Source organism: Polaromonas sp. P3_B1, from assembly GCF_056402935.1.
Genome location: NZ_JBFUGK010000032.1, coordinates 1 through 57080, shown reverse-complemented (window position 1 = coordinate 57080; position 57080 = coordinate 1). Strand labels below are relative to the sequence as shown.

The following is a 57080-nucleotide window of genomic DNA, read 5'->3' as shown; positions in this document are numbered from 1 at the left end:
CCGGCCATGGTGAACCACAGGCTGGCGCGCGCCCAGCGCACGGCCTGCAGCTGCAGCGCTCCTTCGGACTTGATGATGAGCCAGCCCGAACCCAGCAGGCAATAGGCCGCCACCAGTGCGGCGCCGATAACGGCGTTGAACACAATCGTCCACCAGGTGGTAGCAAAGCCGGTGATCAGCGAACCCAGCATATAGCCCTGCGACCAGCTCGCCAGCAGCGAGCCGGTGTAGAACATGCGGTTCCAAAGCGGCTTGTGGCTGGCCCGCGCCTTGACGCGAAAGTCAAAGGCCACGCCGCGCAGCGTGAGGCCTATCAGCATGAAGGCCACCGGCAAATACAGCGCGCCCAGGATGACGCCGTGCGCGATCGGAAACACCGTGAGCAGGATGCCCACGCCCAGCACCAGCCAGGTTTCATTGGCATCCCAGAAGGGGCCTATGCTGGCGATCATGGTGTCCTTGTCGTCGTCGCCGGCGCGGTGCATCAGCACACCCACGCCCAGGTCATAGCCGTCCAGGATCACATAGGCCAGCATCGCCAGCCCCATCACCACCAGGAAGACAATCGGCATCCAGCCGGCGGCTTGCGTCAGGTCGGGGGCAAGGTCAAGCATGGGGAGCTCCTTCCTTTTCGGGGTAGTTCACGACGTTGAGTTCCTTCTCGGTCTCGCCGGCGGTGTTGTCGTCATCACCAAAGGGCTTGTCCGCATGCTTTTTGTGGCGCGCGAGGTAAAACACCACCGACACATACGACGTCAGCAGCACCGCGTACAGCGCAAGGTAAAGCGACAGCGTGAGCGCGATGCGCGGCGCCGGCACTTTGGAAGCAGCGTCAGCCGCCGTCAGCACGCCCGTCACCAGCCAGGGCTGGCGGCCGATTTCGGTCACATACCAGCCCGCGAMCAGGGCAATCCAGCCCGCGAAAGTCATGGCCACCAGCACGCGCGCGTGCCAGACCGTCAGCGTGCGCGCCGGGTCTTTCTTCCACGGGGCCAGCTGCAGCACGCTGGCCCAGCTCACGGCCAGCATCAGCAGGCCCACACCCACCATGATGCGGAAGGCCCAGAACACCGGCGCTACCGGCGGGTGCTTGCCCTCGAACTGGTCCAGGCCCTTGACCTCGCCGTCCAGCGAATGCGTGAGGTAGAGCGAGGCCAGCTTGGGAACCGCGATCTCGTAGCGGTTTTCTTTGGCCTTTTCGTCCGGCAGCGCGAACAGGATCGCGGGCACGCCTTTTTCGGTTTTCCAGATGCCCTCCATCGCGGCCAGCTTGGCCGGCTGGTGCTCCAGCGTGTTCAGGCCGTGCTGGTCGCCCGCGACGATCTGCAGCGGGATCAGCATCGCGGCCGTGTAAATGCCGGTCTTCAAGCCTGCCATCACCTCGGGCCCGCGGTCCTCGCGCAGCCACCGGTAGGCCGAAATTCCCGCCACCAGAAAAGCCACCGTGAGCCCCGAGGCCAGCAGCATGTGCGTGAGGCGGTACGGGAACGACGGATTGAAGATGACTTGCAGCCAGCTCACGACATGCGCCTGGCCGTTGATCATTTCAAAACCCGCGGGCGTCTGCATCCAGGAGTTGAGCGCCAGGATCCAGAAGGCCGACAGCGTGGTTCCGCCCGCCACCAGCAGGGTGGCCACGGTGTGCATGGTCTCGCTGACGCGTTCGCGCGCAAACAGCATCACGCCCAGCATGGTGGCCTCCAGGAAGAAGGCCGTCAGCACCTCATAGGCCAGCAGCGGCCCGGCGATGTTGCCGACCTTCTGCATATAACCCGGCCAGTTGGTGCCGAACTGGAAGCTCATGGTGATGCCGCTGACCACGCCCAGCGCGAAGGTGAGCGCGAAAATCTTCACCCAGAACTGGTAGGCGTCCATCCAGAACTGGTCCTGGCTTTTGACGAAGCGCAGCTTGAAGTACAGCAGCACCCAGCCCAGCGAGATGCTGATGGTCGGAAACAGGATGTGGAAAGTGATGTTGGCCGCGAACTGGATGCGGGCCAACAGGAATGCGTCAAGTCCGTCCATCGTCAACTCCTGGTGTCATCGGGAAGGTTGGCAGGCGCCGCCGCGGGTTCGGGCGCATCGGAAGGCGTGGCTGCCACTGTGGGGGATGCCGCGCGGCCTGTCAAACCGGCCTTCATGCTGCCGGCAACCTTGTTTTTCATCTCCAGCAGCTTCTGCACCTTGGCGCCCATCTTCATCAGGCTCACCAGCGTGGCTGAGTCCATTTTCTGCACGTCGGCCAGCCAGCCCGTCATGAGCTCGATCAAATCGTGCATCTGCTTCATGCGCGCCTGGGCGTGGATGTCGTCCGCGTGCGAGGGGTGCTCCATCAGCGCATCGCGCAGCATGGACAGCGTCGGGTCGATCTCGCGTTTGCGGCGCTCCTCGGCCAGGGTGCGGAAAATGGCCCAGACGTCTTCAGGCGCCTGGAAGTATTCGCGCCGGTCATTGGGGAGGTGCTGCAGCCGCACCAGGTTCCATGACTGCAGCTCCTTGAGCCCCATGCTGACGTTGGAGCGCGAAAACGCCAGCGCCTCGCCGATGTCGTCGGCATTCAGGGCCCGGGGAGACACATACAACAGGGCATAAATCTGCCCCACGGTGCGGTTGATGCCCCAGCGGCTGCCCATTTCACCGAAATGCAGGACAAAACGCTGGGTCAGGGGAGGAAGATTCATGGCGCCGGGCCTCTTTGATTTATTGAATTTTCAGGAATTACTGAAATTCTAATAAATTGAGGCGATTCGCGCCTATGGGCTTTATTGACCCTACCGGCCAGCGGGATGCACTGGCATCGGGCCTTCGCACGTGCTCACCCTCAGTCGGGTCACCGCTACTGGCAAGCCGGGCGCAAGCTAGGCATACTGGCCCGCCCCATCCACAACACCTCAAAAAGGATTCCATGCGCCACACCACCACCGCCCTCGGCTTTGCCGTCACCCTGGCCTTTGTGGCCGGAATCGCGTTGTCACCGTTGGCCCAACGCGCCTTGCCCGATGCACATGCGCAGGCAGCGCCTCTGGCGCCGGCGATGATTGACCTCGCGGCACTCAAGCACGGCGACATTCCCGCCACCCCCAACCCCGAGATGAACGCCAGGGGCCTGGTCATCACCGACAACGCCACCATCGGCATTCAGTCCGGCAACGTGGCAAAACACATTCACCCCAAAACCGACGAGATCCAATACATCATCGAAGGCAGTGGTGCCATGTGGCTGGGCGGCGAGCGCAAGGAATTCAAACCGGGCACGCTGATCATCATTCCCAAGGGCACGGCACATGGCGGTACGCTGGTGACCAGCGGGCCCGTCAAGGCGCTTGCCATCAAGATTCCGCCGCAGCCCAAGGACGACGTGACCTTCGTGAATTAAACAACTGGGCAGGCAGGCCCACAGCCGGTGAAGCGTTTCAGCGTGGAGTACGGGGCGCGGCAGGGCGCCGCCGTACAGGCGGGCGCATCCTGACCGCGGGCGGCGGCGCCACAGCCACCTCGGGCGTGGACTCCGGCACCAGCAGCACCACCTCCTTGAAGCCCATGCCCAGCATGCCCAGCTCCTCGGCCGCGGCGCGGCTCAGGTCGATGATGCGGTTGCCGGCGTAGGGGCCGCGGTCGGTGATGCGCACGTCCACGTCGCGGCCGTTGACCAGGCTGTGCACGCGCACCAGGGTACCGAAGGGCAGCGTGCGGTGGGCGGCGGTGAACTCGCGCATGTCAAAACGCTCGCCGCTCGCAGTGCGCCTGCCGTTAAAGCGCGGGCCGTACCAGGAGGCGGTGCCGCGCTGGAACTCGCGCGGCACTTCACCGCCCAGCAGTTCGGGGCGGGGCCGCTCGGTCAGGGATACGGGTGCCGGCACTTCATCAACGGCCTGGCCGGGCGCGTCATGCTGGGGCGCAGGAGCGGGCCGGGGCGAGACCGGGCGCGGCGCCGGCGATGTGGTCGGCGCCGTCGTGCAAGCCGCCAGCAAGGCGACCAAAGCGATGAAAGCCGCCGCACCGGTGGCACGAAGACCATGGACCACACCCTCGCGCATGGGTGGCCGGGCTCAGGCCCGCTGCAGCCGCCCGATGATTTCAGTCGTCGCCGCGGCCTGGTTCATCGTGTAGAAATGGACGCCGGGCACGCCCGCGGCGTACAGCTGCTCGCACAGGCCGGTGATCACGTCCAGGCCGAAACTCTTGATGGAGGCGGTGTCGTCGCCAAAGCCCTGCAGGCGCAGGCGTATCCAGCGCGGAATCTCGGCGCCGCAGGCGTCGGAAAAGCGCATCAACTGCGTGGAGCTGATGATGGGCATGATGCCCGGCACGATGGGCAGGTCCACGCCCAGGGCCTGCGCATCGTCGACGAAACGGAAATAGGCATCGGCGTTGAAAAAATACTGCGTGATGGCCGAGTCGGCGCCAGCCTTGACCTTTTTGACAAAGGCCTGCAGGTCGGCGTCAGCCGACCGGGCCTGGGGGTGGACTTCGGGGTAGGCCGCCACCTCGATGTGGAAGGCGTCGCCGGTTTCCTCGCGGATAAAGGCCACCAGGTCGCTCGCGTAATGGAACTCGCCGCCGGCGCCGTAGCCGCTGGGCAGGTCGCCGCGCAGCGCCACCAGGCGTTTGACGCCCATGGCCCGCAGCTCGGCCAGCTGTTTGCGCACCGTGGCCTTGGTCGCGCCCACGCAGGAGAAATGGCAGGCCGCGGCCACGCCTTCATCCAGGATTTCCTTCACGGTGCCGAAGGTGCCTTCTTGCGTGGAACCACCCGCGCCGAAGGTGACCGAGCAGAACTCGGGCTTGTGCGCGTACAGCGCCTGGCGCGCCACACGCAGCTTGGCCGCGCCTTCGGGCGTCTTGGGGGGGAAGAATTCAAAGCTCAGGGGCAGGTTCATCTCGAATCTCACTCGTCGTTATCGGTTTTTTTGTCACGCCGCTTGCCGCGCGCCGGCCCGGGCTGGCCGGCATGCGCGAGTTCGGAGTCTTCGTGCGGCGCGCGGGAGGCCCGCAGCTCGGCGCGCGGCACGCGCTTGGCGACCTTGCGCTGCGGCGCGGCCGGCAGCGGCTGGTCTTCGCCGGCCACGTCATCACCCTTGACGGCCTGGATAAAAAATTCGCGGTTGCCGTCGCCGCCTTCAATCGGCGAGTCCAGCCAGGCCTTGACCTCCAGCCCCAGGGCCGCGCAGGCATCACGCAAGCGCTTTTCCACAAACGCGAAGTGCGCCGGGTCGCGCACGATGCCGCCTTTGCCAATCTGGCCGGGCTGCAGCTCGAACTGCGGCTTGACCAGCATCAGCAGGTCGCCGCCGGGCTTGAGCAGGCGCACCACCGCGGGCAGCACCAGCGTGAGCGAGATAAAAGACAGGTCACCAGTCAGGAAGTCGAAGTTCGCTTCAATGGCCGGATCTTCTTCGCCCTCATCTTCATCATCGAAGTCATCACCAAAGTCCATGTCGCCGCTGTCGCCCGCATGGCCGGCCACCAGGTCGGCGGCCGTCATGGAACGCGCATTGAGGCCTTCGATGCAGACCACACGCGGGTCGCCCCGCAGGCTGGCGTGCAGCTGGCCGTGGCCCACGTCCACGCCCACCACTTGCGCGGCGCCGTGCTGCAGCAGGCAATCGGTAAAACCGCCGGTGGACTGGCCGATGTCCAGGCAACGCAAGCCGGTCACGGACAGGCCCGTGGCCTTGAGCGCGCCTTCCAGCTTGAGCCCGCCGCGCGAGATGTACTTGGCTTCGGTGGTGTCCAGCAGCTGCAGCTCCGCGCCTTCCGGAATCTCGTCGCCGTTCTTGGCGACCTTCTTCCAGGGCGCGTCCGCCTCCGCGCGCCATTGCACGCCCGAGGCAATCAGGCGCTGGGCCTGGGAGCGGGTGGCGGCATGGCCGTGGTCGACGAGGAAGAGGTCAGCGCGCATGGTGCTCCGTGGAATGGACCTCTCGCCTGAAACCATCCAGGCGGAGTCCTAGTGTCTTGCTCCCTCTCCCTTTGGGAGAGGGTTGGGGTGAGGGCCAGCGGCCCCAAAAACCCACGAGGGCAAACAGGCGCCGCCAGCCCTCACCCCTGCCCTCTCCCAGGGGGAGAGGGAGGAATACCGCCACTACCAATTAATAGCGGTAGGTATTGGCTTTGTACGGGCCGGCTTTGCTGACACCGATGTACGCAGCCTGCTCATCGCTCAGCTCGGTCAGCACCGCACCGACCTTCTTGAGATGCAGGCGCGCGACCTTTTCGTCGAGGTGCTTGGGCAGCACATAGACCTTGCCGACTTCGTAAGCCTCTTTCTTGGTGAAGAGCTCGATCTGGGCGATGGTCTGGTTGGCGAAGCTGGACGACATCACAAAGCTCGGGTGGCCGGTACCGCAGCCGAGGTTCACAAGGCGGCCCTTGGCCAGCAGGATGATGCGCTTGCCGTCCGGGAAGATCACGTGGTCGACTTGCGGCTTGATCTCTTCCCAGGTGCATTTTTCGAGCGCGGCGACGTCGATTTCGTTGTCGAAGTGGCCGATGTTGCAGACGATGGCCTGGTCTTTCATCGCGGCCATGTGTGCGTAGGTGATGACGTTCTTGTTGCCGGTGGCGGACACAAAGATGTCGGCCTTGTCGGCGGCGTATTCCATGGTCACGACCTTGTAGCCTTCCATCGCGGCCTGCAGGGCGTTGATCGGGTCGATCTCGGTCACCCACACTTGTGCGCTCAGTGCGCGCAGGGCCTGGGCCGAGCCCTTGCCCACGTCGCCGTAGCCGGCGACCACGGCAACCTTGCCGGCGACCATCACGTCGGTGGCGCGCTTGATCGCGTCGACCAGCGATTCGCGGCAGCCGTACAGGTTGTCGAACTTGGACTTGGTGACGGAATCGTTGACGTTGATGGCGCGCAGGGCCAGCGTGCCCTTGGCCGACATTTCATTGAGGCGCAGCACGCCGGTGGTGGTTTCTTCGGTCACGCCGATGATGTTCTTCAGGCGGCGGCTGTACCAGGTCGGGTCTTGAGCGAGCTTGGCCTTGATCGAATTGAACAGGCAGGTTTCTTCTTCGCTGGTGGGCTTGGAGATCAGGCTGGCGTCTTTCTCGGCCTTGGTGCCCAGGTGCATCAGCAGCGTCGCGTCGCCGCCGTCGTCCAGGATCATGTTGGGGCCTTCTTCAGGCGTACCCTTGGCGCCCTTGAATTCAAAGATGCGGTGGGTGTAGTCCCAGTAGTCGGCCAGGGTTTCGCCCTTGATGGCGAACACCGGCGTGCCGGCGGCGGCGATCGCGGCGGCGGCGTGGTCCTGCGTGGAGAAGATGTTGCACGAAGCCCAGCGCACGTCGGCGCCCAGGGCCTGCAGGGTCTCGATCAGCACGCCGGTCTGGATGGTCATGTGCAGCGAGCCGGTGATGCGCGCGCCCTTCAGCGGCTGCGCCTTCGCGAACTCTTCGCGGATGGCCATCAGGCCGGGCATCTCGGTCTGGGCGATGTTCAGTTCCTTGCGGCCCCAGGCGGCAAGCGAAATGTCGGCAATGATGTGGTCGGTGGAAGGCTTCAAGACGGCGCTCATACGGTTCTCCAAAAATCAAACGTAACTGGGCAAAATCGCCACGGGCATGCGGCATTCAAGGGAGGGGGAATTCAGTCATTCACCCGGCTTGAGAGACAGCGCATGCGGGTGAGCGTGGTTGCAATGAAGTCCTGAGCCTGGTCCACGTGGTGTGGCTTGCAACGCTCCTCAGGAAGCAGCCATTGTATCCAAGCTGTCCGCGCTTGCCCAGCCCCATCACAGAAGCCCAGGGCCACCATGCGAAAATTTCACCATGCAAGAACTCCCCCTTTGGCCCGCCGCGCAACGCCGGGCCGTCACCGGCCTCTTTACCGACATCGACGACACACTGACCACCGAGGGGGAAATCACCGCCGATGCGCTTCAGGCTTTGAGTGCCTTGAAGGCCGCCGGGCTCAAGGTGGTGGCGATTACCGGCCGCCCCGTGGGCTGGAGTGAGCCTTTCGCGGCGCGCTGGCCCGTCGATGCCATCGTGGCGGAAAACGGCGCCGTGGCGCTGCTGCCGGATGCCACAGGCGCCGCGCCACGACCGCTGTCCAAGATCTACCAGCAAGATGCGGCGACGCGCAGCGGCAACTTCGCTCGCATGCAGGCCGTGCTGGCACGCATTGAGCGCGAGCTGCCGGGCGTGACCCGCGCCACCGACTCGCCGGGCCGTGAAACCGACATCGCCATTGACCACAGCGAGTTCACCCGGCTCACGGATGAGCAGATCGCCGCCGTCGTGGCGCTCATGAAAAGCGAAGGCATGCATGCCACCGTGAGCAGCATTCACATCAATGGCTGGTACGGCGAGCACAACAAGCTGGAAGGCGCGCGCTGGATTGTTCGCGAGCTCTGGCAGCGGGACCTTGATGCCGAGATCGCGCAATGGGTGTACGTGGGCGATTCCACCAACGACCAGCTGATGTTCAAGGCTTTTGCCAACAGCGTGGGTGTAGCCAACATCGCGCGTTTTGTGCCGCAGCTGGCGCACCTGCCGCGTTATGTGACGCGCGGCGAGCGCGGCGCGGGGTTTACCGAACTCGTCCGCGCGCTGCTGGATTAACCCGGCCCATTCCCGCGGATAGGCTGGGTTCATCAAGCAGAAGCCGCGGAACCTGCTTTGCAGGGCCGCAGGCTTCGTCCCCTGCAAGGGGAGGGGACGCTACACGAAGTGAGCGTCGGAAGGGGTGAGCACCTATCCGCGCCGCACAGAGCCCCACCGCAGCCAGGCACCCAACGCGGCCACCGCCAGCACCAGCGTGGCATAACCCTCCACCGTGGCCGGCAAGCCCAGCGGCGCGATCAACCGGCCGGCCAGCATGGCCGGCACGCTGAAGGCCAGGTAGCTGACGGCATACAGCGCAGAAAACAACTCGGCCCGCTGGTGTGGCTGTGCTATCGGTGCCAGCGTCTGCACCTGCGCGGAGAAGGCCGAGCCGCCACCGAAACCGGCCAGCGCCGTTCCCGCAAAAAACAGCGCCACGGAACGGGTTGCCAGCGACATAGCCACCAGGCCCGCGCCCACGGCGAGCAAGCTCATCCCGACGGCGCTCATGCGCACCGGCGACAGTTTTTTCAGCAAGGTTGGCGACACCGCGCCCAGGCCGAAAAAGGTGGCAATCGCCAGGCCGTTGACGATGCCGTCGTGGATGCCGAAGATTTGCTGCAGCACAGAAGGCACCAGCGACAGGTACAGGCCCGCGAGCGACCACACCGCCAGCATCGTCGGCACGCCGCGCACAAATTCAGAGCGCGCCTGCACCGGCACCGAGACGCGCGGCACCAGTGAAGCCAGTGCGCCGGGGCGCGGCGTGACGCTTTCGGGCAGGAACAGCGTGGCCACCGCACCCACGACGCAGATGGCGGCCAGCACACCGAACACCAGCGGCACCGGATGCAAGGCGAACTTGACGGCGATACCGGTGAGCACCGCGCCCACGGCCAGCCCCGCCAGCGGCGAAACGCTGCCTATCATCGCGCCCAGGCGTTTCTGCGCGGCCGGGGCGGCTTCCACCACCGCCGCCGTCAGCGCGCCGCCGACCATGCCGGTGGCGATGCCCTGCACAATGCGCGCCGCGATGATGCCGCCTATGCCCTCGGCCAGTAAAAAGGTCAACATCGCGCCGGCCTGCAGCAGCAAAGCCGCAAACACCACGGGCCGCCGGCCAATATGGTCAGAGAGCGAACCCGCCACCAGCAGCGAGGCCAGCAGCGCAATCGCGTAGATCGCAAACGCCACCGTCAGCAGCGCCGGCGAAAAACCCCACTGCTGCTGGAACACGACAAACAGGGGCGAAGGCGCGCTGCCCGCCACGAAGAAGGCGAACAGCAGGACAGCCAGCAGCGGGAAAGCAGCCGCAGGCGGCAGTTGCCACCGCGGCGCGGTGGCACCGGAAGAGGCATGCAAAGAGGGGGCGGCAGGTGCGGTCATGGGAAACGCTCGACTTTCTTAAAGCAAATTTATTTGCGTTTGTGAATTCTACGCCGTCGTTTAAGTTAACGCAAACATCATTGCTTTAAGCTAGAATCGTGCCATGAACACCCCTCTTCCCACCCAGGCCAAGCGCCCAGGCGGCCGCAGCGCCCAGGTGCAGGCCGTGGTGCGCAAGGCGCTCGAAGAACTGATTGCCCAGGAAGGCCGCGACAAGGTCACCGTGCCGGCCGTGGCCGAGCGCGCCGGCGTCAGCGCCTCCAGCATTTACCGGCGCTGGGGCGATGTGAACGGCCTGCTCGGCGATACCGCAACGCAGCGGCTGGACCCAAACCGCCCTCTGCCCGAGACCGGCGACCTGAAAACCGAACTCACGGCCTGGGCCCGGGAATTGATCACCCACCTCAACAAGCCCGGCTGCACCTCGATGCTGAAGGCGGCCGCCGCGCTGGCCGGCCCGGAAGATACCAACTGCCTGAAAAACCGCCGCGCCGAGGCCACCGTGCTTGTCAACCGCGCCCAGGCGCGCGGCGACGCCACACCCACGGTGCAGCAGGTGCTGGACCACATGATGGCCCCCATTGTTTACCGGCTGATTTTTGGCTCGGGCGTGGAGCCGGCCTTGGCGAGCCAGCTCGCCGACGAGCTGTTTGTGCTGGCAAAACCCGTTGATCGGTAAAGCCGAAGAACCGATACCCGTTCGTCCTGAGCCTGTTGAAGGACATTTCCCATGTCCCACAGGCTTCGACAAGCTCAGCCCGAACGGTTGTGTTTTCAAGGGCCGGCTTTATCGACAAAGCCTCAATCACCCCCCGTTCGCCCTGAGCTTGTCGAAGGGCTATTAAGACATCACAAGCGGGCTCGACAGGCTCAGCCCGAACGGTTCTTGAGAACAGGCAAAACTCACTGGCCCTTGGCGAGGCCCAGCTTTTCAATCAGCACTTTTTCCCGCACTACCGTGTCCTGCGCAAACTTCGTATAGTCCGCCGAACTCAGGTAGTTGGGCAGCATGTCATAGCGGCCCAGCGCCGCCACATAACTCGGCTCTTCCATCGCCTTCTTGAAGGCATCGTGCAGACGCCTGACCACCTCGGGCGGCGTGCCCTTGGGCGCGCCTATGCCGAAGGGCGAGTTCTGCACGATGTCATAGCCCAGCTCTTTCAGCGTGGGCGCATTCGGGAATTTGTCGAGCCGCTTCTCGCCCCAGGTATTGAGCACGCGCAGCTTGCCGGCTTCCACCTGCGGCGCAAAGCCGGTGCTGTCAGCGCCCGCCATCAGCTGGCCGCTGACCAGCGCCAGYATCAAATCGGCGCTGCCTTTGTAGGGCACATGCTGCAATTCAATGCCGGCTTTCTGCGCGATGAGTTCCGTCGTCAGGTGCGGGCTGGTCAGCGTGCCGGTGGAGCCGTAGGTCAGCTTGCCTGGGTTGGCTTTGGCATAGGCGACAAAGTCGGCCCAGGTCTTGAACGGGCTGTCGGCCGGCACCACGATGCCGAAGGCATAACCGGTCACATTGATCACATAGCTGATGTCCTTGACCGGGTCCCAGTTGATCTTGGTCGTGTAGCCCAGGCGGAACACACCCAGCGGGATCTGCGCCAGCGTGTAGCCGTCGGCCGCGGCGCTTTGCATCTGCTGCGCCGGCAAGGTGCCGCCCGCACCGGGCTTGTTCTCCACAATCACCGGCTGGCCGAGGATCTTGCCGGCGTTGTCAGCCAGTGAACGCATGGTGATGTCCGTCGGCCCGCCGGCCGGAAAGGCAATCACCAGCTTGATGGGCTTGGCCGGAAAGGTCTGCGCCTGGGCCGGCATGGCGGCTGCGGCCATCAAGGCCAGGGCGGCGGCGGTTTGCAGGAAGGGGCGGCGTTGCATGGACATGTCTCCTTTTTTTGGAATACGGTCATCATGCCCGGCGATTGGCTTTGGCGAATCAGGGCAACACCTGAAGGGCTGTCACGCTGGCGTCAACGTCCGGCTGTTCCATTTTTTCGCCGGATGCAAATATTTGACGAATAAATGGAACAACATATCAAGCGGCGGGTGAGCTAGCTCCTCGCCAACACGCCTTCCAGCGCTTTCCCGGTATGCGTGCCCAGCTTGACCACCGCCTCGGGCGGCGCCGACGCCACCACACGCCCGCCGGCATTGCCGCCGTCCGGGCCCAGGTCAATCACCCAGTCGGCTTCGGCGATCACGTCCAGGTCATGCTCGATCACCACCACGCTGTGGCCGCCGTTGACCAGGCGGTGCAGCACATGGATGAGCTTTTCCACGTCGGCCATGTGCAGGCCCACCGTGGGCTCGTCCAGCACATACAGCGTGTGCGGCGCCTTCTGGCCGCGGCGCGTGATGTCGTCGCGCACCTTGCTGAGTTCGGTCACCAGCTTGATGCGCTGCGCCTCGCCGCCCGACAGCGTCGGTGAAGGCTGGCCCAGGGTGAGGTAGCCCAGGCCCACGTCTTTCAAGAGCTGCAGCGGGTGGCTGATGTTGGGCATGGAGGCGAAGAAGTCCACCGCCTCGTCCACTTCCATTTTCAGCACGTCGCCGATGTTCTTGCCGCGCCAGGTCACGGCTTGCGTTTCAGGATTGAAGCGCGCGCCGTGGCAGGTTTCGCACAGCACCTTCACGTCCGGCAGAAAGCTCATGCCGATGGTGCGCACGCCCGCGCCTTCGCAGGTCGGGCAGCGGCCCTCGCCGGTGTTGAAGGAAAAACGCCCGGCACCGTAACCGCGCGCTCGCGCTTCCAGCGTGTCGGCAAACAGCTTGCGAATCGTGTCCCAGAAGCCGATGTAGGTGGCCGGGCAGGAGCGCGGCGTCTTGCCGATCGGCGTCTGGTCGACTTCCAGCACGCGGTCCACCGCCGCATAGCCTTCGATGCGCTCGCAGCCGGTCCAGTCCGGCGTCTTGCCCTTGTCGTCGGCGTCGCGCCCCGACTTGGTGGAGCGCTGGGTCACGCCCGCATGCACATTGGTCAGCAATACGTCGCGCGCCAGGGTGGACTTGCCGGAGCCCGACACACCCGTCACCGCCACCAGGCGGTACAGCGGCACGGTGACCGAAACGTCCTTGAGATTGTGCAGGTCGGCATTGACCACCGTGAGCCAGGAGGTGAAAGGCCCGGCCGCCACCGGCGCCGCGTTGTGCAGCGCACTGGCGCTGGCCGCGGCGGCTTTGAGCGCCGCAGCCTTGAGCAGGGCCGCCTTCTGTTTGCTCACGGGCTTGGCGTTTGCATCGACAGGCGCCTCCTTCACCACGGCCGCAGGCGCCGCGCCCTTGCGCGTTTCGCGCCGCGCATGCAGCGGGTGTATCAGCGGATTCGCCAGGTAACGCCCCGTCAGCGACTCCGGCACGGCCGACAGCTGCGCCGCCGTGCCCTGCGCCACCAGCGTGCCGCCGCGCTTGCCAGCGCCCGGACCTATGTCGATGATGTTGTCGGCGCGGCGAATCGTGTCCTCGTCGTGCTCGACCACCACCAGCGTGTTGCCGCGGTCGCTGAGCTTGCCCAAGGCGCCCAGCAAAATCTGGTTGTCGCGCGGGTGCAGGCCGATCGTCGGTTCGTCCAGCACGTAGCAGACGCCCTGCAGGTTGGAGCCCAGCTGCGCCGCCAGGCGTATGCGCTGCGCCTCACCGCCCGAGAGCGTGGGCGCGCCGCGGTCCAGCGTGAGGTAGCCCAGGCCCACGTCCTCGAGGAACTCCAGCCGGCTTTTGATCTCCGGAATCAGGTCGCGCGCAATGCCGGCCTCGCGGCCCAGCAGCGCGAGCTTTTCGACCCAGCGCCGCACGTCGGTCACCGACAGCGCCGCGATGTCGGCAATGCCGACGCCGGCAAACTTCACCGCGCGGGCCGTGGCGTTCAGGCGCGTGCCTTCGCAAGTCGGGCAAGCGGTGCCGGCCACGTCTTCCACCTCGGGCTCGGCAAAGCTTTGCTCGCGGCCCTTGTTGTCGTCGTCCATCACCGAGTCGTCAAACACCTTGCGCTGCTCTTTGGTGAGCTTGACGCCGGTGCCCACGCAGTCGGGGCACCAGCCGTGCTTGCTGTTGTAGCTGAAGAGGCGCGGGTCAAGTTCAGCGTAAGACGTCGCGCAGACCGGGCAGGCGCGCTTGGTCGAAAACGCGATCAGCTTGCCGATGTTTTTGGCGCTGGCGCCGGCCATCATCGCGCCGCGCAGGCCGTCCAGCGGCGCCAGCACATGGACCACACCCTTGCCGTGCTCCAGCGCGGTCGCCAGCGCGGCGCGCAAGGCGGCCTCGTTCTCGGGCGACACATGGATGTCGGCCACCGGCAGCTCCACCGTGTGCTCCTTGAAGCGGTCTATGCGCGGGAAGCCCGTGGTCGGCAAAAACTCGCCGTCGATGCGCAGGTGGGTGTAGCCGCGCGGCCGCGCCCAGTCGGCCAGCTCGGTGTAAACGCCCTTGCGCGCGATCACCAGCGGCGCCAAGAGTCCTATGTGCTGGCCGCGGTAGGTCTTGAGCAGCTGCGCCGCGATGCTCTCAGGGCTTTGCGGCATCACGGCCGCGCCTTCCTTGATGCAATGCTGTATGCCCAGCTTCACATACAAGAGGCGCAGGAAATGCCAGACCTCGGTGGTCGTGCCCACGGTGGACTTGCGCCCGCCGCGCGACAGGCGCTGCTCAATCGCCACGGTGGGCGGAATGCCGTAGACCGCGTCCACCTCGGGCCGGCCCGCCGGCTGCACGATGCTGCGCGCGTAAGCGTTGAGCGACTCGAGGTAGCGCCGCTGCCCTTCGTTGAACAGGATGTCAAAGGCCAGCGTGGACTTGCCGGAGCCCGACACACCAGTCACCACATTGAACTTGCCGCGCGGGATGTCGACCGACAAGCTCTTGAGGTTGTTCTCCTTGGCGTTGACGATCTGGATCAGGTTGGAGAACACCGGCCGCGTGGTCCAGGCCTTGGGCCGCGACTCTTCCACGCCGTGCACCTTGCCCATGGCCTGCTCGTATTCGCGCAGCGCCAGCGCGGTGTGCGATGTGGGGTGCTGGCGCACTTCCTCGGGTGTGCCCTGGGCCACCAGCAGGCCGCCGCCCTCGCCGCCTTCGGGGCCCAGGTCTATCAGCCAGTCGGCCGAACGGATCACGTCAAGGTTGTGTTCGATCACGATGAGCGAATGGCCGGCTTCCAGCAGCTTGCGCAGCGCGCGCATCAGCTTGGCGATGTCGTCGAAGTGCAGGCCGGTGGTGGGCTCGTCGAACAAAAACAGCGTGCCGCGGCCGGGCTGCCGGAGCGCCAGCGCCTGCTTGCTGGCGCTGGTGGTTTTGCTGGCATTGGCCAGAAAGCCCGCAAGCTTGAGGCGCTGCGCCTCGCCACCCGACAGCGTGGGCACCGGCTGCCCCAGCTTCACGTATTCCAGGCCCACATCCACGATGGGCTGCAGGGAGCGCACCACCTCGCGGTCCTGCGCAAACAGCGCAATCGCCTCGCTGACCGTGAGGTCCAGCACATCGGACACATTGAGCAGGCGCGGCTTCACATCGCCCACGGCCTTGCGCTCAATCGTCACCTCCAGGATTTCGGCGCGGTAGCGCTTGCCGTCGCAGTCGGGGCAGCGCAGGTAGACATCGCTCAGGAACTGCATCTCGACGTGCTCAAAACCCGAACCGCCGCAGGTCGGGCAGCGCCCGTCGCCGTTGTTGAAGCTGAACTTGGTCGCGGTGTAGCTGCGCTGCTTGGCCAGCGGCGCCTGCGCGAACAGGTCGCGCACCGCGTCCCAGGCGCCCACATAGCTGGCCGGGTTGGAGCGCGCCGTCTTGCCGATCGGCGACTGGTCGACGAACACCACGTCGGTCAGGTGGTCGGCGCCCAGCAGGCGGTCGTGCAGGCCCGGCGTTTCAGTGGCCTTGCCGAACTGGCGCAGCAATGCCGGCGCCAGGATGTCCTGCATCAGCGTGGACTTGCCGGAGCCGCTGACACCGGTCACGCAGACCAGGCGCTGCAGCGGAAAGTCCACCGTCAGGTTTTTCAGGTTGTGGTCGCGCGCGCCTTCGAGGATGAGGCGCGGCGTGTTCTCGGTCACCGCGCGCTTGAAGCCCATGCCCACCTGCTTGCGCGAGCCCAGGTAGGCGCCGGTCAGCGTGTCGGCATGCTTGATGTCGTCGGGCGTACCGTCGAACACGATCTGGCCACCCTTCTCGCCCGGGCCCGGTCCCATGTCGATCAGGCGGTCGGCCGCCAGCATCACGGCCGGGTCGTGCTCCACCACCACCAGCGTGTTGCCCGCGTCGCGCAGCCTGTGCATGGCCTGGGTGATACGGTTCATGTCGCGCGGGTGCAGGCCTATGGAAGGTTCATCCAGCACAAACAGCGTGTTGACCAGCGAGGTGCCCAGCGCCGTCGTGAGGTTGATGCGTTGCACCTCGCCGCCCGAGAGCGTGCGGCTTTGCCGGTCCAGCGTCAGGTAGCCTATGCCCACGTCGCACAAGTATTTCACGCGCGTCTGGATTTCTTCAAACAAGGACTTGAGCGCCTGGATCTCGGCGTCATCACCCATAACGCCCATCACGTTCAGCGACAGACCGCTGAAGAATTCTCGCAGCCGGTCTATGGGCAGGCGCATCAGGTCATGCAGCGCCAGGCCCGGCAAGGCCTCGAGTTGCTCGCGGCTCCACTGCACGCCCACCGGCATGAAGCGCTGGCCGGGCGGCAGCACCGCATCGGCCGCTTCCTTGGAGCCCAGGCGCCAGAGCAGCGACTCGAGCTTCAGGCGCGCACCGCCGCAGGTTTCGCAGGACGTGTAGCTGCGGTACTTGGACAGCAGCACACGGATGTGCATCTTGTAGGCCTTGCTTTCGAGGTACTCGAAGAAACGCTTGATGCCGTACCACTGCTTGTTCCAGTTGCCGTCCTTGTAGCCCGGCATGCCGTTGATGACCCAGCCCTGTTGCGCCGGCGTGAGCTTGTACCAGGGCGTGTCGCGCGGGATGCCGGCCGCTTCGGCGTGGCGCATCAAATCGTCCTGCGCTTCCTTCCAGGCGGGGGTTTGTATGGTCTTGATCGCGCCGGCGCGCAGAGTCAGTTTGTCGTTGGGAATCACCAGGCCGTAATCGACGCCGATCACGCGGCCGAAGCCGCGGCAGGTCTCGCAGGCACCCATGGCCGAGTTGAAGGAGAACAGCGAAGGCGTGGGGTTGGTGTAGCGCAGGTCGCTGTCGGGGCAGTGCAGTCCAGTGGAAAAGCGCCACATCACATCGGGCTGGCCGTCCTCCGCATGCTGCACATAAACATTGAGGCGCCCGCCGCGCTTGAGCGCGGTTTCAATCGCATCCATCACACGGGACTTTTCCACCGCATGGGTGCGAAAGCGGTCGGCCACCACGTCCAGCAGCTTGTGCGGGCCGGCCGGCGTGGCCACGTCGCGCTGCGCATGCACCCGCGTGAAGCCGCTGACCGACAGCCACTGCTCGACCTGCTCGGCGCTGGTGTTACCCGGCAGCTCGACCGGGAAGGTCAGCACCACACGCGGGTCGCCTTCTTGGGTACGCGCCATCAGTTCGGCGTAAATCGACTCGGGCGTGTCGTGGCGCACGTTCTGCGCGGTCTGCTTGTCGAACAGTTGCGCGGCGCGCGCGTACAGCAGCTTCAGGTGGTCGTTGAGCTCCGTCATCGTGCCCACGGTGGAGCGCGAGCTGCGCACCGGGTTGGTCTGGTCGATGGCGATGGCCGGGGGCACGCCTTCCACCTTGTCGACGGCCGGCTTGTCCATGCGGTCCAGGAACTGGCGCGCATAGGCCGAGAAGGTTTCCACGTAGCGGCGCTGGCCTTCCGCGAACAGGGTGTCGAACACCAGCGAGGATTTTCCGGAGCCGCTGGGGCCGGTGACCACCGTCATTTCACCGGTGCGTATGTCAAGGTCGAGGTTTTTGAGGTTGTGCTGGCGCGCGCCGCGGATGCGGATGGTTCCCTGGGACATGAGTGCGGACTTTCCTGAAGAGGTCAAACATTCTAGGCAAAGCATCCGCCTGTGCAGGATGTAGGGATTAAGGGCCTTTTCCCCTGTTTTTTTACCGCTTTTCGCCGCGTAAATTAGGGCACATTCTGGTTTCCCTGCTCGCTGTTTTGGCGCTTTCGTGTTTAACTTTGCACACAGGGATTGATCAAAAAAAACACGGAGACACACCATGTCAAAAATCACGCGTTTGTGCGCGGCACTGGCGATGGCAGCCCTGAGCCAGCTGGCCCAGGCACAGATTCTGGTCGGGCAGAGCGCGGGCTTCACCGGCCCCGTGGGCGCCGGCGTCAAGGAAACCACCGACGGCGCCAAGCTCTACATCGATTCCGTCAACGCCAAGGGCGGCGTGAACGGGCAAAAAATAGAGCTGGTCTCGCTCGACGACAAATTCGACCCCAAGCTCACCGTCGAGAACGCCCGCAAGCTGGTCGAAGAGCAGAACGTGGTGGCGCTCTTCCTCACGCGCGGGACGCCCCACACCGAAGGCATCATCCCGCTGCTCGATAAGCACGGCGTGCCGCTGGTGGGTCCGTCCACCGGCGCCATGGTGCTGCACCAGCCCGTCAGAAAATATGTGTTCAATGTGCGCGCGACCTACCAGCGCGAAGCCGAGAAAGCGGTGACCCACCTCGCCTCCATGGGCATCACCCGCGTCGGCATCGTCTATGCCGACGACAGCTTCGGCGCCGACGGCGTCATGGGTGCGCAGAAGGGGCTGGCTACGGCCAAGCTGCAACCCGCCGTGCTCGAAAAGTTCGACCGCAGCAAGCCCGACTTCGGGCCCATCGCGCCCAAGGTTTACCAGTCGAATGCGCAGGCCGTCATCATGGTCGCCTCAGGCCAGGCCGTGGTCGACGGCGTCAAGGCCTTCCGCGCCGCCGGTTCCACGGCGCAGATCGTCACGCTGTCGAACAACGCCTCGGGCGGTTTTGTGAAAAGCCTGGGTGACAACGCCCGCGGCGTGATCGTGACCCAGGTCTTTCCGTATGAGCGCTCCATCGCCTTTCCCATGGTGAAGGAAGCCCAGGAGCTGGCCAAGGCCAAGGGCCAGAACGACGTGAGCCCCGCCATGCTGGAAGGCTTTGCCGCGGCCAAGGTGCTGGTGGAAGGCCTGCGCCGCGCCGGCGCCAAACCCACACGCGAAAAACTCCAGGCGGCGCTTGAAGGCATGCGCAGGTACGACCTGGGTGGGCTGGAAGTGAGCTACAGCCCCGAAGACCACACCGGCCTGGATTTCGCCGACCTGTCCATCATTGGCACGGATGGCAAATTCAAAAGGTAGATAAGCCCCCCTGCCGACGCTCACTTCGTGTAGCGTCACCTCCCCCCAGGGGGACAGGCGCCTTGCGCCCGGCAGAGCCGGTTCGCGGCCCCAGGATTCACCCCCCCCTGCTGGCGCTCACTTCGTGTAGCGCCCCCTCCCCCACGGGGGACAGGCGCCTCGCGCCCGGCAGAGCCGGTTCGCGGCCCCTGCTTGCGAAGTCGCAGGCGCGCGGTGTCAGGCCGTCAGATTTGCTCAGAAGTAAAGCGCGTTTTCCAGTTCCTTGAACTTCTCGGGCCCCACGGCTTCCTTGATCTTGGGGGCCAGCTCCTTGAGCTTGTCGATGTCGCCCGCGGCTTCCACCGCGAGGTTGAGCCGGAAACCTCGCAAGCCTAGGGCGGCCGTGAGGCGCGTGGCAATCGGGTAGGCCCTTGAATAGTGTTCCTGTGCGTTCAGCGTGGGCGAACCGTCGGCGTTTTGCGCCGACACGGCAGGCGCCGGTGCTGCGGGCGGGGCCGGCGCCTGCACTGCGGCGGGCGCCAACAGGCCCAGGGAAATCAGGTGGGAAATATCTTCAGCCGTGACGCCCAGGCCCGCGGTGGCCTTGACCACCTCTTCCATGCTGCGCTTGCCGTCAAACATGATGAAGGCCGAGCGCTGCCTCGGTGTCATCGGGATGGAACGGTCCTGCAATGCGGATTGGCCTAATTCCGTCTTGGTGTAGATCATCGGCGGGTCTCCAGTAAATACGCCAGGGGTAACGCAGGTAGCTGCGCGTAATGCAGAGACATTTGTGACACTTTTTTGTTGCCCCTGATTCAATTTACCCCATTTTTAACGCCGATGCACCCGTTTTGGGCATGGTCGCGGCGCAGTCCCACAACTTGAAACACCTTCCGGAGTATTACGTCACACCACGGGCCGCGCCGCGGCGGCGACGGACGCGGGCGATGCGCCATGCTTTTCGCCACTGAGGTCTATGTCTCCACCCTTGCTGAGCAGGAACAGGGCCAGGCCGGCGACCACGACAAATCCAAGTACGAGCTTCCACATTTTTCAACTCTCCAGAAAAAATACCCAAAAAAAAGCCCCCGGCACATGGATGACGAGGGCCCGCAAAATATCTCAAATATCACCGGCAAATCCCAGGGCTCTTCAGCCCCGGAAACCGGCGCGGGCCGCTGGGCCCGCCCGGCGATCACACCAATCAGTCGTTGGCGTAAATATCCACGTCCTTGGTTTCCTTGATGAACAAGGTGCCGATCACCAGCGTCATGCCGGCGACGATGATGGGGTACCAGAGGCCGTTGTACATATTGCCGGTCTGCGCCACGATGGCAAAAGCGGTCGTGGGCAGCAGGCCGCCGAACCAGCCGTTGCCGATGTGGTACGGCAGGCTCATGGAGGTGTAGCGGATGCGGGTCGGGAACAGCTCCACCAGCATGGCTGCGATCGGGCCGTACACCATGGTCACCAGGAGCACCAGGTAGAACAGGATGGCCGTGACCGTGATCTTGTCGATCTTGGCGGGGTCAGCCTTGCTGGGGTAGCCGGCGGCCTTCAGGTCGTCAGCCACGAGTTTCTTGAACTCGGCGTCCTTCTTCTTGGCGTCGTCCGCGCTCAGGCCCTTGGCCGTGTAGCTGGGGATGGCGTTCTCGCCGATCTTGATGCTGGCCACGGTGCCGGCGGGTGCGGCGACGTTGTCATAGCTCACCGAAGCGCCGGCCAGAACCTGCTTGGCGATGTCGCAGGAGCTGGTGAACTTGACGGTGCCGGTCGGGTTGAACTGGAACGAGCACTCGTTCGGGTCGGCGGTCACGATCACCTTGTTCTTGGCTTGCGCGGCGGCGAGGTCGGGGTTGGCGGCCTTGGTCAGCGCGGTGAACACAGGGAAGTAGGTGACCACGGCCAGCAGGCAGCCGGCCATGATGATGGGCTTGCGGCCGATCTTGTCGGACAGCGTGCCGAAGATCACGAAGAAAGGCGTGCCCAGGATCAGCGAGTAGGCCACCAGGATGTTGGCCGTGGGGCCGTCGACCTTGAGCGCCTGCGTCAGGAAGAACAGTGCATAGAACTGGCCCGAATACCAGACCACGGCCTGGCCGGCGGTCAGGCCGATCAGCGCCAGGATCACGATCTTCAGGTTGCGCCACTGGCCGAAGGACTCGGACAGGGGGGCCTTGGAGGTCTTGCCCTCAGCCTTCATCTTCTGGAAGGCGGGGGATTCGTTCATCGACAAACGGATGTAGACCGACACGGCCAACAGCAGGATGGAAACGATGAACGGAATGCGCCAGCCCCAGTCGGCGAAAGCGGTTTCGCCCATGGCGGTGCGCACACCCAGGATCACCAGCAGGCTCAGGAACAGGCCCAGCGTGGCGGTGGTCTGGATCCAGGAGGTGTAGGCGCCGCGCTTGCCCTGGGGCGAGTGCTCGGCCACATAGACGGCGGCACCGCCGTACTCACCACCCAGCGCCAGGCCTTGCAGCATGCGCAGCGCGATCAGGATCACCGGCGCGGCGACGCCGATGGACGCATAGTTGGGCAACAGGCCCACGATGAATGTCGACAGGCCCATGATCACGATGGTGACCAGGAAGGTGTACTTGCGGCCGATCATGTCGCCGAGGCGGCCGAACACCAGCGCGCCGAAGGGGCGCACGATGAAGCCGGCGGCAAACGCGAGCAGCGCGAAGATGAAGGCCGAGCCCGCATCCAGTCCGCTGAAGAACTGCTTGGCGATGATGGCGGCCAATGAACCGTAGAGGTAGAAGTCGTACCACTCGAATACCGTGCCGAGCGAAGAGGCGAAGATCACCTTCTTCTGCTCGGCGGTCATGGGTCTGTTGTCGACGGCTGTTGCCATGATGTGTGTCTCCAGATAGTGAAGGCCTCCGGTATGGAAGCTGCACTGATTATTTTTGGAGTCCCTGACCTAGCTCTGACGTGAAAATAACAGGAGCTTGCGTGAAACTTATGCGTGGCTGACAACTCAAGGGGAAACCCTTGAGAAACTTTTCAGCATACGAAGCTTCTTCGGGAAAACGCGTAGAACCTTTTTACGCCACCGGTAAAACTCGCTTACACGGCTGCACGCCCGCTTACGCGCCTGCGCAGCGCGCATGCATGCGTTACGGCGCTACGCCTTGCGCGAAATGCCTACGGCGATGTCGCTCACGCCGTTCCAGCCATCACCCTCAAACCAGGCATTGCCCTGCAGGTATTCGCGCAGCATGGGCAGCGCGTCGAAGCCCCAGAAAATTTTTCCGTCGACTTCCATCGCGGGCACGCCGAACACATTCAGCGCAATCGCTTCGTCGGTGTTCTTCTTGAGCTGCGCCTTCGCTTCGTCGTCGTTCAGCGTGTGCTGCGGCGCAAGCTGCGCCGCGAGCGCGGCAAGCCGCTGCGCATCCGCGGCCTCGCCACCACCTTGCCACACGTGGCGAAACAGGGTTTCGCACACATAGCGGTTGGGGCTGGCCGGGTCCTCGGCCGTGCCGCAGGCGCTGGCCAGCCGCAGCAATGGCAAGGGGTTGAAGGGATGGCTTGCCGGCATCTGCATGGCGATGCCCTTGCTGTGCGCATGCCACTGCACTTGCCGGTAGGTCCAGTCGCGCTTGGGCGCGATCTCGGCCGGCCCCAGCTGGCCGTGGTGCTTGAGCATCGCGGCAAACAGCACCGGCCGGTAGCTGACGCTGTAGCTCAGGCCCTTGAGCGCTTCGGGCAGGTGCTCGAAGGCCAGGTAGGCATAGGGAGAGATGAAGTCGAAATAGAAGGTGATGTGTTTCATGCTGTCCCGCCCTCCAATGTCTGGTTTACACCCGCGCGGCCGCCATGCGCTCGCCCACGGCGCGCCAGATTTCGCGCTGCGCCTCGGGGCCGGAACGGGCCCAGGCTGAAATTTCTTCCAAGGTGCGGAAGCAGCCCTGGCACAAGCCCGTGTCGGCGTTGATGCGGCACACGGAAATGCAGGGCGAAGGCACGGCATCGCCTGCGACCTCCACCGCGCGGCCGCGCGCGGTCACCTGCGCGACGGCCTGTTCGCGCGCGATGCTTTCCTCGTCCAGGTCCACCGCCACGTCAACCACGGGCGCGCCGGTCAGCAGCTCCAGCTCCTGCGGCATCAGCTTGAACACCGCATGCGGATGGCCGGCCGCGGCCCAGACTTCGTCGAAGCGCATCAGGCTCAGGTCCACCAGCACCACCGCCTGGGTGATATGCCCGACGGGAGACACACCGCCTATGGAGAAACCTGTTTTGCTTTTCACGAACTCCGCATCGGCACGGCCCACACGTTTGCCGTCGCTGCAGACCAGGGCCTCGACCTTGCGCTCGTCCACCCGCCTGTCGCCCGACGTCACCACCAGCACGGCGGCATCGTCCGACTTGCGGCGAAAGATGATGCTCTTGGCAATCTGCCCCAGGCGCACGCCCAGCGCATCGGCCGCCTGCTGCGCGGTGCGGGCGGCGTCGTCCAGCATCACGGGCATATGCGGATGGCCGCATTCGCGCAGCACCGCTGCCACTCTTTGAACGCCCTCAGGCAAGGCTTTTAATTCGGCACCACACATTTCAATTCGCTCGCTTGTTCAGAAGCGCCGTTGCGGCGCGGGAATTTGGTTTGCGGCCCAGAAAGTCGCTGATGAATTTTCCGGCATCGATGAGCTTGTCCAGGTCAATCCCGGTTTCAATGCCCATGCCGTGCAGCATGTACACCACGTCTTCAGTGGCGACATTGCCGGTTGCACCCTTGGCAAAGGGGCAACCGCCCAGGCCGGCCGAGGAGGTGTCGAACTGCCAGATGCCCATCTGTAGCGAGGCCAGGGTGTTGCCCAGGGCCTGCCCGTAAGTGTCGTGGAAATGGCCCGACACATCGTTGATGTCGAAATGCCTGAGCGTCGCATCCAGCGCGCGCTGCACCTTGAGCGGCGTGCCCACGCCTATCGTGTCGGCCACGCCCACGTGCTGCACGCCTATGCCCTTCATCAGGCCGGCCAGCATGTCCACGCGTTCGGGCGCGATCTCGCCCTCGTAAGGGCAGCCCACGGTGCAGGACATGGCGCCGCGCACATAAATGCCCTTTTCACGCGCGGCCTCGACCACGGGGCGAAAGCGCTCAATGCTTTCAGCGATCGAGCAGTTGATGTTCTTCTGGCTGAAGGCCTCGCTGGCCGCGCCGAAGACCACAATCTCATCAGGCCACAACTCGCGCGGTGGTGCGATGGCCGCTTCAAAGCCCTTCATGTTCGGCGTCAGCACCGAGTAGCGCACACCGGGTTTGCGCTGGATGCCCGCCATCACCTCGGCGTTGTCGGCCATCTGCGGCACCCATTTGGGCGAGACGTAGCTGGTGACCTCAATCTCGGTCAGGCCCGCATCCTGCAGCCGGTGCACGAGTTCGATCTTCACCGCGGCCGGTACCTGGGCTTTCTCATTCTGCAAGCCGTCGCGCGGGCCGACATCGACAAGTTTGACTTTGGAAGGTAGTTTCATGGGGCTCTTTCAGACACGGTGGTCGCGCGCCCGCGACCTGTATTCATCAAGCAGGGGMCGCGGAACCGGCTTTGCCGGGCCGCAGGCGCAGCGGCCCCCTCGGGGGGCAGGGAGCTACGCGAAGCGAGCGACCGTGGGGGCCACATCTTCAGTATCCCTTTTTTGGGTCAACCACGCCGGCCAGGGTGCTTATGGGCGCACCGGCTGCGAGGCTGCGTATCTTGCCCGCGATCTGGGCAATGCTTTCCTCGCGCAGCGTACGCGCCGAGGTGTGCGGCGTGATCGTGACCTTGGGATGTTTCCAGAAGGCATGCTCCGCCGGCAGCGGTTCGGTACGGAACACGTCAAGCGTCGCGCCGGCCAGCTGGCCGCTGGCTATCAGCGCCAGCAGGTCCTCTTCCACCAGGTGGGCGCCGCGCGCCACATTGATGACGTAGCCGCCGGGCCGCAGGCGCGACAGGGTGTCGCGGTTCATGATGCCCGTGGTGTCCGGCGTCAGCGGCAGCAAACAAACCAGGATGCGGCTAGCCGCCAGGAAATCCTGGAAACCCTGGCTGCCCACCTCGCCTGAAAAGCAGCGCACACCCTCCACCACCTTGGGCGAGCGGCTCCAGCCATTGACCGGAAAATCAAACTGCGCCAGCGCGCGGCTCACGCGCTCGCCCAGCACACCCAGGCCCATCACGCCAATCGGGTAGTCGCTGCGCAAACGCGGTTTGCGGTAAGACCACTTGCCTTCAGCGATGTCGGCCTCATAGCCGTCCAGCTCGCGGAAATGGCGTATCACCGCATGGCAGACAAACTCGGCCATCTGCGCCGACATGCCGGCATCGTCCAGCCGCACCACCGGTACACCGGCCGGCAGCTTCAGCTTCATGAGCGCGTCAACGCCCGCGCCTATGTTGAAGATGCCCTTGAGCGCTGGCTGCTCGTCAAAGAACTGCTGGGGTGGTGCCCAGACCACCGCGTAATCGGCCGGCCCGGCGCCGGCGGACCACAGCGTCACCTCGGCATCCGGAAAAGCGGCCTTGAGGCCGTCAACCCAGGGCTGGGGTTTGGTGTCGGAGCAGCAAAAACTGATGCGCATGAAAAATCCCGTTTGAAGTCAAAGCAAAAAATCAAACGGCTATTTTCAACAATTCCGCGCCCTCGCTGACCTGGTCGCCCGGCGCGTACAGCAATTCCTGCACCGTGCCGTCGGCCGGCGCGGCAATCGTGTGCTCCATCTTCATGGCTTCCATCACCGCCAGCGGCTGGCCCTTGCTCACTTTGTCGCCGGCCTTCACCGCAAACGACACCACCTTGCCCGGCATGGGCGCGGTCAGGCGCCCGCCCTCGGCCTGGGCTTCGCCCGCATGGGCCAGCAGGTCTATCGACAGGATTTGTGTCGCGCCTTTGGCGGTGAACACATGGTCGAGTTCGCCTTGTGCGTAGACGGCCGCCGTCATGCGCTGGCCCGCGAACTGAATCTCCATGCCCTGCGCGCTTTCGGCAAACACCAGCGGCCCCGCCACTTCGTCCAATGCCAGGTGCAAGGCCCCGTCATGCCCATACGTCAAAGCGGCCTTGGCCGGCTCGCCATGGAACTCAAATTCAAAGCGCCGCTGCACCACCCCGTGCGAACGCCAGCCGTCGCGACGGCTGAAGGGGTCGGCGCCCGCCAGGGCCCGCTCGTCCAGCAGCTGTTTGGCCACCGCCGCGGCAGCCGCCATGGCCAGGCCCACGGGCTCCTGCTTGAAAAGCACGACTTCTTCGCGCTGAATCAGCGCGGTGTCCAGGTTGGCCTTGGCAAACGAAGGGCTGCGCACCACATAACGCAAAAACTGCACATTGGTGCTCAGCCCCACGATGCGGGTCTGCGCCAGCGCATCGTCCAGCCGGGCCAGCGCCTCTTCACGCGTGGCACCGTGCACGATGAGCTTGGCCACCATGGAGTCGTAATAGGGCGAGATCGCATCGCCTTCGCGCACACCGTCGTCCACGCGCACCGCGACACCGGTGTCGCTCATATTCGCTCTTTCAAACGCCGTGTGCACCGGCTTTTTGTAGACATGCAGGGTGCCGGTGGCCGGCAGGAAGTTGTTGTCCGGCGTTTCGGCGCAGATGCGCGCCTCTATCGCATGGCCGGTGATGCGAAGCTGGTCCTGCGCCAGCGGCAGCTTCTCGCCCGAAGCCACACGCAGTTGCCATTCCACCAGGTCCAGGCCGGTAATCGCTTCGGTCACCGGGTGTTCGACCTGCAGGCGCGTGTTCATCTCCATAAAGAAGAAGTTCATGCTGCCGTCTGTGCGCTGCTCGACGATAAATTCCACAGTGCCCGCGCCCACATAATTCACCGCGCGCGCGGCCGCCACGGCCGCCTCGCCCATCTGCTTGCGCATGGCTTCCGTCATACCGGGGGCCGGCGCCTCTTCCAGCACCTTCTGGTGGCGGCGCTGCACCGAGCAATCGCGCTCGAACAGGTAAACGTAATTGCCGTGCGTATCGCCAAACACCTGGATCTCGATGTGGCGCGGGCGCTGCGCGTATTTTTCCACCAGCACCGCGTCATCGCCAAAGCTGTTGATGGCCTCGCGCTTGCAGGAGGCCAGCGCGGCTTCAAAGTCTTCACTTTTCTCCACCGCGCGCATGCCCTTGCCGCCGCCGCCCGCGCTGGCCTTGATCAGCACCGGGTAGCCAATGCGGTCGGCCTCGCGCTTGAGCAGCGCCGGGTCCTGGTCGCTGCCGTGGTAGCCAGGCACCAGCGGCACGCCGGCTTTTTCCATGAGCTGTTTGGACTCGGCCTTCAGGCCCATGGCCTTGATGGCCGATGCCGGCGGACCGATAAACACCAGGCCGGCGCTGGCGCAGGCCTGGGCGAACTCCTCGTTCTCGCTCAGAAAGCCATAGCCCGGATGGATCGCCTCGGCGCCCGTGGCCTTGGCCGCTTCGATGATGCGCTCCCAGCGCAAATAGCTGTCCTTGGGCGCGCTGCCGCCTATGTGCACGGCCTCGTCGCAAAAGCCCACATGCTTGGCGCCCGCATCGGCGTCGGAATACACGGCGACGGACTGGATGGCCATGCGCCTGGCGGTAGCGGCAACGCGGCAGGCTATCTCACCTCTATTCGCAATCAATATCTTTTTAAACATGGTCATTCTTCTTCGAAAAAGGGGACGTCAAAGTAAAAGCGGCCGCAGTGCCCGGATCCGGCCTGCCGCTAAAAATGCGCGCCACACGGATAAACAGCTGGCGCAAGAATCGCCAGCACACCCGTATCAGCCAGACACTGAGCGCCAGCACCAGGGCCAGCAGCACCACAAAAATCAAGGGATGCACAATCGCCAGCCACAGGCCCAGCGGCACCAGGCCGTCTTCGAGCAAAGAGGCGCCAATATTGCTGAAGGGCTCGGGCGAGGTGTTGATGGCCGCGCGCGTGGTGGCTTTGGCGGCAAAGCTGGTGGCGGCCAAGGTGCCGCCCAGCAGGGCCGCTACCAGCGCGCCCAGGCCGTTGTCGCCGCCAAACACCGCGGCAGCCAGCGCCGCGCCCGCCGGGATGCGGATCACGCCATGCACCACATCCCACAAGGAATCCAGGCCCGGGATTTTGTCGGCAAAAAATTCCACAAACACCATAAAGCCGCTGATGCCCAGCACCACAGGGTGGGCCAGCAACTGCAGGCCGGACGGCAGCTGCACCCAGCCCATAAAACCCGCCAGACCGGTCAGCAGCACCACCAGGTAGAGGCGCACGCCGCTGGCCCAGCCCAGCGCGCCGGCCAGGGCAATCAGTTGTGCGGTGTCCAGGGTGGTCATGACGTCACGCCGGTTTGGAAGGCAGCCATGAGGGCTTGCGTTTCTGGAGGAAGGACTGCACGCCTTCACGCCCCTCAGGGCTCACACGCACGTCGGCAATGCCTTGCACCGTCATCTGCGTGAGCTCGGGTGTGATGGCCTGCCCGGCCACGTCCTGCACCAGTTGTTTGCACAGCTTCACGGCCTCGGGGCCGGCGCTGACCAGGGCTTTCACGATCTCGGCCACCTTGGCGTCCAGCGCCTCAGCCGCCACCACTTCATGGACGAAGCCCATGCGCAGCGCCTCGGCCGCATCAAAGCGCTCAGCCGTCAAAAAGTAGCGGTGCGCCGCACGCGCGCCCATGGCGCGAATCACGTACGGGCTGATGGTGGCCGGGATCAGGCCCAGCTTGACCTCGCTGAGGCAGTAGCCGGCCGTGTCGGCGGACACCGCGATGTCGCAAGCCGCCACCAGGCCCATGCCCCCTGCGTACACATCACCCTGTATGCGGGCAATGACAGGCTTGGGGCATTCATACACGGCCTGGAGCATGGTCGCCAGGCGGCCCGCGTCCTCCAGGTTTTGTTCATAGCTGTAGTCGGCCATGCTGCGCATCCAGTTCAGGTCCGCACCGGCGCAGAATGCCTGGCCGTTGGCCGCCAACACCACACATCGCACGTCGTCGTGCATGCCCAGCTCGACAAAGGCCTGGGTCATCTCGGCAATCACCTCCTGGTTAAAGGCGTTGCGCACCTCGGGGCGGTTCAGGGTGACGGTGGCGACCAGCGCCTCGACATGGATGGTCAGATGGTTCATGGTTTTTTCCAGACAACAGCGTCATCTACGGCGTAGAGAACACAGGTTTCATTGTTGTTCTTCGCGCAGAGCTCCAGCGCGCGCGCCATGGGGTCGTCTCCACCCCAGACATAGTGTTGCTTGCCTGCCTTGGGTGCAATCGCGAAGGCTCGGGGCAGCCTCTTTTTCAGGAAGGTGCGGTAAGAATTTTCCGAACCGGCATTCGCCGCCTTCAACGCCGCGATGTCCGCCACGTCGGCATAGCCGGTCGCCGCGGGGGCGCCATCAACGCGGCCATACTGCGGCAGCACCACGTCCAGGGGAAGCCCCACTTCCTTCATTTTCAGCAGCACTTTGTCCAGCCAGATATCCAGGCCATCAACACTGCCGAACATGGCATGCGCATCCACCCCGAATGGGCCGTAGGCCACCATCTCCCCGCTACCCCCCGCGTCCACAAAGGCCTTGAAGGCGGGCGTGATGACAGGCGGCGGGAAATAGCTGTCGTTCTCGCCGTAAAACCAGATGGAAGGTGTCTTGCTTTTTTTGCCATAGCTCTGGAAAGCGTCGAGCAACGCCAGCTCCCATTGGCAACCCGTGATGTATTTGAGACCACCCGCAAAATTGACAAACAGCTTGAAGCCCGGATCGGGCGCCTGCGAATAGGCCATGGTCGTCAAGCCGCCATGGGATTGGCCCATCATCATCATGCGGGTCGTGTCCGCCCAGGGCTGGGCGCCCAGCCACCGGACAATCGCGACCACATCGTCGGCCTGCGCCTGCCCGTTTCCTTCGATGTTGCAGCCGTCGCCCACGGCCGCCCCGCCCGAGCCCGCAAAACCCTGGCGCATGGGCGCCACGACGGCATAACCCCTCTTGAGGAATTCGCGCACGGCGGGGATAGGACGGTTCCGGCCCTGCAGATGATTGTTGCCGGTGGCCTTGCCATGGTTCAGCAGCACCACGGGGAAAGGCCCCTGGCCTTTAGGCTGAAACACGGTGACCTGCAGGCTGACGGGGATGAACTTGTCGTTCTTGACGAATTCAACGCGCTCGCCCAGCGACGCATTGACAGGATCGGACTCCTGAGCAGCCGCAGAGAAGCAGCACGCGGACAGCAGCAGCGCAGATGCGGCCCTTGCCCACAGCCGGCAAGGAAATTGGAGTTGCGTGGAGTTCATGATGTCTCTTTTTCTTTTGATAGCGTTTCGATAAGCGTCAATACCGGCTCGTGGATGACCCTGGCTTACATCCGGAACACGCCAAACTTGGTCTCAGGAATCGGCTGGTTCAGCGTGGCCGAAAGGCCCAGCGCCAGCACACGCCGTGTGTCCGCCGGGTCGATCACACCGTCGTCCCACAGCCGCGCGCTCGAGTAATAAGGATGCGACTGGTGGCCGAACTGGTCCAGCACCGGCTGCTTGAAGGCGGCCTCTTCCTCGGCGCTCCAGGTGCCGCCCTTGGCCTCAATCGCGTCGCGCTTGACCGTGGCCAGCACGCCGGCCGCCTGCTCGCCGCCCATCACGCAGATGCGTGCATTCGGCCACATCCACAAAAAGCGCGGCGAATAGGCCCGGCCGCACATGCCGTAGTTGCCGGCGCCGTAGCTGCCGCCGATGATGATGGTGAACTTGGGCACCTGGGCCGTGGCCACCGCCATCACCATCTTGGCGCCGTGGCGCGCGATGCCTTCGGCCTCGTATTTTTTGCCGACCATAAAACCCGTGATGTTCTGCAGAAACACCAGCGGGATCTTGCGCTGGCAGCACAGCTCGATGAAATGCGCGCCCTTTTGCGCCGACTCGCTGAACAAAATGCCGTTGTTGGCGATGATGCCCACCGGCATGCCCTCGACATGTGCAAAACCGCAGACCAGCGTGGTGCCGTAGCGCGCCTTGAACTCAGCAAACTCGCTGCCGTCGACGATGCGCGCAATGATCTCGCGCACGTCATACGGCTTGCGTGTGTCGGTCGGGATCACGCCATAGAGTTCTTCCGGGCTGTACAGCGGCGGCGCGGGCGTGCGAAGCACCTGCTGGGGCTGCTTTTGCCGATTCAGGTTGGCGACGGCGCGGCGCGCCAGGGCCAGCGCATGCGGGTCGTTCTGTGCCAGGTGGTCGGCCACGCCCGAAAGGCGCGTGTGCACGTCGCCGCCGCCCAGGTCTTCGGCCGAGACGATTTCGCCAATGGCCGCCTTCACCAGCGGCGGGCCGCCCAGAAAGATGGTGCCCTGATTCTTGACGATGATGGTCTCGTCGCTCATGGCCGGTACATAGGCGCCGCCGGCCGTGCAGCTGCCCATGACCACCGCGATCTGCGCGATGCCCGCAGCGCTCATGTTCGCCTGGTTAAAAAAGATGCGGCCGAAATGGTCGCGGTCGGGGAAGACCTCGTCCTGGTTGGGCAGGTTGGCACCGCCCGAATCGACCAGGTAAACGCAAGGCAGGTTGTTCTGCTGTGCGATCTCCTGCGCGCGAAGATGCTTTTTGACGGTCATCGGGTAATAGGTGCCGCCCTTCACCGTCGCGTCATTGCACACCACCATGCAGTCCACGCCGCTGATGCGGCCAATGCCGGCGATCACACCCGCACAGGGCGCGCTGTCGGTGCCGTCGCGGTCGGGGTACATCGCATAGGCGGCCAGCGGCGAGAGTTCGAGGAAAGGCGTGCCTGGGTCCAGCAGCATCTGCACCCTGTCGCGCGGCAGAAGTTTGCCCCGCGCCGTGTGCCGCGCACGCGCGGTGTCGCCGCCGCCGTGGGCAGCCTTGGCGACTTTGGCGCCGAGGTCGTCGACCAGCGCGCGCATGGCGGCGGCATTGGCCTGGAAGTCGGCGGAACGGGCGTTGAGCTGGGTCTCAAGAGCGGACATGGATTTTTTTCCTGATAAGGGGCGCCGGAAGACATGGCAGGGCGTACCAGCCCTACCTTAGCGCCAAACAGCCAGCTTAGCGAAAACCCGCCCCCGGCAGGCCGCCAACAAGGTTGCAAATCCTGCCAACGGCACCGAGAATCACCCAATGCCCTCCCGCAGCCCCGCCACTCCACCCGTCGCCGCCACCCCCATGGCCTTTGCCAGAAGCATTGCAGCCGCCTACAAGCGCTACGGCCAGAGCCCGGAGCACGCCCTCAAACTGGCACAGATCACGCCAAACCAGCTCAAACAGCCGACTGGCCACATCACCGCCCGCCAGATGGAGCTGCTCTCAGGCGCCGCGATGCAGGAACTGGGCGACGAAGGCCTGGGCGCCTTCAGCCGCAAACTGCCCTGGGGCAGCTACGGCATGCTGGCCCGCGCCTCCATCAGCTCGCCCAACCTGGGCGTGGCACTCAAACGCTGGTGCCGCCACCATGCACTGATTGCCGACGACATCACCCTGCGCCTCACCACCAGCGGCGACACGGCCGCGATCACGGTTGAAGAAAAAGTGCCCGGCCAGGTTGGCGAATTCGGTTTGGTCCACGTGCTGCGCAATATCCACGGCCTGGCCTGCTGGTATGTGGATTCGCGCATTCCCTTGCAGGGCGCACGCTTCCCGTTTGAGGCGCCGGCCCATGCGGACGCTTACGCTCTGATGTTCCCCGGCCCGGGCCTGCAGTTCAAGGCCGCGCAGGCCGAGATCCGCTTTGATGCGCGTTACCTGGCCTTGCCGCTGCGGCGTGATGAAAAAGCCTTGCAGCAGATGCTGCAACGGGCCTTGCCTTTGACGGTATTGCAGTACCGGCGCGACAGGCTGCTGGTGGAGCAAGTGCGGCAGGCGCTGGCCAACCCGGCGCTCACGTCACATACCGCGGAAACGCTGGCGGCAGCCTTGAACATGTCGCCGCGCTCCCTGCACCGCCAACTGAAGGAGGAAGGCGCCTCACTGCAGGCACTCAAAGACGAGGTGCGCTTTCAGCACGCCGGGGAACTGCTTCACCGCACCAGCCAGCCGGTGAAAAAAGTGGCCGCGGCTGCAGGCTTTGGCAACGAGAAAAGCTTTACCCGGGCATTTCGTGCGTGGTCGGGCGTCAGCCCCGGAGAGTTTCGCAAAAACCTGCAGGGCTGACGGGCCTTGATGCGCCTGGCCTTACACCGGATGCCTCCCTCAGCCAAGGCTGCTGAAAAAACCAATGGGCTGCAGTTCCTGCGTGACGGGCAATTCGTCACAGCGCGCCTTGATCTCCGCCGTGAAGGCCTTGAAGGACGTCAGCCCGGGCAGCGGGCTTTCCACTACGCCGTCGCCGTACATCGCCACATGCACAAAGCTCACCCCGTCGGCCAGCTTATGTGTCTGGTAGCTCAGGCCGGCAGGCTTCACGGCCTGCAGTTCGGCGTACACGGCGCGAACGAGGCGCTCATTTTCTGCGGCCATTTCGGGCTTGACGCGGTAACGAACGATGACTGCTCTCATACTTTTGCTCCTGTGGGTTGAATGAAATGGGATGCCTTGCCGCGCAGCCGAAGGGCTACCGCGGCACCGGCAAAAGAAAGAAGGGCGCAGGCCATCAGCGCCTGGGCAAAGCCGCCACTGAACTGTTGCGCGCTGCCATAGCCGCCCGCATGCGCAAACACCGTGGCTGCAACGGCCACACCCAGCACGCCGCCGAGCTGCCGCAAGGTCTGGAACAAGCCCGAGGCCTTGCCGATATCGCCGGGCTCCACCTCTGCCAGCACCGCGCTTTGCACCGCCGGCATGGCCATGGAAACACCCATGCCCGTCACCACCATGGGCAGCACCCACAGCGCGTAGGCACTTTGCGGGCCGGCCAGCAGCGCCACCCACGCCACGCCAATGCCCTGCAGGGCCAGGCCGGCCACCACCAGCTTGCGCGCGCCAACGCGCGCCACCAGGGCCCCGGCCACCGGCCCGACAAAAAACAGTGTGGCCGTCCACGGCAGCATGCTCAGGCCCGCGCCCAGCGGCGTGCGGCCCTGCACCACCTGAAAAAACTGCGCCATGAAAAACAGCGTGCCCATCAAGGACGCCGTCATCAAAAACCCCGCCGCGTTACCCGCCGCAAACACCGGCGAGCGAAAAAGCCTGGGCGGCACCATGGCGTCCCACGCCTCACGGCGCTGCAAAGCCACAAAGGCCGCGCCCAACACGGCCCCCATGCCCAGCGCGCCCAGCACAGGCACGCTGAGCCAGCCGCCGTGCGCGCCGCGCATCAGCCCCCACACCAGCCCCAGCAAGGACAACACCATCAGCACCGCGCCCCGCCAGTCCAGCTGGCCCGGCGTACCCTTGCTTTCGGGCACCTTGCGCCACACCAGCGCGGCCACCAGCAGCGCAAACGGCACGTTGATCCAGAAAACCCATTGCCACGCCAGGCCGTGCACCACCGCACCGCCTGCCACCGGCCCGGCCAGCACCGCCAGGCCGGTGATGCCGCTGAACAGCCCCAGCGCCTTGCCCCGCTGCGCCGGCGCAAACTTAGCCGCCAGCAAGGCCATGGCCAGCGGCAGCAACATGGCCGCGCCCAGGCCCTGGAGCGCCCGCCCCGCAATCAGCCAGCCCATGCCCGGCGCCAGCGCACAGGCCGCCGACGAGGCGGCAAACACCAGCAGCCCGCAGACGTAAACCCGCTTGCGGCCAAAGCGGTCGCCCAGCGCGGCAGCGGTCATCAGAAGCACGGCAAAGCTCAGCCCGTAGGCATTGACCGTCCACTCCAGCGCCTCGACCGAGGCGGACAGCTCATGCCTGAGGGTGTCCAGCGCCGTGGTCACCACCAGCGCATCCAGCGCCGCCATAAACGACCCCGCCGCCGCCAGGCCCAGGATCCAGCGCTGCTGCGCAGTAAAACCTGCTTGATTCATTTGTGTCACTTCATCGCTCCTTGTTGGGAGGCGGCGCACCCCATCCAGTGCCATATCCAGATGGATGCCCGCCTCTATGCCAAAGACGGCGGCGCCCGGCGAATCGATGCAAAAATATTTTTGCGTGGCCGCGCATCGTTCGGGCCCTCCCCAACGTCTCATAAAAGGAAACCCTCTGGTTTGCGACGGCCTTTCATCGGCAAAGCCACCCAAGCCGCCACCTCCGAAGCACAATCACAACGCCAAGGCCCCTTCATGAACGCCACACCCCACGCCACCGCCCTGCCCACCACACCCACCGGCACACCCAGCCCGGCCCTGCCTGAGTTCATCACCCTCATGGGCAAGCTGCGGCCCCGGCTGCACCGCTACTGCGCGCGCATGACGGGCTCCATCTTTGACGGCGAAGACATCGTGCAGGACACCCTGGCCAAAGCCGCGCAGGCTTACGACCCGGCCACGGTGCAGCATGCAGAGGGCTGGCTGTTTCGCATTGCGCACAACACAGCCATGGACTTTTTGCGCGGCAAGGCCCGCGAAGAAGTGCACCTTGCCGACGAAGAGCCCGACAGCACCGCCGACCCCCATGCCAGCGCCGAGCTGCGCCATGCCACCACGGCGGCACTGCGCACCTTCATGCAGCTGCTGCCGGCCCAGCGCAGCGCGGTCATCCTGGCCGACGTGCTGGGCTACGCGATGGACGAAGCAGCAGAAGTGATGAACGTCAGCCTGCCCGCCATCAAGGCCTCGCTGCACCGCGGCCGCCTGCGCCTGCGCGAGCTGGCCCAGCAAGTACAAGACAAAGCCCCACCGCCGGCTTTGTCGCCCGCAGACCAGGCTTTGCTGACCGAATACGCGGCCCGCTTCAACGCGCGAGACTTTGACGGCCTGCGCGACATGCTGGGCGACCAGGTTCACCTGAACCTGGTGGCACGTTTGCAACTGGACGGCAAAGCCAATGTGGGCGAATACTTCGGCCGGTATGCAGCCGTGACAGGGGTGATGCGCGTCACGCCCACCAACATGGAAGGCCGGCCGGTCATCTGGATACACCAGGAGAGCGATTCCACGGTCAATGGCGACTACATCGTGGGGCTCGAGTGGCGGGACGGAAAGCTCATGACGATTCGCGACTTCAGGTATGCGTTTTACTTCGATGATGGGGTGCTGTTTGATATTTGAGTGCGGGCTGTTTTTTGGGAGGGAGGCGAGCATGGACCGACGAGCAGCCCGGTCGGAATGGAACGGCCAGCCACCCGCGGAGTTTCGGCAAGGGAAACCGCCACTGGCCTGATTTGCCCCTTTCATGGCAGGACTTGTGACGCGCGGAACCCTAGACTGTTCGCATGATCACCCTTCACCACTGCGTCAGCGCCCGCTCCTTCCGCCCCCTGTGGATGCTTGAAGAGCTGGGCATGCCCTACACGCTGCGCATGCTGCCCTTTCCGCCGCGCGCGCTGGCCCGCGAATTCCTGGCGGACAACCCCCTAGGCACCGTGCCGCTGCTGGTGGACGGCGACACCCGCATGACCGAATCCGCGGCGATATGCCAGTACCTTGCGGCACGGCACAGCCCCGGCCAGCTGGACGTCCCGCAGACAGACCCAGCCTATGGCGCCTACCTCAACTGGCTGCACATGGGCGAAGCCACGCTGACCTTTCCACAAACCCTGGTGCTGCGCTATACCCACTTCGAACCCGAAGAGCGCAAACAACCCCAGGTCGCGGAAGACTACAGCCGCTGGTTCCTAGCCCGGCTGAAAGCCATGGACGCCGCCCTGCAGCAACAACAGCAACAGGAATTTCTCTGCGCCGGCCGCTTCACCGCAGCCGATGTGTCCGTCCATTACGCGCTCATGCTGGGCAACCACCTTGGCCTGGCAACGCAATTCCCCGATGCCGTCCGCCGTTACCACCGGCAGCTGGAGCAACGCCCGGCATTCCAGCGCGCCTTGCAGGTACAGCACCAGGCTGCGTTGGACCAGGGCATCCCGACCACCCCGGCGCCGGATATGCGGCCGGGGAAGGGATAGCGACAGGGGAAAATTACCCAGGGGAATCATGCGCAGAACTCAGACCTAAGCGCTTAAACTGCCGTGGCGAGTCAACGCAGGGGGAGTCAGAGTGAAAACAATCTGTGCCGCAAAAACAGTGGTGGCCATTGCCATGACGGCGTGCTCTTGGGTGCATGCCCTGGCACAAACGCCCGAGTTTCATGTCACGGGTGCGCTCGAGTCCGCACAAGGCGCCAAACTGCTTTTGGCCGACAAAAGACCGCCGCCCCAGCAACGCAATCCCAAAGTCCCCACGGCACAGGGCGAGCTGGACAGGTTTGGCGAAAAGAACTTTGACCAACCGCCGATTGAAGCGCTGAAACACGCACTGGCCGAGCAACTCAGCGAATCAACGCTGGCAACATTGGCCGGCGGCCTGGAGCTGACCGCCCTGGACATCGCCATCGGAGAGAAACGCGGCCGGCAGCTCAAAGTCAACGTCGAATACACCGATCAAATCAACACCGTCAACGGTCAGTTACCCAGCTCAATGCAAGATGTGGTGGGCTTGGCCCTCGGTAATGCCATTGCCAGCCTCTTGCTGCAGTCAGCGGCGGACCGAGCAGGCTCCCGTCTCGTCTTCGTCAACCTGTCGCTCGACAATCAGGGCACCCCAGTCTCCTGCCAGGGAGCCGGCAGCTTTTCAAGTGATGGCGTTGTCATGGGCTGGCACGCAGCCATTCGCGAGGCGGCCGCGCGCTGCGCCAAATTGATGGGGCCGTCGGAGCCTTTGAATGACCCTTTGCCGAATCGGGTGCGGTGACGTTTAGCAGGCGGCGGCAATGACATGCCGCCGCGCTCCCTGCACCGCCAGCTTCAGGAGGAAGGGGCTTCGCTGCAACAGCTCAAGGACGAGGTGCGCTTTGAAAAGGCCAAGGACCTGTTGCTGCGGACGACCAAGCCGGTCAAGCAGGTGGCCGAGGCTTCGGGGTTTCGGAATGAGAAGAGTTTTATTAGGGCCTTTAATGAATAGACCGGAATTAGTCCTAGGGAATTCGGACAAAGATCAGTAAGACTGAAAAATTCATAAATAGCCGATGCAACTTGACACTTGGCTCAAATTCGCTATCCACTAGTAGCATACTCAGAAAAAACAGTCGGTTGTCACCAAGACCCGCAGGAGGATTGAATGCCAAAGGAATTGATTAGTGCGACCGGGACGATTTACGCGCTCAATAACAAATTAAAGAATGGGCACATTCGACTTTTTGATAATCGTCGAGTTTCGTTTGATTTTTCATCACTGAATCCTCGTTCACTAGAGCCGCAGTTAAAGGACGAAGTGGAAGTCGTTTTTTCTCACGGCGAGGATGGACTTGTTGCCGATGCTGTAAGTAAACAATTCCCTTCGGACACTACTGCCAAAAGTTCAGGCGACCTAACTGAGCCTTCGCTTTTCCCCGAACTACCTGTTCCGGAAATACAAACCCCAGGGGATCTTGACACTGCTACCGCGGCAGTTGAACTATCGGTTCAGTCGAATAGAAAACTGTACGAGCAAGCGGCAATTGCCCGAGCTGAGGGTCGTTTCAGCGCAGCCCGCGAACTCTTTGAGCAAGCAATAGCAAATGGCGGTGGAGCGGACATCTACACGGCTTACGCAAAAATGCTGATCGAGGGTAGAGGCAAAGATCACGCTCAAGCACGGGAACTACTACGTAAGGCGGTAACTCTTTTTCCAAGTAAGTCAACATTTTTCAGCATGTTTGGACAAATGGAACGTCGCGCTGGCAACCTGCTAGCTGCGGAGAAAATTCTACGAGACGGTGTTAACTTACATCCATATCAAACTCTTCTTAAGATGGGACTGGCGCAGGTTCTCGCACAAATGGCCACTGCCACCAGCCTGAAGGAGGCTGGAGAGATATTCGATTCCTTAGATGCAGTTGGAAAACTAAACAAACGGGACAACACATATACCCGATTTAGAGCACTTGCTTCAAATCCGAGAGCTGGTCGCGCTTATTCGTTTCTCAACAAGGTAGCAGGATTTCACCCTGGTATTCCAGGGCGGCGTGAGTTGCCAATAGGCGTAAGTGACCTAGTTGTTGAAATTAAAGATCCGGAAGTCGACGCCTCGTTCGGCGTGAATGGTGCCTACCTAGTTCGCTGCTTTAGCAATGATCCAAAGCGGGCTGATATCTTGGCCTTGAGTAAGCACATCAGATCGCTCAAGGCTGACTCGACTGTTGGATTAATTAACGGTCGAGAAATGGTTCTGAACTCATCGATGGCATTTGTGGTCATTCCGAAAACTTCAACTGTTCGCGATTTCGTTATGAGCGTTCTTAGCGAAAACAATGAGGCAATCATTCCGATCGATGAGCAATTGATGCAGTCAGGAGGTGAGCCCAAAGAAAAACTGAGAGGCCTGCTGAGCCAGTATCTTGGATTACGCGACCTCTATGACAGCACCCTTCCCGTATCTGGAAGAAGGCTGTTTGGCCGGGAAAGACTTCTTGTTCAAGTGGCCGACCAAGCGAGACGTGGCGAATTCATAGGCATCTTCGGTCTTCGAAAAATGGGCAAGACGTCATTGATGTATCAACTACGCGACGAAAAGCTAAAGGAAGAAGCAGTTGCTTACGTCGATCTTCAGTCCAGTCCCGGATTGGCGATTCATAGTTTTTTACCCGTTTTGTGGGAGATTGAAAGGGATTTGTTGGATCGACTGGGGCCTAGATTCCCTCATTTGCACAGGATACTCCGTCTCGGCGTCTACTCGCGCTATAGCGACGCGGCTGCACAGATTGCCAGTCCAGCCTTGGTTTTTTCAGAAGATCTAAGGGAACTTTTAGATGAGATTTTGGCGCAGCGCTTACCGGGAGTAAGTAAGGTTGTTATTGTTCTCGACGAGCTTGAGCGTTGTCTACCGTTGGCCAGCCAGCAATCTATGTCTGGATATATCGAATTTTTTGGCCTGCTCCGCGGCTTAGCGCAAACTGAACGATATGGGGGACTGCTCTCAAGCGTGGTGGTTGCGGCCAACGCAGCCATCAGCGAAAAAGCCTACTGGGAAGGCCGAGAAAATCCAGTTTTCTCTCTTTATAAATCTATATTTGTTCCACCGCTATCTTATGAAGATACCGCGCAGATGATTCACAGCTTAGGAAAAGGCATGAGCGTCTACTGGGAGCGCGGAGCCATAGACCAAATTTTTCGAGAATGTGGTGGCCACCCCTTCTTAACCCGAATGTTATGTAGCCAGATAAGCCAACGTCACTTGCAGCGTCCATTGCAAGTGACAGGCCGGATGGTGAATATTGAAGTTCCCATTTTCATCCAAGATAAAAGCGATAAGTTTGAACAGATAACTGAGCTCCTACACGCTCATTTCCCCGAGGAAGAACGGTTTATTGAGAGCCTGGCCCTCGGAACTCAACCGACCAATGTTACGGACGAGGCCACACGTCATTTACTGGGATATCAACTAATTAGACGAACGCCGAGCGGATTCTCAATGTCTTTTAACGCGTTGACTTCTTGGCTGAAGAGGCGAGCAGGAGTTGCAGAATGATTAACCCTTATCGATGGAATCAAATCAATCTGGACCTAGTTTACGGGCGTCAATCTCTTATGGTTGACATGTTGAAGGCTCTCCCGTCCGTGCATGGAAATTCGTTCGGAATCACAGGTGCAAGGAGGATGGGTAAAACAACACTGCTCCGTGCAGTTGAGCGCGACCTCCGCAATGGTGCGCAGATTTATGCCGACTCAGGAACGCTCATTCTCCCGGTTTATTTAGACGGACTCACTTTGCCGCGCCCACTCACGGCACAAGTCATATGGGGAAATATCTTCTCTCAAATGGAGCAAGGACTCGCATATTCTCGCCCCGCACCTGACAGACCTCTAGAGTTCTCGGATTTTGTTCAAGCATGTTCTTCGCTATTCAATGCGCAGGAGAAAGTGCCTAAAGCAATCGTGATATTTGACGAGATCGAGCACGTCACAGCACATCCAGAATGGGCAGGATCTTTTTTCGCAAACTGGCGTGCGCTATTAAGCAACTACCCTGAAATTTCCGGTCACATTTCCGCAGTTTTCTCGGGGGCCCGGGAGATGTCCGCTCTTCAACACGATATAGGGTCTCCGCTCATGGACATCTTGGAGTGGAAAAGCCTTAGAAGTCTTGACATTGACGAAACAACTAAGCTCATGACGGAACCAACCAGTCTTTCCATCGAGGATGATGTTTTCAAACTAGCATTTGATGAGACCGGTGGACATCCCATGATCTTGCAATACATCATGCAAAAGGCTGTCGATAAAAACGAAAAATTAAGCAAAGCATCCTTAGTGGCGCTTATCGGCGATTTTGAATCTAGCCGAGGCTGGCAATTCTCTGAGTGGTGGAACAAATATTGCGACTCATCGAGCCAGGTAATCTATTCATCACTTCCCGATACTCACAGCACAAGAAAGGTTGCAACATACGCTCAAGAACTTGGCGGCTATCAAGCAAGCAAGGCCATTGAAATTCTTCAGCACGTTGGAATTGCAGAGCTAGATAAAGACAACATCGACATTAAGCGCCGCTGCCGAATGTTTACCCGTTGGGCTACGCTATATTCAGCGACCGCTAATGATGCTGCCTTTGACTCTCAACTCGCCAACCAATTAGGGGCAATAGATGCCGCGTTTCGCGCTAAATATCTATCTGCTTGGGCGATCTATCAGCTGCAAATGCCTAACTACTCCGGTGCAGTTAGCGAAGCACGAGACCTAGTAACTCAAGTTCTTCACAAACTTGCGCCCAACGAGGCGGTAGAAGGAGAGAGTAGTTTTAAGTTTGAGAAGGGGTTAACCGCACCTACACGACGTCAGCGTGTAATGTATATTTTTGGAGCGACCGGCAAAGAGCAAGGTAAGGCAGTAGCTAGCGAGGATGAATTGCTTGAAGCTCGCGCCTCTCAACTCGCTGGGGTGCTGTCAGCAAGCTATGCAAATGCGTCAGCTCTGACCCACACAACTGCAAGTCGTTCACTGGCCTTTACAGCAATTAAGCAAGCGGAAAGTATCCTAGCGCAATTGATGCTGGAAAATCGTCGTTGCTAACGCGCTATCACTATCTCGGGCTCCCCCACCCCAATCCGCTCCAAAGCCCCCGCCAGACTCGCCACCGTCCGGTCCACGTTGTGCCACTTCTCCAGCCCAAACAGCCCTACGCGGAAGGTCTTGAAGTCAGCACCTTCGTCGCACTGCAGCGGCACACCGGCGGCGGTCTGCAAACCTTCGGCCAAAAACTTCTTGCCTGACTGGATGTCGGGATCGGTGGTGTAGCTCACGACCACGCCCGGTGCCTTGAAGCCTTCGGCGGCCACGCTGGGCAGGCCGCGGCTTTCGAACAGGGCGCGCACCTTGCTGCCCAGCTCTATCTGCTCGGTCTTCACTTTCGCAAACCCGTAGGCTTGCGTCTCCTTCATGGTGGCGCGCAGGCGTGTGAGGGCGTCTGTGGGCAGGGTCGCGTGGTAGGCGTGGCCGCCGTTTTCATAGGTTTCCATGATCTGCAGCCACTTCTTCAAGTCGCAGGCGAAGCTGGAGCTCATGGTGGTTTCAATCGCGGTGCGGGCGCGTTCGCTGAGCATGACCATGGCGCAGCAGGGTGAGCTGCTCCAGCCTTTTTGCGGGGCTGAGATCAGGATGTCGACGCCGGTGGCTTTCATGTCGACCCACATGGCGCCGGAGGCGATGCAGTCGAGCACAAACAGCCCGCCGACGGCATGCACGGCGGCGGCGACGGCTTGCAGGTAGCTGTCGGGCAGCATCATGCCGGAGGCGGTTTCGACGTGGGGGGCAAAGACCAGGGCGGGCTTTTCTTTGGCGATGGCAGCGATGACGTCGGCCACCGGGGCGGGCACCCACGGCGCCTGGGCGCCGGCGGCTGTCTTGCGGGCCTTGAGCACGGTGTGCGAGGCGGGGATGTTGCCCATCTCAAAGATCTGCGTCCAGCGGTAGCTGAACCAGCCGTTGCGCACCACCATGACGTGTTTGCCGGCGGCGAACTGGCGGGCCACGGCTTCCATGCCGTAGGTGCCGCTGCCGGGCACCAGCGCGACGGAATGCGCGTGGTAGACCTCTTTGAGGATGGCGGAGATGTCGCTCATCACGCCCTGGAAGCTGCGCGACATGTGGTTGAGCGCGCGGTCGGTGTAGACCACCGAAAACTCAAGCAAACCGTCTGGGTCGACATTAGGCAGAAGTCCGGGCATGTGTCTCACCTTTTTATTTAAAAGTCGGGCTGGCAGCTTAGCACCGCAGCCCCATTCAGGACAACCCCGGCCCGGGGAAACCGCTTCAGCCCTGGGGCAGTTAGCTTTTTAGCTCTTTCGCCAGCGCGCGGGCCGCGTTGGCATACACCAGCACATCCACCCCGACCGCCACAAACATGCAGCCCAGCGCCAGGTAGTGGCGCGCCAGCGTTGTATCGCCGGTCAGGATGCCGGCGGCCTTGCCGCTGGCGGTGATGGTCTTGATGGCGCTCTCGATGGCGGCCTGGACATCGGGGTGCTGCGGCTGGCCGCGGTGGCCCATGGAGGCGGCCAGGTCGGCCGGGCCTATGAAGACGCCGTCCACGCCGTCGACCGCGCAGATGGCCGCGAGGTTGGCCATGGCGGTGGTGCTTTCGGCTTGCACCAGCAGGCAGACTTCGCTGTCGGCCACGGCCAGGTAGTCGCTGCGCGCGTTCCAGCGCGAGGCCCTGGCAATCGCGCTGCCGACACCGCGCACGCCCTGGGGCGGGTAGCGGGTGGCGGCAACCATATGGGTGGCCTGAGCGGCGGTGTCGACCATGGGCACGAGGAGGGTTTGCGCGCCGATATCGAGCACCTGCTTGATCAGGGCTTCGCTGCCCTCGACCACGCGGACGATGGGATGCGATGGGTAAGGCGCAATCGCCTGCAGCGCAGCCAGCGTGCTTTGAAGGTCGTTGGGCGAATGCTCGCCGTCTATGAGCAGCCAGTCAAAACCGGCGGTGGCGCTGACCTCGGCCATATAGGGCGAGGCCATGGACAGCCACAGGCCGATTTGCGGCTTGCCGGCCTGGAGGGCGGTTTTGAAAGGATTGCCTGCGGGGGTCATGGGGGTTTCCTTGTGGGGGTGGCGCGGCTTGGTTCCGTCTGGCGCACTTTAACCCCGGCTCACCCCACCCGCAGGCGCCGGGCGCGGTGTTCAGGCCGCCTTGCCGGCGTACTGCTCAAAAAATCCTATGGGGTGGATATCGATGTTCCAGCCCACGTCTTCGCCCAGCGTGGCGGCCGGGTGCAGCGAGGCGATGCGTACGGCTTCGTCCCGGCTGGCGGCCTCGATGATGAAAAAGCCGCCGACCAGCTCTTTTGCCTCGGCAAAAGGGCCGTCGGCCACCGTGGTCTTGCCGCCGCGCGGCTGCAGGCGGATGGCGGGCCCGTCCAGCGAGGCGCTCAGGCGCAGCTGCCCGGTGGCCTTGAGCTCGGCATCCTTGGCGGGGCACTGGCTGACCAGCGCCTTGCGGTCAGCCGGCGACAGGGCAGCCATGTCGGCGGGTTTGTAGTTGGCGAGGCAGAGGTATTTCATGGGGTTTCCTTTCGGTGATGGAGGGTTTTGCTTGCTGACACCTCTACGACGAACGGGGCGGGCCGGAATCGACATGCCGGCTAAAAATAATCCCGAAACAGGTTCTCAGCCCCTCAACTTAGCAAAGCCGCCAGGTCGGCCATGTCGGTAAAGACATGGGTGGCGCCGCTGGCCTTGAGTGCACCGGGCGCGTCATGGCCCATTTCGGGCGGGCTGTAGCCGAAGACGGTGCAGCCGGCCGCGATGCCGGCGGTGGCGCCGGTGACGGTGTCTTCCACCACGGCGCAGCGTTTGGGGTCCACGCCCAGGGCCGCGGCGGCGGCGAGGTAAACGTCCGGGAAGGGTTTGGAGCGCGGCAGCTCGTGGCCGCTGAAAATGCGGCCCTTGAAGAAGGGCATCAAACCGCACTTCTCCAGCTGCAGCTCGACCTTGAAGCGGTCGGCACCGGAGGCGCAGGCAATGCGGCCCTGGTAGAGCGCATGGACCTTGGCGATGGCGTCGACGGCGCCGGTGATGGCCTTGAGGTCGCGCATCAAACCCGTGTTACGGCGTTCGCGGAACTGGACCATCCAGTCTTCGGTGACGGGGCTGCCGGTGTTGGCGGCGATCAGCGCGGCTTCGTCCTTGACGGCCTTGCCGACAAAAATGCGCATGCATTCGGCGGGGCTGAGCTTCCAGCCGCGCTCCTCGAGCATGTCGCGCAGCACGCCGTTGGTAATGGGTTCGCTGTCGACCAGCACGCCGTCACAGTCGAATAACACCGCCTCGAATTTCATGGTTCTCTTTCATAGCCCGCTTGCGGGCTTGTGCCACCCAGGGTGAACATCACCCATTCAGGCCGCATATTAAAACGCACCGGCAGGATGCTGACGCCGAGCCCGCTGGTGATGTACATGCGATTGTCGCCGTGCGCCACCCAGCCGTGGGCCCATTCGCGCGGGCCGGCACCGGGCACCACGGGCGGGCCGTAGAAGGGAATGCTGACCTGGCCGCCGTGGGTGTGGGCGGCCACGACCAGGCCGCGCACCGGCGGCAGGTCGAACAGGCTGGCCGGCTCGTGCATGAAGACCAGCGCCTGCGCGCCTTTGGGTACCCCGGCCATGGCGCGCACCGGGTCGGAATGGCCGGTGTCGTCGTCGCCCACGCCGGCCACCCACAGGGCGGTGCCGGGCAGGGGCACGGCCTCGTTCTCAAGCACGTGGATGCCGGCGCGCTGGAAGGCGGCGGTGAACTTCGCGCCGTCATGCCACCAGTCGTGGTTGCCCATGACGGCATAGACGCCGAGCCTGGCCTTGAGCCCGCCCAGCACCTGGGCGATTTCGTCTTCGGGCGTGGCGGCGATCTCGGGTTTGTAGTCGCGGTCGGCAATGAAGTCGCCGGGCAGCAGGATGACGTCGGGCTCGGCGGCGTTGATCTCCGCCACGATGGCGAGTGCGCGCTCCAGCGTCATGACGCGCCACAGCGGGCGTTTGCTGAAGTGCCAGTCGGACGCGACGGCCACCTTGAGGCCGGGCGGGCCTTGCCAGTGGGGGACGGCCTCACTGATTTCGCGGTGGGCGACCCAGCGCGGTTCGATGATGACAGTCCAGGTGCCCAGCAGGAGCAGGGCAAGCGCCAACACGCCGGCGGCGCGGCGCCCCCAAGGCTTCACAGGCCCTGTCACAGGCGGACATCCGGCGAATCGCCGTTCACCGCATCCATCACGCCGGTGCTGTGCGGCGCCAGGCCGTAGCTGCGCAGGTTCTTGCGCAGTTCAAGAGGGTCAACCTCGTTCCAGGCCAGGCCGCAGTCCATGCAGGCATGCGCATGTTCGTTTTGCAGGGGAACGGGTTTGCCGAGCAGCGAGCGCAGCAGGCCGCGCAGGGGATAAAACCGTTCGGCTTCGAAATTCCCGCGAACCACTTTGCGGCTGCTGCAACGCAGGCAGTACATGCCGCGCACGGTCTGGTTGAACATCGGCCCTCCCCTTGTTGGCTTATTGGATATCGCCGTCCACATAGTACCAACGGCCGGCCTCCTGCACGAAGCGGCTGCGCTCATGCAGGCGCACGGCCGGGCCGCCGGAGGATTTCTGGCGCGCGACAAATTCGACTTCGGCGTGGGTGGCGTCGAGCTGGCGATGGCTGCGCACTTCGAGACCCAGCCATTTGACGCCGGGGTCAAACTCTATCGAGGCCGGCCTGTGGGAGGCGTGCCAGGTGGCGAGCAGGTAGTCGGCGCGTTCGGCCACAAAGGCGGTGTAGCGCGAGCGCATCAGGGACTCGGCGTCGGGCGCGGGGGTGGAGGCAAAGTGGTCGAGGTAGCGGCCGCAGCAGCCGGAAAATGGCAAAGGCTTTTGGGCCGTGCCGGTGCGGCCGCAGGGGCATGGCTGGGACGGCAGCGGCTTGGGCATCAACCGCAGCTGTGGGCGCGGGCCTTGCGCTTTTCCCGGTCTTCGAGCGTTTCAGTGGGCGCGCCCTGCTTGACCCATTCGGCATAACCGCCGTCGATATGGGCGACGTTGGCCATGCCCATGTCCTGCAGGGTTTTGGTGGCCAGGGCGCTGCGCCAGCCCGCGCCGCAGAACAGGATGAACTCCTTGCCTTCGTCGGCGAACAGGGGCTTGTGATAAGGCGAAGCCGGGTCGACCCAGAACTCGAGCATGCCGCGCGGTGCGTGGTAGCTGCCGACGACGGTGCCGGCCGTGAGTTCACGCACATCGCGGATGTCGACGATCTGTATCTTGGGATCGTTCAGCCGGGCTTTGACGTCATCGACGCTGTAGGTCTTGACCTGGGCCATGGCCTCGTCGACCAGGGCGCGGAATCCTTTGGTGATGGGCATCAGGGTCTCCTTGGTTTCAGTTCAAGCCAGCGCGCGCTGGATGATGATCTTCTGGACGTCGGACGTGCCTTCGTAGATCTGGCAGACCCGCACGTCGCGGTAAATGCGCTCAACCGGAAAGTCGCTGACATAACCATAACCCCCCAGGGTCTGGATGGCGGCGCTGCAGACCTGCTCGGCCATCTCGCTGGCGAAGAGCTTGGCCATGGCGGCTTCCTTCAGGCAAGGCAGGCCGGCGTCGCGCAGGCTGGCGGCGTGCCAGATCAGCTGGCGCGCGGCCTCGATCCTGGTCGCGCAGTCGGCCAGGCGAAAGCCCACGGCCTGGTGGTTGAAGATGGCGGTGCCGAAGCTCTGGCGCTCTTTGGCGTAAGCCAGGGCCGATTCAAACGCGCTGCGCGCCATGCCCACGCTTTGCGCGGCGATGCCGATGCGCCCGCCTTCGAGCGCGCCCAGGGCGATCTTGTAGCCCTCGCCTTCGCTGCCGATCAGGTTCTCGGCCGGGATGCGGCAGTTGTCAAAATTGATCTGCGCGGTGTCGCTGGAGTGCTGGCCCAGCTTGTCTTCCAGCCGCGCCACCACATAACCGGGCGCGCTGGTGGGCACGATAAAGGCGCTCATGCCTTTTTTGCCGGCGCCCTTGTCGGTGACGGCGATGACGATGGCGGCGTGGCCGTTCTTGCCGCTGGTGATGAACTGCTTGACGCCGTTGAGCACGTATTCATCGCCCTCCTTCACCGCCGTGGTGCGCAGCGACGATGCATCGCTGCCGACGTGCGGCTCTGTCAGGCAGAAGACGCCCAGCATTTCGCCTTGCGCCAGCTTTGTCAGCCATTGCTTTTTCTGCTGCGCATTGCCGTAACGCATGAGGATGGCGTTGACGGGGCAGTTGGTGACGCTGATGGCGGTGCTGGTGCCGCCGTCGCCGGCGGCGATTTCTTCCAGCACCAGGGCCAGCGTGAGGTAGTCGAGGTTGGCGCCGCCAAATTCCTCGGGCACGCAGATGCCGTAAGCGCCCAGCGCGGCCAGGCCTTTGTGCGCCTCGACGGGAAAGTGGTGTTCCTTGTCCCAGCGCGCGGCATGGGGCCAGAGTTCTTCTTTGGCGAACGCGCGGACCGCGTCGCGGATCATTTCCTGGTCTTGATTGAGCAGCATGAGTTTGCCTTTAAGGGGCCTGGACAGGCTTGAACCGGTTACCGTCGAGCCGGAAGCGGCGTGAGGTTACCAGCAGTTTTTCTTTGGGGGATCCACCGAGCTGGGTTGTGATCTCGACCATCTCAACGAGGTTTGATTTGGAATTTCCGAGCAACTGGAACTGCACATGCGTCTGTTCGCAGGGCTTGAGTGACGGGGAAATCTCCCCGCAATTACCCAGGTTGTTGCCAAAGTCGGCTTTGTGCAGGACCTGCATATTCCAGCCCTTGAAGCGGACCAGCGCATGGGTGAAGTCTTCCGTGCCCTGGCCTGAGCCATAGCTCTCCAGCAAAGAGAACTCGCCATAGTGACCGGTGACATAACGCGAGCCGAGTGACTGGCTGTAGTCAAGTTCCCTGGCTTGCTTCAAGGCCGGGCGATACAAAAAAGTACCCGAAGAATAATTACGTCCGCGTTGCGGGAACCATACTGAAACAAGAAAGGCCGTCTCGGTTTTCCCGACCATGACGTCATGCATGCCCCGAATCCCCAGGGTCTCATCCTTGTTGGTGCGGTCCTTCAGGCCCGCGCGCATCGCGGTCAGGAGTTCTTGCTCATTGGGCCAGGGGGGAACAGGGTCAGGTGCGGCGAAAGCCGAAGCAGCCGAAGTAGCCGCACCGACCGCGATCAGCCCGATCACAAATGCACGGCGCACACCCGCGGCGAAACGGTTGTCATGACCCATGGACACCATGCTGCACCTCACCAGGATTTAAACGGCACGCCGTCATAGTTAAGAAAAGCGCCCTTGTGCTCAGCCGTGAGTCCGGCCAGCGTGGCGCGCATGGCGGTCACGCTTTGCACCGTGGTGAGCGGCGCGCCGCTGCCGCCCATGTCGGTCTGCACCCAGCCCGGCGACATGGCCACCATGATGGCCTTGGGGTAGTCGTGCTGGGCGGAGGCGACCACCATATTGAGCGCAGCCTTGCTGGCGCGGTAGACCCAGCCGCGGCTGTTCTCAACGCCGTCTATCTTTGCCATGGCGCTGCTGATAAAGGCAAAGCGCCCGCCGCCGCCGCGCACCGCCTCGACCAGGGGCGCGACCTGTGGGATGGCCTGCATGGCGCCCAGCACATTGGTGTGCATGGCGTTGTCAAAGGCCTCGCGCGTGGGCGGGCTCAGCGCGTCGCCGTGCGGGAAAACGCCGGCCACATAAAGGGCAATGTCGATTTCCTCGCCGTCGAGCAGCCAGGCCAGGCCGCTGATGCTGGCGGGCTGGGATGCATCCAGCCGCAAGGCCTTGGCGCCCAGGGCCTTGAGGCGTTGCAGGCCTTCATCGTCGCGCGCGGTGGCAATGACGCTAGCGCCGTCCGCGACGTACTGGCTGACGAACTCAAGGCCTATGCCGCGTGATGCGCCTATGACAAGCACCTTCATGGCTAGCCCGCGAACTCGAAGTAACGGGACCACGAGGGGTCGAACTCGCTGGACACTTCGCTGTCGGCCGCGAAAGCGTCGCGCACGCCGGCCTCTATCAGTTCCAGCGCGGCAGGCAAATCGCCGACGTAGTAGTTGGCCATGCGCTCGCCGTTGCGCAGCATGGTGTGCGAGAGGATGCCGGCATGCCGGACTTCAAGGCGGGTGGCGATCTGGTCCTGCAAGTCGCGGGCGGCGTCCAGCGTTGCGTGGTCGTGCGCGGGCAGGCGCAGCTCGACGGCATGGCCGAGGTCGGGACGCGCGGCGACGGCATTGGCGCTGTTGTTGACGGAAACAATCGAATGGTTGCCTTCGCCGTCGCTCTCAAAAGCGATGGTCAGCGTGGTCCAGTTGTCTTCACCGCTGGCACCACTGGGAAATAGGCCCGTATGCCCGAGTTCGCCGGCCCAGAAGCTGTCGAGCACGGGGGCAAACTGGTGCAGCGGCGTGGAATGCAGGACTTCACCGGAGAAGCCTTCCACAAAATCCACCGCACCGACCTTGATCGCGAAGTCGTATTCACCGAGCACATGGTCCAGCATGATGAAGGCCATGTTGCGGGCGTGGTCCTGCATGTCGCTGGGCAGCTCGCGGTCGAACATGACTTCGATGCCGACCTGGCCTTCGTCGGCGAAATGGCCTATCAGGATGTCGGAGGTCGCGAGTTCAAAGTCGCCCATGCGCATGGGGAAGTCGGGTTCCTGCGTGCGCGTGCGGAAGGCGCTGAGGCTGTAGTGCTGCAGGGGCGGCGCCCGCTTCACGAAATCCATGAGCAGCGGAAAGCGCTCCTTGGCGCCGTGGGCGGTGGCGATCATCTCGACCTGCTTGTCGCCGTCCTTGGCCGACATCTCGAGGGCCAGGCCATCCAGCCCCTCTTCAAGCACATTGTTGATCTCTTCCACCTGCTCGCGCACCGGCTTGAGGACCAGCGCCGCCTCGCCTTCGCGAAAGCGCAGCCAGAAGCTGTCTATGCGCTGCGCAAGCTCGGCGGGCGAGAGCTCGGGCCGGTCCTCGCTCACACCAGTTCCACCGCCATGGCCGTGCCTTCACCGCCGCCTATGCACAAGGTGGCGATGCCCTTCTTGAGGCCGCGCGCCTTCAGTGCGTGGATCAAGGTCACGATGATGCGGGCGCCGGAAGCGCCGATCGGGTGGCCCAGCGCGCAGGCGCCGCCGTTGACGTTGACGATGTCGTGGCTGATGCCGAGTTCTTTCATCGCTGCCATGGGCACGACGGCAAAAGCTTCGTTGACTTCCCACAAGTCCACGTCCTTGACGCTCCAGCCGATTTTCTTGAGCAGCTTGTTGACGGCGCCGACGGGTGCGGTGGTGAACCATTCTGGCTCTTGCGCGAAGGTGGCGTGGCCGACGATGCGGGCGATGGGCTTGGCGCCCAGTTCTTTGGCCGTCGATTCGCGGGCCAGCACCAGGGCGGCCGCGCCATCGTTGATGGAGGAGCTGGAAGCGGCAGTGATGGTGCCGTCTTTCTTGAAGGCGGGCTTGAGCGTGGGGATTTTGTCGAGCTTGACCTTGCCCGGGCCTTCGTCGATGGAGATCACGGTTTCGCCGGCGCGGCCCTTGACGGTGACGGGGGTGATCTCGGCCTTGAAGGCGCCGGACTCGGTGGCGGCCTTGGCGCGGTTGACACTGGCGGTGGCGAAGGCGTCCTGCGCTTCACGGGTGAACTTGTACTTGTCGGCGCACTGTTCGCCGAAGGTGCCCATGGCGCGGCCGGGTTCGTAGGCGTCTTCGAGGCCGTCGAGCATCATGTGGTCAAAGATGCGGTCGTGGCCGATGCGGATGCCGCTGCGGCCCTTGAGCAGCAGGTGCGGCGCGTTGGTCATGCTTTCCATGCCGCCGGAGACCATGACGTCGCGGCTGCCGGCGACGAGCTGGTCGTGCGCGAGCATGGTGGCTTCCATGCCGGAGCCGCACATTTTGGAGAGCGTGACCGCGCCCACGCTGGCGGGCAGGCCGCCCTTGAAGCCGGCCTGGCGCGCCGGGGCCTGACCCTGGCCGGCCATCAGGCAGTTGCCGAACAGCACTTCGTCGACTTTTTCAGGCGCGATGCCGGCGCGTTCAATGGCGGCCTTGATGGCTGCCCCGCCCAGGTCGTGGGCCGAGAGGCTGGTGAAGTCGCCCTGGAAACCGCCCATGGGGGTGCGGGCCGCGCCGAGGATAACGATGGAGTCAGACATGAGGGAGTCCTTTCAGGTGGTGTGTGTGTTTAGGGAGTCAGGCCGCTGAGGCCTGTGAGAGCAGGTTCGGGCGGCAGCTGGGTGAGCACTTCGTCGTGGGCCTCGCCGGGGCTGTGCAGCACGATGAAGCGCTTTTCGCGCTCGTAGGGGAAAACGTCGTGCACATGGCCGGCCTGGATGCGGGCCTGGTGTTTTTGCCAGAAGTCGGCGTCGAGCAGGTTGGCGTGGTGCTTCATGAAGACCTCGCGCACCGCGTCGTTGCCGAGCAAAAAGGGCTCGAAGGTTTCGGGGAACACGTCCTTGGGGCCGACGGAGTACCAGACCTCGCCGCTCATCTCGTCTTCTTCGTTGCGAGCGGCGGGCACCTTGCGGAAGTTGCAGTCGGTGATGTATTCGATCTCGTCGTAGTCGTAGAACACGACCTTGCCGTGGCGCGTGATGCCGAAGTTTTTCCAGAGCATGTCGCCGGGGAAGATGTTGGCGGCGACCAGGTCCTTGATGGCGTTACCGTACTCGACGACGGCGCGCTCTATCTGGTCCTTGGCGGCGGGCTCGTTGACGCCGGCGTCGAAGGCTTCCTGCAGGTAGATGTTGAGCGGGATCATGCGGCGCTCGATGTAGACGTGCTTGATGATGACCTCGGTCTGGCCGTCGCCGTCGCGGTCGCTGATCTCAAGCTGGCTGGGCGCGAATTTTTCGATCTCGGCGATGAGCTCGTCGTCGAAGCGGTCGCGCGGGAAGGCGACCTCGCTGTATTCCTGGGTGTCGGCCATGCGGCCCACGCGGTCGTGCTGCTTGACCAGCAGGTACTTGCCCTTGATCTGCTCGCGTGTGGTGTCTTTCTGCGGCGGGTAGTAGTCCTTGATGACCTTGAAGACATAAGGAAAGGACGGCAGGTCGAACACCAGCATGACCATGCCCTTGATGCCGGGCGCGATGCGGAACTTGTCGGTGGAATGCCGCAGGTGGTACAAAAAGTCGCGGTAGAAAAGTGTCTTGCCCTGCTTGGCCAGGCCCAGCGCGTTGTAGATTTCGGCGCGCGGCATGTGCGGCATCATGCTGCGCAAAAACTGCACGTACGCCGAGGGAATGCCCATGTCGACCATGAAGTAGGCGCGGGCGAAGCTGAACAAAATCAGCAGATCGTCTTCGCCGAAGAGCGCGGCGTCGATCACCAGCTTGCCCGCCTTGTTGTGCAGCACCGGCAGCGCGAAGGGCACTTCGTTAAAGCCGTTGATGATCTTGCCGACGACGTAGGCGCCCTTGTTGCGAAAGAACAGGCTGGTCAGGACCTGGATCTGGAAGTTGGCGCGCAGCTTGACGTCGGCAAAACGTTCGCTGATGGCCTCGAGCACATAACCGGCGTCGCGCTCCAGATCGTCAAAGGCCAGGCGCAGGTCGAAGTCGCGCACCACCTGCAGCAGCACTTCACGCATGTTGTCGCGGGTGGGGTAGTAGGCGCGGTAGGTGGGCTGCGAGGCCAGCTCGTCGTTTTCGATGTACTCGGTGCTGACGGCCGGGCGCACAAAGATGAAGTCGTTCTGGAAGTAGCTGCGGTGCAGGATCTTGGTGGTGACCGAGTTGAAAAAGGTCTCGGCCAGTTCGGGCTGGTGGTGGTTGACCAGCAGGCCTATGTAGTGCAGCTTGACCTGCTGCCAGACGTCCATGGGCTGCTCGCCGGCCTTGAACTCGCGTTCCAGCCGGGTGGAGGCTTCGCGCACGCGCAGGTCGTAGAACTCGATGCGCTCGCGCTGGGCGCGCTGCTGGCCGTGCCAGTCGGCCGTTTCAAAGCGGTGTTTGGCGCGCGCGGACTCGGTGCGAAACAGCTGGTAGTGGCGGTTGAAGCCGTCCATCATCGCCTTGGCGATGTCGTAGGCGATGCTCGAGTCCAGGCGCTGCGGGAACATGCGGGCTATACCAGTTTCTGCTGCTGCGTGCCGCCGTTGGCGCGGGCACGCGCCATCCACATGTCCCAGACGCGGTCTATGGCCTTGCTGTAGAGCTGGTCGAGCTGGTCGGGGCCGGCAACACTCATCTGCAGGTCCTGCAACAGGCCGTCGTGCACGCCGAAGGCCCAGCCATGCACGGTGACTTCCTGGCCGCGCGCCCAGGCGTCGACCATGACGGTGCTGACCGAGACGTTGACGACCTGCTCGACGACATTGATGTCGCACAGGGCTTGTGCGCGCACTTCTTCAGGCAGGCTGTCGAGCAGCTGGCGGTGGCGATGCCGCACGTCCTGGATATGGCGCAGCCAGTTGTCGGCCAGGCCGATGCGCGCGCCTTCGAGCGCGGCCTGCACGCCGGAGCAACCGTAATGGCCGACCACCATGATGTCTTTGACCTTGAGGCGCTCGACCGCGAACTGGATGGCCGAGAGCGCATTGAGGTCGGAATGCACGACGACGTTGGCGACATTGCGGTGCACGAAGACCTCGCCGGGCTCGAGGCCGGTGATCTGGTTGGCGGGCACGCGGCTGTCGGAGCAGCCAATCCACATGTACCGGGGCGTCTGCTGCTTCACCAGGCTGGTGAAGAAGCCGGGACGCTCGGCTTCCATCTGCGCGGCCCAGGCGCGGTTATGGGCGAAGAGGTCTTGGATTGATGCGGTCATGGCTGTATTTTCACCTGCCGGTGGGAATGCCGTCCGGGAAGCGGCTGAAATCATTTTTCATCGATTGCCTTCGGCTTCAAAAGCGATTTTTCGGCCAGGCATTTTTCCCTGAAATCGGTGGCGAGCTGGTCGCTGTCGGCCCCCGGCGGGCTGCGGTCGGGCCCGGCTGCTTTCACGATCGATGCGTCGACCAGCAAGGGGCCTTCGCCGGAGAAATCACAAACGAAACGGTACTCGCTGCCGGCAACCGAGGCATCCAGCATCTTGCGGGTGAGATGCAGCTTGCCGTCCTGGTAGCACCATCGCTGCACTTCGCCGTCGCCCTTGACCAGCCCCGCCAGGCAACGCTCGCCCTGGCTTTCAAAAAAGCCGGGGGTATCTTTGCCGAGAAGTGCGTGCAGGTCCTTGAAGTTCGGCACGGCGCCGCGCGAATACATGAGCTGCTGGGCGGGATAGGGGTTTCCCCCGCCGTGGATGTATTCAAACAGGGTGAGATTGCCCAGGCTTCTCCATTTGAACTGTTCGCACGCCGTGTGATGCGCCAAGCCTTTGGCGCTGAACCCCATGGTGTCCTCAAGCTGGATGCTGGTACTGGAGCCATCCTGCAAGGTGAGGCCGACGGTGTAGGCCACAAAACTGCCCTCCAGGGCGAGTTCGCCTTTCCCGCTCGGCTCGCCGATTCGTGAGCCTTCCACAAAAACGTTCGTGACCTTTCCCCGCAGACTTTCGGGAACAGGGCATTCGAAGCTGGCGTCCGCTTCAACGGACGCGGCGTTGTTGGGCAGGGGCTCGTCTTTCTCACACGCGCCGAGAAGCGCGGCAAACGCGAGCACAAGAACCCATTTCGCGCTTTGATGTATCACCGGCATGGGCACCGGCCTCACATGGTTTCGGCGAACAGCTCGCGCCCTATGAGCATGCGGCGGATTTCGCTGGTGCCGGCGCCTATTTCATAGAGTTTGGCGTCGCGCCAGAGGCGGCCCAGAGGGTATTCGTTGATGTAGCCGTTGCCGCCGTGGATCTGCAGGCCCTCGCCGGCCATCCAGGTGGCCTTCTCGGCGCACCAGAGGATGACGGAGGCGCAGTCCTTGCGGACCTGGCGCACGTGGTCGGTGCCCAGCATGTCGAGGTTTTTGGCGACGGTGTAGGCAAACGCGCGGCCGGCCTGCAGCACGGTGTACATGTCGGCGACCTTGCCCTGGATGAGCTGGAACTCGCCGATGCTCTGGCCGAACTGCTTGCGGTCGTGGATGTAAGGTACGACGCTGTCCATGACGGACTGCATGATGCCCAGCGGCCCGCCGGTGAGCACGGCGCGCTCGTAATCGAGGCCGCTCATCAGCACCTTGGCGCCGCTGTTGAGGCCGCCCAGGATCTGGCTGGCGGGCACTTCGACGTTGTTGAAGACCAGCTCGCCGGTATGGCTGCCGCGCATGCCGAGCTTGTCGAGCTTTTGCGCGACGGAAAAGCCTTTCATGCCTTTTTCGATCAGGAAGGCGGTGACGCCGCGCGCGCCGAGTTCGGGCTCGGTCTTGGCGTAGACCACCAGGGTGTCGGCGTCGGGGCCGTTGGTGATCCACATCTTGCTGCCGTTGAGCAGGTAATAGCCGCCTTTGTCTTCGGCCTTGAGCTTCATGCTGATGACGTCGCTGCCGGCGCCGGGCTCGCTCATGGCGAGGGCGCCCACGTGTTCGCCGCTGATGAGCTTGGGCAGGTATTTTTTGCGCTGTTCGTCGCTGCCGTTGCGCTTGATCTGGTTCACGCAGAGGTTGCTGTGCGCGCCGTAGGACAGGCCCACGGAAGCGCTGGCGCGGCTGATTTCTTCCATGGCGATCATGTGGGCCAGGTAGCCCATGTTGGCGCCGCCGTATTCCTCGCCCACGGTGATGCCGAGCACGCCGAGCGCGCCCATCTTGGGCCAGAGGTCCATGGGGAACTGGTCGCTGCGGTCGATCTCGGCCGCGCGCGGGGCGATTTCGGCCTGGGCGAATTCGCGCACCGCGTCGCGCAGGGCGTCTATGTCTTCACCGAGCATGAAGTTGAGTCCGGGCATGTTGGTCATGATGGGCTTTCTTTTGAGGGCGGGATTGTGGGGATGAATAGGGGTCAGTAGGTCTTGGGCACGGGCACCAGGGTCTGCTGCAACAGGGCACAGGCGCTTTGTTTGCCGTCGGCGGCGACGTGGGTGACTTCGGCGGTGGCCACGA

51 protein-coding genes, 1 pseudogene and 1 riboswitch (1 of these 53 running past the window's edge) are annotated in these 57080 nt (G+C 63.3%); of the genes and pseudogenes, 11 read left to right on the top strand and 41 right to left on the bottom strand.

What is annotated here, in order from left to right; translation table 11 throughout:
• The 3 genes in view from AC1DXS_RS17950 to AC1DXS_RS17940 are tightly spaced (at most 2 nt apart) and all read right to left on the bottom strand, a layout consistent with a single transcriptional unit that may run on beyond the window.
• Positions 1 to 614 carry the 5' portion of a cytochrome d ubiquinol oxidase subunit II gene (locus AC1DXS_RS17950; RefSeq protein ID WP_477738835.1) on the bottom strand. 418 nt of this gene lie to the left of the window's left edge, so only the first 614 of its 1032 coding nucleotides appear in the window; it begins with the start codon at positions 612 to 614; its stop codon lies beyond the left edge, outside the window.
• On the bottom strand, positions 607 to 2025 hold the full coding sequence (locus tag AC1DXS_RS17945) for a cytochrome ubiquinol oxidase subunit I (RefSeq protein ID WP_477738834.1): 1419 nt from the start codon (positions 2023 to 2025) through the stop codon (positions 607 to 609). The genes AC1DXS_RS17950 and AC1DXS_RS17945 overlap by 8 nt, the downstream gene beginning before the upstream one ends.
• 2 nt (positions 2026 to 2027) lie before the next feature.
• The gene (locus AC1DXS_RS17940) at positions 2028 to 2681 is read right to left on the bottom strand and encodes a GbsR/MarR family transcriptional regulator (RefSeq protein WP_477738833.1); all 654 of its coding nucleotides are present in this window, start codon (positions 2679 to 2681) and stop codon (positions 2028 to 2030) included.
• Positions 2682 to 2905: 224 nt separating this feature from the next.
• On the opposite strand from AC1DXS_RS17940, the gene AC1DXS_RS17935 reads away from it, so the two are divergent.
• Positions 2906 to 3376 carry a cupin domain-containing protein gene (locus AC1DXS_RS17935; RefSeq protein ID WP_477738832.1) on the top strand — a complete coding sequence of 157 codons (471 nt, stop codon included), beginning with the start codon at positions 2906 to 2908 and terminating at the stop codon, positions 3374 to 3376.
• 37 nt (positions 3377 to 3413) lie between these two features.
• On the opposite strand, the gene AC1DXS_RS17930 is transcribed toward AC1DXS_RS17935, so the two are convergent.
• The 4 genes from AC1DXS_RS17930 to ahcY form a co-directional block, all read right to left on the bottom strand.
• A complete protein-coding gene (locus tag AC1DXS_RS17930; protein ID WP_477738831.1) occupies positions 3414 to 4037 on the bottom strand; it encodes a septal ring lytic transglycosylase RlpA family protein in 624 nt (207 codons plus the stop codon).
• A gap of 12 nt (positions 4038 to 4049) precedes the next feature.
• Positions 4050 to 4880 carry a methylenetetrahydrofolate reductase [NAD(P)H] gene (gene metF / locus AC1DXS_RS17925; RefSeq protein WP_477738830.1) on the bottom strand — a complete coding sequence of 277 codons (831 nt, stop codon included), beginning with the start codon at positions 4878 to 4880 and terminating at the stop codon, positions 4050 to 4052.
• Between the two features lie 8 nt (positions 4881 to 4888).
• A complete protein-coding gene (locus AC1DXS_RS17920) occupies positions 4889 to 5902 on the bottom strand; it encodes a TlyA family RNA methyltransferase (protein ID WP_477738829.1) in 1014 nt (337 codons plus the stop codon).
• A 190-nt stretch (positions 5903 to 6092) separates the two neighbouring features.
• Positions 6093 to 7523: an adenosylhomocysteinase gene (ahcY, locus tag AC1DXS_RS17915; RefSeq protein WP_477738828.1), complete on the bottom strand. Its 1431-nt coding sequence runs from the start codon at positions 7521 to 7523 to the stop codon at positions 6093 to 6095.
• A gap of 103 nt (positions 7524 to 7626) precedes the next feature.
• A riboswitch (S-adenosyl-L-homocysteine riboswitch) is annotated at positions 7627 to 7699 on the bottom strand.
• Between the two features lie 77 nt (positions 7700 to 7776).
• Between ahcY and AC1DXS_RS17910 the strand changes: the two genes are divergently transcribed.
• On the top strand, positions 7777 to 8571 hold the full coding sequence (locus AC1DXS_RS17910) for an HAD-IIB family hydrolase (protein ID WP_477738827.1): 795 nt from the start codon (positions 7777 to 7779) through the stop codon (positions 8569 to 8571).
• A gap of 132 nt (positions 8572 to 8703) precedes the next feature.
• Here AC1DXS_RS17910 and AC1DXS_RS17905 read toward each other — a convergent pair whose 3' ends face one another.
• Positions 8704 to 9939, bottom strand: a complete 1236-nt coding sequence (locus tag AC1DXS_RS17905; protein ID WP_477738826.1) for an MFS transporter — start codon at positions 9937 to 9939, stop codon at positions 8704 to 8706.
• A gap of 103 nt (positions 9940 to 10042) precedes the next feature.
• On the opposite strand from AC1DXS_RS17905, the gene AC1DXS_RS17900 reads away from it, so the two are divergent.
• A complete protein-coding gene (locus AC1DXS_RS17900) occupies positions 10043 to 10618 on the top strand; it encodes a TetR/AcrR family transcriptional regulator (RefSeq protein WP_477738825.1) in 576 nt (191 codons plus the stop codon).
• A gap of 224 nt (positions 10619 to 10842) precedes the next feature.
• Here the strand turns inward: AC1DXS_RS17900 and AC1DXS_RS17895 are convergent, their stop codons facing one another.
• A complete protein-coding gene (locus AC1DXS_RS17895; protein ID WP_477738824.1) occupies positions 10843 to 11811 on the bottom strand; it encodes a tripartite tricarboxylate transporter substrate binding protein in 969 nt (322 codons plus the stop codon).
• Between the two features lie 173 nt (positions 11812 to 11984).
• The gene (gene uvrA / locus AC1DXS_RS17890; RefSeq protein WP_477738823.1) at positions 11985 to 17867 is read right to left on the bottom strand and encodes an excinuclease ABC subunit UvrA; all 5883 of its coding nucleotides are present in this window, start codon (positions 17865 to 17867) and stop codon (positions 11985 to 11987) included.
• A gap of 208 nt (positions 17868 to 18075) precedes the next feature.
• On the opposite strand from uvrA, the gene AC1DXS_RS17885 reads away from it, so the two are divergent.
• Positions 18076 to 19188, top strand: coding sequence for an ABC transporter substrate-binding protein (locus AC1DXS_RS17885; RefSeq protein WP_477738822.1), 1113 nt, complete (start codon positions 18076 to 18078; stop codon positions 19186 to 19188).
• 234 nt (positions 19189 to 19422) lie between these two features.
• On the opposite strand, the gene AC1DXS_RS17880 is transcribed toward AC1DXS_RS17885, so the two are convergent.
• From AC1DXS_RS17880 to AC1DXS_RS17825, 12 genes are all read right to left on the bottom strand, one after another.
• Positions 19423 to 19896 carry a hypothetical protein gene (locus AC1DXS_RS17880; RefSeq protein WP_477738821.1) on the bottom strand — a complete coding sequence of 158 codons (474 nt, stop codon included), beginning with the start codon at positions 19894 to 19896 and terminating at the stop codon, positions 19423 to 19425.
• Between the two features lie 180 nt (positions 19897 to 20076).
• The gene (locus tag AC1DXS_RS17875) at positions 20077 to 20220 is read right to left on the bottom strand and encodes a hypothetical protein (protein WP_477738820.1); all 144 of its coding nucleotides are present in this window, start codon (positions 20218 to 20220) and stop codon (positions 20077 to 20079) included.
• 154 nt (positions 20221 to 20374) lie between these two features.
• Positions 20375 to 22033 carry an MFS transporter gene (locus AC1DXS_RS17870; protein ID WP_477738819.1) on the bottom strand — a complete coding sequence of 553 codons (1659 nt, stop codon included), beginning with the start codon at positions 22031 to 22033 and terminating at the stop codon, positions 20375 to 20377.
• 273 nt (positions 22034 to 22306) lie between these two features.
• Entirely contained in the window at positions 22307 to 22957 is a 651-nt protein-coding gene (locus AC1DXS_RS17865; protein WP_477738818.1) for a 2-hydroxychromene-2-carboxylate isomerase, read from the bottom strand.
• Between the two features lie 25 nt (positions 22958 to 22982).
• A complete protein-coding gene (locus AC1DXS_RS17860; protein ID WP_477738817.1) occupies positions 22983 to 23684 on the bottom strand; it encodes a YbaK/EbsC family protein in 702 nt (233 codons plus the stop codon).
• A 55-nt stretch (positions 23685 to 23739) separates the two neighbouring features.
• Positions 23740 to 24660, bottom strand: a complete 921-nt coding sequence (locus AC1DXS_RS17855; RefSeq protein ID WP_477738816.1) for a hydroxymethylglutaryl-CoA lyase — start codon at positions 24658 to 24660, stop codon at positions 23740 to 23742.
• A gap of 148 nt (positions 24661 to 24808) precedes the next feature.
• Positions 24809 to 25747 (bottom strand): 2-hydroxyacid dehydrogenase, encoded by a 939-nt coding sequence (locus AC1DXS_RS17850; protein WP_477738815.1) that lies wholly within the window; start codon positions 25745 to 25747, stop codon positions 24809 to 24811.
• Between the two features lie 31 nt (positions 25748 to 25778).
• Positions 25779 to 27791: an ATP-binding protein gene (locus AC1DXS_RS17845; RefSeq protein ID WP_477738814.1), complete on the bottom strand. Its 2013-nt coding sequence runs from the start codon at positions 27789 to 27791 to the stop codon at positions 25779 to 25781.
• Positions 27784 to 28455, bottom strand: a complete 672-nt coding sequence (locus tag AC1DXS_RS17840; RefSeq protein WP_477738813.1) for a DUF4126 domain-containing protein — start codon at positions 28453 to 28455, stop codon at positions 27784 to 27786. The genes AC1DXS_RS17845 and AC1DXS_RS17840 overlap by 8 nt, the downstream gene beginning before the upstream one ends.
• A gap of 4 nt (positions 28456 to 28459) precedes the next feature.
• On the bottom strand, positions 28460 to 29251 hold the full coding sequence (locus AC1DXS_RS17835) for an enoyl-CoA hydratase/isomerase family protein (RefSeq protein WP_477738812.1): 792 nt from the start codon (positions 29249 to 29251) through the stop codon (positions 28460 to 28462).
• Positions 29248 to 30411, bottom strand: coding sequence for a dienelactone hydrolase family protein (locus AC1DXS_RS17830; protein ID WP_477738811.1), 1164 nt, complete (start codon positions 30409 to 30411; stop codon positions 29248 to 29250). The genes AC1DXS_RS17835 and AC1DXS_RS17830 overlap by 4 nt, the downstream gene beginning before the upstream one ends.
• A gap of 65 nt (positions 30412 to 30476) precedes the next feature.
• A complete protein-coding gene (locus AC1DXS_RS17825) occupies positions 30477 to 32099 on the bottom strand; it encodes a carboxyl transferase domain-containing protein (protein WP_477738810.1) in 1623 nt (540 codons plus the stop codon).
• Positions 32100 to 32247: 148 nt separating this feature from the next.
• Between AC1DXS_RS17825 and AC1DXS_RS17820 the strand changes: the two genes are divergently transcribed.
• Positions 32248 to 33276: an AraC family transcriptional regulator gene (locus AC1DXS_RS17820; protein WP_477738809.1), complete on the top strand. Its 1029-nt coding sequence runs from the start codon at positions 32248 to 32250 to the stop codon at positions 33274 to 33276.
• 39 nt (positions 33277 to 33315) lie between these two features.
• On the opposite strand, the gene AC1DXS_RS17815 is transcribed toward AC1DXS_RS17820, so the two are convergent.
• A complete protein-coding gene (locus AC1DXS_RS17815; protein WP_477738808.1) occupies positions 33316 to 33621 on the bottom strand; it encodes a hypothetical protein in 306 nt (101 codons plus the stop codon).
• Positions 33618 to 35027, bottom strand: coding sequence for an MFS transporter (locus AC1DXS_RS17810; protein WP_477738807.1), 1410 nt, complete (start codon positions 35025 to 35027; stop codon positions 33618 to 33620). Before AC1DXS_RS17810 ends, AC1DXS_RS17815 begins: the two co-directional genes overlap by 4 nt.
• A gap of 255 nt (positions 35028 to 35282) precedes the next feature.
• Between AC1DXS_RS17810 and AC1DXS_RS17805 the strand changes: the two genes are divergently transcribed.
• From AC1DXS_RS17805 to AC1DXS_RS17780, 6 genes and pseudogenes are all read left to right on the top strand, one after another.
• A complete protein-coding gene (locus AC1DXS_RS17805; RefSeq protein ID WP_477738806.1) occupies positions 35283 to 36209 on the top strand; it encodes a sigma-70 family RNA polymerase sigma factor in 927 nt (308 codons plus the stop codon).
• Positions 36210 to 36373: 164 nt separating this feature from the next.
• A complete protein-coding gene (locus AC1DXS_RS17800; RefSeq protein ID WP_477738805.1) occupies positions 36374 to 37060 on the top strand; it encodes a glutathione S-transferase family protein in 687 nt (228 codons plus the stop codon).
• Positions 37061 to 37151: 91 nt separating this feature from the next.
• Positions 37152 to 37844 carry a hypothetical protein gene (locus AC1DXS_RS17795; protein ID WP_477738804.1) on the top strand — a complete coding sequence of 231 codons (693 nt, stop codon included), beginning with the start codon at positions 37152 to 37154 and terminating at the stop codon, positions 37842 to 37844.
• Positions 37845 to 37874: 30 nt separating this feature from the next.
• Positions 37875 to 38054 (top strand): annotated as a pseudogene (locus tag AC1DXS_RS17790) (helix-turn-helix domain-containing protein); the annotation flags it as partial.
• Positions 38055 to 38210: 156 nt separating this feature from the next.
• Entirely contained in the window at positions 38211 to 40598 is a 2388-nt protein-coding gene (locus AC1DXS_RS17785) for a hypothetical protein (protein WP_477738803.1), read from the top strand.
• On the top strand, positions 40595 to 42139 hold the full coding sequence (locus AC1DXS_RS17780; protein ID WP_477738802.1) for a pPIWI-associating nuclease domain-containing protein: 1545 nt from the start codon (positions 40595 to 40597) through the stop codon (positions 42137 to 42139). The genes AC1DXS_RS17785 and AC1DXS_RS17780 overlap by 4 nt, the downstream gene beginning before the upstream one ends.
• Here the strand turns inward: AC1DXS_RS17780 and AC1DXS_RS17775 are convergent.
• The 17 genes from AC1DXS_RS17775 to AC1DXS_RS17695 all read right to left on the bottom strand — a co-directional run bounded on the left by AC1DXS_RS17775 (position 42136) and on the right by AC1DXS_RS17695 (position 56935).
• On the bottom strand, positions 42136 to 43293 hold the full coding sequence (locus tag AC1DXS_RS17775) for an aminotransferase class V-fold PLP-dependent enzyme (protein WP_477738801.1): 1158 nt from the start codon (positions 43291 to 43293) through the stop codon (positions 42136 to 42138). The two genes, AC1DXS_RS17780 and AC1DXS_RS17775, sit on opposite strands and share 4 nt — an antisense overlap.
• A gap of 100 nt (positions 43294 to 43393) precedes the next feature.
• Entirely contained in the window at positions 43394 to 44161 is a 768-nt protein-coding gene (hpaI, locus tag AC1DXS_RS17770) for a 4-hydroxy-2-oxoheptanedioate aldolase (protein WP_477738800.1), read from the bottom strand.
• 90 nt (positions 44162 to 44251) lie between these two features.
• Complete coding sequence (locus AC1DXS_RS17765; RefSeq protein ID WP_477738799.1) at positions 44252 to 44632, bottom strand: YciI family protein; 381 nt, start codon at positions 44630 to 44632, stop codon at positions 44252 to 44254.
• Positions 44633 to 44745: 113 nt separating this feature from the next.
• A complete protein-coding gene (locus AC1DXS_RS17760; RefSeq protein WP_477738798.1) occupies positions 44746 to 45408 on the bottom strand; it encodes an HAD family hydrolase in 663 nt (220 codons plus the stop codon).
• Positions 45405 to 46295: a metallophosphoesterase gene (locus AC1DXS_RS17755; RefSeq protein WP_477738797.1), complete on the bottom strand. Its 891-nt coding sequence runs from the start codon at positions 46293 to 46295 to the stop codon at positions 45405 to 45407. The genes AC1DXS_RS17760 and AC1DXS_RS17755 overlap by 4 nt, the downstream gene beginning before the upstream one ends.
• The gene (locus AC1DXS_RS17750) at positions 46292 to 46588 is read right to left on the bottom strand and encodes a hypothetical protein (protein WP_477738796.1); all 297 of its coding nucleotides are present in this window, start codon (positions 46586 to 46588) and stop codon (positions 46292 to 46294) included. Before AC1DXS_RS17750 ends, AC1DXS_RS17755 begins: the two co-directional genes overlap by 4 nt.
• A 19-nt stretch (positions 46589 to 46607) precedes the next feature.
• Positions 46608 to 47024: a YchJ family protein gene (locus AC1DXS_RS17745; protein WP_477738795.1), complete on the bottom strand. Its 417-nt coding sequence runs from the start codon at positions 47022 to 47024 to the stop codon at positions 46608 to 46610.
• Complete coding sequence (locus tag AC1DXS_RS17740; RefSeq protein ID WP_477738794.1) at positions 47024 to 47455, bottom strand: rhodanese-like domain-containing protein; 432 nt, start codon at positions 47453 to 47455, stop codon at positions 47024 to 47026. Before AC1DXS_RS17740 ends, AC1DXS_RS17745 begins: the two co-directional genes overlap by 1 nt.
• Positions 47456 to 47476: 21 nt before the next feature.
• Positions 47477 to 48607, bottom strand: coding sequence for an acyl-CoA dehydrogenase family protein (locus AC1DXS_RS17735; protein WP_477738793.1), 1131 nt, complete (start codon positions 48605 to 48607; stop codon positions 47477 to 47479).
• Between the two features lie 10 nt (positions 48608 to 48617).
• Complete coding sequence (locus AC1DXS_RS17730) at positions 48618 to 49331, bottom strand: hypothetical protein (RefSeq protein ID WP_477738792.1); 714 nt, start codon at positions 49329 to 49331, stop codon at positions 48618 to 48620.
• Between the two features lie 17 nt (positions 49332 to 49348).
• Complete coding sequence (locus tag AC1DXS_RS17725; protein WP_477738791.1) at positions 49349 to 50023, bottom strand: SDR family oxidoreductase; 675 nt, start codon at positions 50021 to 50023, stop codon at positions 49349 to 49351.
• 2 nt (positions 50024 to 50025) lie between these two features.
• Positions 50026 to 51081: a DUF695 domain-containing protein gene (locus tag AC1DXS_RS17720; RefSeq protein WP_477738790.1), complete on the bottom strand. Its 1056-nt coding sequence runs from the start codon at positions 51079 to 51081 to the stop codon at positions 50026 to 50028.
• Entirely contained in the window at positions 51078 to 52259 is a 1182-nt protein-coding gene (locus AC1DXS_RS17715) for an acetyl-CoA C-acyltransferase (RefSeq protein ID WP_477738789.1), read from the bottom strand. The genes AC1DXS_RS17720 and AC1DXS_RS17715 overlap by 4 nt, the downstream gene beginning before the upstream one ends.
• A 29-nt stretch (positions 52260 to 52288) precedes the next feature.
• On the bottom strand, positions 52289 to 54166 hold the full coding sequence (gene aceK, locus AC1DXS_RS17710) for a bifunctional isocitrate dehydrogenase kinase/phosphatase (protein WP_477738788.1): 1878 nt from the start codon (positions 54164 to 54166) through the stop codon (positions 52289 to 52291).
• Positions 54167 to 54171: 5 nt separating this feature from the next.
• Complete coding sequence (can, locus tag AC1DXS_RS17705) at positions 54172 to 54873, bottom strand: carbonate dehydratase (protein WP_477738787.1); 702 nt, start codon at positions 54871 to 54873, stop codon at positions 54172 to 54174.
• Positions 54874 to 54923: 50 nt separating this feature from the next.
• Positions 54924 to 55706, bottom strand: a complete 783-nt coding sequence (locus AC1DXS_RS17700; RefSeq protein WP_477738786.1) for a hypothetical protein — start codon at positions 55704 to 55706, stop codon at positions 54924 to 54926.
• 47 nt (positions 55707 to 55753) lie between these two features.
• Positions 55754 to 56935 (bottom strand): isovaleryl-CoA dehydrogenase, encoded by a 1182-nt coding sequence (locus AC1DXS_RS17695; protein ID WP_477701234.1) that lies wholly within the window; start codon positions 56933 to 56935, stop codon positions 55754 to 55756.
• Positions 56936 to 57080: the final 145 nt, after the last annotated feature.

Coding starts and splice junctions, on each gene's coding strand:
- AC1DXS_RS17940 (WP_477738833.1), bottom strand. CDS start 2,681: ATGAATCTTCCTCCCCTGACCCAGCGTTTTGTCCTGCATTTCGGTGAA.
- AC1DXS_RS17935 (WP_477738832.1), top strand. CDS start 2,906: ATGCGCCACACCACCACCGCCCTCGGCTTTGCCGTCACCCTGGCCTTT.
- AC1DXS_RS17930 (WP_477738831.1), bottom strand. CDS start 4,037: ATGCGCGAGGGTGTGGTCCATGGTCTTCGTGCCACCGGTGCGGCGGCT.
- metF (WP_477738830.1), bottom strand. CDS start 4,880: ATGAACCTGCCCCTGAGCTTTGAATTCTTCCCCCCCAAGACGCCCGAA.
- AC1DXS_RS17920 (WP_477738829.1), bottom strand. CDS start 5,902: ATGCGCGCTGACCTCTTCCTCGTCGACCACGGCCATGCCGCCACCCGC.
- ahcY (WP_477738828.1), bottom strand. CDS start 7,523: ATGAGCGCCGTCTTGAAGCCTTCCACCGACCACATCATTGCCGACATT.
- AC1DXS_RS17910 (WP_477738827.1), top strand. CDS start 7,777: ATGCAAGAACTCCCCCTTTGGCCCGCCGCGCAACGCCGGGCCGTCACC.
- AC1DXS_RS17905 (WP_477738826.1), bottom strand. CDS start 9,939: ATGACCGCACCTGCCGCCCCCTCTTTGCATGCCTCTTCCGGTGCCACC.
- AC1DXS_RS17900 (WP_477738825.1), top strand. CDS start 10,043: ATGAACACCCCTCTTCCCACCCAGGCCAAGCGCCCAGGCGGCCGCAGC.
- uvrA (WP_477738823.1), bottom strand. CDS start 17,867: ATGTCCCAGGGAACCATCCGCATCCGCGGCGCGCGCCAGCACAACCTC.
- AC1DXS_RS17885 (WP_477738822.1), top strand. CDS start 18,076: ATGTCAAAAATCACGCGTTTGTGCGCGGCACTGGCGATGGCAGCCCTG.
- AC1DXS_RS17880 (WP_477738821.1), bottom strand. CDS start 19,896: ATGATCTACACCAAGACGGAATTAGGCCAATCCGCATTGCAGGACCGT.
- AC1DXS_RS17875 (WP_477738820.1), bottom strand. CDS start 20,220: ATGTGGAAGCTCGTACTTGGATTTGTCGTGGTCGCCGGCCTGGCCCTG.
- AC1DXS_RS17870 (WP_477738819.1), bottom strand. CDS start 22,033: ATGGCAACAGCCGTCGACAACAGACCCATGACCGCCGAGCAGAAGAAG.
- AC1DXS_RS17865 (WP_477738818.1), bottom strand. CDS start 22,957: ATGAAACACATCACCTTCTATTTCGACTTCATCTCTCCCTATGCCTAC.
- AC1DXS_RS17855 (WP_477738816.1), bottom strand. CDS start 24,660: ATGAAACTACCTTCCAAAGTCAAACTTGTCGATGTCGGCCCGCGCGAC.
- AC1DXS_RS17850 (WP_477738815.1), bottom strand. CDS start 25,747: ATGCGCATCAGTTTTTGCTGCTCCGACACCAAACCCCAGCCCTGGGTT.
- AC1DXS_RS17845 (WP_477738814.1), bottom strand. CDS start 27,791: ATGTTTAAAAAGATATTGATTGCGAATAGAGGTGAGATAGCCTGCCGC.
- AC1DXS_RS17840 (WP_477738813.1), bottom strand. CDS start 28,455: ATGACCACCCTGGACACCGCACAACTGATTGCCCTGGCCGGCGCGCTG.
- AC1DXS_RS17835 (WP_477738812.1), bottom strand. CDS start 29,251: ATGAACCATCTGACCATCCATGTCGAGGCGCTGGTCGCCACCGTCACC.
- AC1DXS_RS17830 (WP_477738811.1), bottom strand. CDS start 30,411: ATGAACTCCACGCAACTCCAATTTCCTTGCCGGCTGTGGGCAAGGGCC.
- AC1DXS_RS17825 (WP_477738810.1), bottom strand. CDS start 32,099: ATGTCCGCTCTTGAGACCCAGCTCAACGCCCGTTCCGCCGACTTCCAG.
- AC1DXS_RS17820 (WP_477738809.1), top strand. CDS start 32,248: ATGCCCTCCCGCAGCCCCGCCACTCCACCCGTCGCCGCCACCCCCATG.
- AC1DXS_RS17815 (WP_477738808.1), bottom strand. CDS start 33,621: ATGAGAGCAGTCATCGTTCGTTACCGCGTCAAGCCCGAAATGGCCGCA.
- AC1DXS_RS17810 (WP_477738807.1), bottom strand. CDS start 35,027: ATGAATCAAGCAGGTTTTACTGCGCAGCAGCGCTGGATCCTGGGCCTG.
- AC1DXS_RS17805 (WP_477738806.1), top strand. CDS start 35,283: ATGAACGCCACACCCCACGCCACCGCCCTGCCCACCACACCCACCGGC.
- AC1DXS_RS17800 (WP_477738805.1), top strand. CDS start 36,374: ATGATCACCCTTCACCACTGCGTCAGCGCCCGCTCCTTCCGCCCCCTG.
- AC1DXS_RS17785 (WP_477738803.1), top strand. CDS start 38,211: ATGCCAAAGGAATTGATTAGTGCGACCGGGACGATTTACGCGCTCAAT.
- AC1DXS_RS17780 (WP_477738802.1), top strand. CDS start 40,595: ATGATTAACCCTTATCGATGGAATCAAATCAATCTGGACCTAGTTTAC.
- AC1DXS_RS17775 (WP_477738801.1), bottom strand. CDS start 43,293: ATGCCCGGACTTCTGCCTAATGTCGACCCAGACGGTTTGCTTGAGTTT.
- hpaI (WP_477738800.1), bottom strand. CDS start 44,161: ATGACCCCCGCAGGCAATCCTTTCAAAACCGCCCTCCAGGCCGGCAAG.
- AC1DXS_RS17765 (WP_477738799.1), bottom strand. CDS start 44,632: ATGAAATACCTCTGCCTCGCCAACTACAAACCCGCCGACATGGCTGCC.
- AC1DXS_RS17760 (WP_477738798.1), bottom strand. CDS start 45,408: ATGAAATTCGAGGCGGTGTTATTCGACTGTGACGGCGTGCTGGTCGAC.
- AC1DXS_RS17750 (WP_477738796.1), bottom strand. CDS start 46,588: ATGTTCAACCAGACCGTGCGCGGCATGTACTGCCTGCGTTGCAGCAGC.
- AC1DXS_RS17745 (WP_477738795.1), bottom strand. CDS start 47,024: ATGCCCAAGCCGCTGCCGTCCCAGCCATGCCCCTGCGGCCGCACCGGC.
- AC1DXS_RS17740 (WP_477738794.1), bottom strand. CDS start 47,455: ATGCCCATCACCAAAGGATTCCGCGCCCTGGTCGACGAGGCCATGGCC.
- AC1DXS_RS17735 (WP_477738793.1), bottom strand. CDS start 48,607: ATGCTGCTCAATCAAGACCAGGAAATGATCCGCGACGCGGTCCGCGCG.
- AC1DXS_RS17730 (WP_477738792.1), bottom strand. CDS start 49,331: ATGGGTCATGACAACCGTTTCGCCGCGGGTGTGCGCCGTGCATTTGTG.
- AC1DXS_RS17725 (WP_477738791.1), bottom strand. CDS start 50,023: ATGAAGGTGCTTGTCATAGGCGCATCACGCGGCATAGGCCTTGAGTTC.
- AC1DXS_RS17715 (WP_477738789.1), bottom strand. CDS start 52,259: ATGTCTGACTCCATCGTTATCCTCGGCGCGGCCCGCACCCCCATGGGC.
- aceK (WP_477738788.1), bottom strand. CDS start 54,166: ATGTTCCCGCAGCGCCTGGACTCGAGCATCGCCTACGACATCGCCAAG.
- can (WP_477738787.1), bottom strand. CDS start 54,873: ATGACCGCATCAATCCAAGACCTCTTCGCCCATAACCGCGCCTGGGCC.
- AC1DXS_RS17695 (WP_477701234.1), bottom strand. CDS start 56,935: ATGACCAACATGCCCGGACTCAACTTCATGCTCGGTGAAGACATAGAC.